The sequence below is a fragment of the Luteococcus sp. H91 genome, from assembly GCF_038433135.1.
Lineage (GTDB): Bacteria > Actinomycetota > Actinomycetes > Propionibacteriales > Propionibacteriaceae > Luteococcus.
In genome coordinates this window covers 166,406-222,564 of record NZ_JBCDMV010000008.1, presented here as the reverse complement: position 1 = coordinate 222,564, position 56,159 = coordinate 166,406, and the positions used below count along the sequence as shown (strand labels likewise).

52 protein-coding genes (2 of these 52 running past the window's edge) are annotated in these 56,159 nt (G+C 68.5%); 28 read left to right on the top strand and 24 right to left on the bottom strand.

The window, feature by feature from the left end:
* The 3 genes from AAEX57_RS06285 to AAEX57_RS06275 all read left to right on the top strand — a co-directional run.
* Positions 1-641: the end of an NAD-dependent malic enzyme gene (locus AAEX57_RS06285; protein WP_342091364.1), read on the top strand. 1,066 nt of this gene lie to the left of the window's left edge; 641 of the gene's 1,707 nt are visible here — the last part of the coding sequence; the start codon falls outside the window, past its left edge; its stop codon occupies positions 639-641.
* A gap of 2 nt (positions 642-643) precedes the next feature.
* On the top strand, positions 644-1,552 hold the full coding sequence (locus AAEX57_RS06280) for a 3-methyladenine DNA glycosylase (protein WP_342091365.1): 909 nt from the start codon (positions 644-646) through the stop codon (positions 1,550-1,552).
* Between the two features lie 99 nt (positions 1,553-1,651).
* Positions 1,652-2,734, top strand: coding sequence for a L,D-transpeptidase family protein (locus AAEX57_RS06275; RefSeq protein WP_342091366.1), 1,083 nt, complete (start codon positions 1,652-1,654; stop codon positions 2,732-2,734).
* 6 nt (positions 2,735-2,740) lie between these two features.
* Here the strand turns inward: AAEX57_RS06275 and AAEX57_RS06270 are convergent, their stop codons facing one another.
* Positions 2,741-3,367, bottom strand: a complete 627-nt coding sequence (locus tag AAEX57_RS06270) for a hypothetical protein (RefSeq protein ID WP_342091367.1) — start codon at positions 3,365-3,367, stop codon at positions 2,741-2,743.
* 124 nt (positions 3,368-3,491) lie between these two features.
* On the opposite strand from AAEX57_RS06270, the gene AAEX57_RS06265 reads away from it, so the two are divergent.
* The 6 genes from AAEX57_RS06265 (at position 3,492) to AAEX57_RS06240 (ending at position 12,020) form a co-directional block, all read left to right on the top strand.
* Complete coding sequence (locus AAEX57_RS06265) at positions 3,492-4,487, top strand: DUF4192 family protein (protein ID WP_342091368.1); 996 nt, start codon at positions 3,492-3,494, stop codon at positions 4,485-4,487.
* 20 nt (positions 4,488-4,507) lie between these two features.
* Positions 4,508-5,125: a hypothetical protein gene (locus AAEX57_RS06260; protein ID WP_342091369.1), complete on the top strand. Its 618-nt coding sequence runs from the start codon at positions 4,508-4,510 to the stop codon at positions 5,123-5,125.
* Positions 5,126-5,178: 53 nt separating this feature from the next.
* Positions 5,179-5,865: a helix-turn-helix transcriptional regulator gene (locus AAEX57_RS06255; protein ID WP_342091370.1), complete on the top strand. Its 687-nt coding sequence runs from the start codon at positions 5,179-5,181 to the stop codon at positions 5,863-5,865.
* A 79-nt stretch (positions 5,866-5,944) separates the two neighbouring features.
* Positions 5,945-8,596, top strand: coding sequence for a multicopper oxidase domain-containing protein (locus tag AAEX57_RS06250; RefSeq protein ID WP_342091371.1), 2,652 nt, complete (start codon positions 5,945-5,947; stop codon positions 8,594-8,596).
* 117 nt (positions 8,597-8,713) lie between these two features.
* Positions 8,714-9,646, top strand: a complete 933-nt coding sequence (locus tag AAEX57_RS06245; protein WP_342091372.1) for a helix-hairpin-helix domain-containing protein — start codon at positions 8,714-8,716, stop codon at positions 9,644-9,646.
* Positions 9,633-12,020, top strand: coding sequence for a ComEC/Rec2 family competence protein (locus tag AAEX57_RS06240; protein ID WP_342091373.1), 2,388 nt, complete (start codon positions 9,633-9,635; stop codon positions 12,018-12,020). Before AAEX57_RS06245 ends, AAEX57_RS06240 begins: the two co-directional genes overlap by 14 nt.
* A 52-nt stretch (positions 12,021-12,072) precedes the next feature.
* Here AAEX57_RS06240 and AAEX57_RS06235 read toward each other — a convergent pair whose 3' ends face one another.
* Genes AAEX57_RS06235 through AAEX57_RS06225 form a run of 3 tightly spaced genes read right to left on the bottom strand, consistent with a single transcriptional unit; the run spans position 12,073 to position 15,139 of the window.
* The gene (locus AAEX57_RS06235; RefSeq protein ID WP_342091374.1) at positions 12,073-13,110 is read right to left on the bottom strand and encodes a glutathione synthetase; all 1,038 of its coding nucleotides are present in this window, start codon (positions 13,108-13,110) and stop codon (positions 12,073-12,075) included.
* A complete protein-coding gene (locus AAEX57_RS06230) occupies positions 13,107-14,306 on the bottom strand; it encodes a tyrosine/phenylalanine carboxypeptidase domain-containing protein (RefSeq protein WP_342091375.1) in 1,200 nt (399 codons plus the stop codon). The genes AAEX57_RS06235 and AAEX57_RS06230 overlap by 4 nt, the downstream gene beginning before the upstream one ends.
* Positions 14,303-15,139, bottom strand: coding sequence for an N-formylglutamate amidohydrolase (locus AAEX57_RS06225; RefSeq protein WP_342091376.1), 837 nt, complete (start codon positions 15,137-15,139; stop codon positions 14,303-14,305). Before AAEX57_RS06225 ends, AAEX57_RS06230 begins: the two co-directional genes overlap by 4 nt.
* Positions 15,140-15,255: 116 nt before the next feature.
* Between AAEX57_RS06225 and holA the strand changes: the two genes are divergently transcribed.
* Positions 15,256-16,263: a DNA polymerase III subunit delta gene (gene holA, locus AAEX57_RS06220; protein WP_342091377.1), complete on the top strand. Its 1,008-nt coding sequence runs from the start codon at positions 15,256-15,258 to the stop codon at positions 16,261-16,263.
* Between the two features lie 178 nt (positions 16,264-16,441).
* On the opposite strand, the gene rpsT is transcribed toward holA, so the two are convergent.
* The 5 genes from rpsT to AAEX57_RS06195 all read right to left on the bottom strand — a co-directional run bounded on the left by rpsT (position 16,442) and on the right by AAEX57_RS06195 (position 20,666).
* Positions 16,442-16,702: a 30S ribosomal protein S20 gene (rpsT, locus tag AAEX57_RS06215; protein ID WP_342091378.1), complete on the bottom strand. Its 261-nt coding sequence runs from the start codon at positions 16,700-16,702 to the stop codon at positions 16,442-16,444.
* Positions 16,703-16,939: 237 nt separating this feature from the next.
* Positions 16,940-17,545 carry a response regulator transcription factor gene (locus tag AAEX57_RS06210; RefSeq protein WP_342091379.1) on the bottom strand — a complete coding sequence of 202 codons (606 nt, stop codon included), beginning with the start codon at positions 17,543-17,545 and terminating at the stop codon, positions 16,940-16,942.
* Complete coding sequence (locus tag AAEX57_RS06205) at positions 17,542-18,771, bottom strand: sensor histidine kinase (protein ID WP_342091380.1); 1,230 nt, start codon at positions 18,769-18,771, stop codon at positions 17,542-17,544. Before AAEX57_RS06205 ends, AAEX57_RS06210 begins: the two co-directional genes overlap by 4 nt.
* A 56-nt stretch (positions 18,772-18,827) precedes the next feature.
* The gene (locus tag AAEX57_RS06200) at positions 18,828-19,691 is read right to left on the bottom strand and encodes an ABC transporter permease (protein ID WP_342091381.1); all 864 of its coding nucleotides are present in this window, start codon (positions 19,689-19,691) and stop codon (positions 18,828-18,830) included.
* Between the two features lie 33 nt (positions 19,692-19,724).
* Positions 19,725-20,666, bottom strand: a complete 942-nt coding sequence (locus AAEX57_RS06195; RefSeq protein WP_342091382.1) for an ABC transporter ATP-binding protein — start codon at positions 20,664-20,666, stop codon at positions 19,725-19,727.
* 144 nt (positions 20,667-20,810) lie between these two features.
* Between AAEX57_RS06195 and lepA the strand changes: the two genes are divergently transcribed.
* Positions 20,811-22,784, top strand: coding sequence for a translation elongation factor 4 (lepA, locus tag AAEX57_RS06190; protein ID WP_342091383.1), 1,974 nt, complete (start codon positions 20,811-20,813; stop codon positions 22,782-22,784).
* A 25-nt stretch (positions 22,785-22,809) separates the two neighbouring features.
* On the opposite strand, the gene AAEX57_RS06185 is transcribed toward lepA, so the two are convergent.
* The 3 genes from AAEX57_RS06185 to AAEX57_RS06175 all read right to left on the bottom strand — a co-directional run bounded on the left by AAEX57_RS06185 (position 22,810) and on the right by AAEX57_RS06175 (position 26,468).
* Positions 22,810-24,249 carry an AAA family ATPase gene (locus AAEX57_RS06185; RefSeq protein ID WP_342091384.1) on the bottom strand — a complete coding sequence of 480 codons (1,440 nt, stop codon included), beginning with the start codon at positions 24,247-24,249 and terminating at the stop codon, positions 22,810-22,812.
* Between the two features lie 99 nt (positions 24,250-24,348).
* Positions 24,349-25,839: an alanine/glycine:cation symporter family protein gene (locus tag AAEX57_RS06180; RefSeq protein WP_342091385.1), complete on the bottom strand. Its 1,491-nt coding sequence runs from the start codon at positions 25,837-25,839 to the stop codon at positions 24,349-24,351.
* Positions 25,840-25,964: 125 nt separating this feature from the next.
* Positions 25,965-26,468: a rhomboid family intramembrane serine protease gene (locus AAEX57_RS06175; RefSeq protein WP_342091564.1), complete on the bottom strand. Its 504-nt coding sequence runs from the start codon at positions 26,466-26,468 to the stop codon at positions 25,965-25,967.
* 346 nt (positions 26,469-26,814) lie between these two features.
* Between AAEX57_RS06175 and AAEX57_RS06170 the strand changes: the two genes are divergently transcribed.
* On the top strand, positions 26,815-28,170 hold the full coding sequence (locus tag AAEX57_RS06170) for a GntP family permease (RefSeq protein ID WP_342091386.1): 1,356 nt from the start codon (positions 26,815-26,817) through the stop codon (positions 28,168-28,170).
* Between the two features lie 15 nt (positions 28,171-28,185).
* On the opposite strand, the gene AAEX57_RS06165 is transcribed toward AAEX57_RS06170, so the two are convergent.
* Genes AAEX57_RS06165 through AAEX57_RS06155 form a run of 3 tightly spaced genes read right to left on the bottom strand, consistent with a single transcriptional unit; the run spans position 28,186 to position 31,264 of the window.
* The gene (locus AAEX57_RS06165) at positions 28,186-29,022 is read right to left on the bottom strand and encodes a carbohydrate ABC transporter permease (RefSeq protein ID WP_342091387.1); all 837 of its coding nucleotides are present in this window, start codon (positions 29,020-29,022) and stop codon (positions 28,186-28,188) included.
* On the bottom strand, positions 29,019-29,972 hold the full coding sequence (locus tag AAEX57_RS06160; protein WP_342091388.1) for a carbohydrate ABC transporter permease: 954 nt from the start codon (positions 29,970-29,972) through the stop codon (positions 29,019-29,021). Before AAEX57_RS06160 ends, AAEX57_RS06165 begins: the two co-directional genes overlap by 4 nt.
* Positions 29,972-31,264 (bottom strand): ABC transporter substrate-binding protein, encoded by a 1,293-nt coding sequence (locus AAEX57_RS06155; RefSeq protein WP_342091389.1) that lies wholly within the window; start codon positions 31,262-31,264, stop codon positions 29,972-29,974. Before AAEX57_RS06155 ends, AAEX57_RS06160 begins: the two co-directional genes overlap by 1 nt.
* A gap of 296 nt (positions 31,265-31,560) precedes the next feature.
* On the opposite strand from AAEX57_RS06155, the gene hemW reads away from it, so the two are divergent.
* Positions 31,561-32,739, top strand: coding sequence for a radical SAM family heme chaperone HemW (gene hemW / locus AAEX57_RS06150; protein ID WP_342091565.1), 1,179 nt, complete (start codon positions 31,561-31,563; stop codon positions 32,737-32,739).
* A gap of 1 nt (position 32,740) precedes the next feature.
* Here the strand turns inward: hemW and AAEX57_RS06145 are convergent, their stop codons facing one another.
* Positions 32,741-33,136 (bottom strand): type II toxin-antitoxin system VapC family toxin, encoded by a 396-nt coding sequence (locus tag AAEX57_RS06145; protein ID WP_342091390.1) that lies wholly within the window; start codon positions 33,134-33,136, stop codon positions 32,741-32,743.
* Positions 33,136-33,402, bottom strand: a complete 267-nt coding sequence (locus tag AAEX57_RS06140; RefSeq protein ID WP_342091391.1) for a type II toxin-antitoxin system Phd/YefM family antitoxin — start codon at positions 33,400-33,402, stop codon at positions 33,136-33,138. Before AAEX57_RS06140 ends, AAEX57_RS06145 begins: the two co-directional genes overlap by 1 nt.
* A gap of 65 nt (positions 33,403-33,467) precedes the next feature.
* Here AAEX57_RS06140 and AAEX57_RS06135 point away from each other — a divergent pair, with 65 nt between their 5' ends.
* Complete coding sequence (locus AAEX57_RS06135; RefSeq protein WP_342091392.1) at positions 33,468-34,316, top strand: DUF3097 family protein; 849 nt, start codon at positions 33,468-33,470, stop codon at positions 34,314-34,316.
* Between the two features lie 63 nt (positions 34,317-34,379).
* Positions 34,380-35,162, top strand: coding sequence for an inositol monophosphatase family protein (locus AAEX57_RS06130; protein ID WP_342091393.1), 783 nt, complete (start codon positions 34,380-34,382; stop codon positions 35,160-35,162).
* A 7-nt stretch (positions 35,163-35,169) separates the two neighbouring features.
* Here the strand turns inward: AAEX57_RS06130 and AAEX57_RS06125 are convergent, their stop codons facing one another.
* Together AAEX57_RS06125 and AAEX57_RS06120 are read right to left on the bottom strand one after the other, a co-directional pair.
* Positions 35,170-36,057, bottom strand: coding sequence for an MBL fold metallo-hydrolase (locus tag AAEX57_RS06125; RefSeq protein WP_342091394.1), 888 nt, complete (start codon positions 36,055-36,057; stop codon positions 35,170-35,172).
* A 10-nt stretch (positions 36,058-36,067) separates the two neighbouring features.
* Positions 36,068-36,235: a hypothetical protein gene (locus AAEX57_RS06120; protein WP_342091395.1), complete on the bottom strand. Its 168-nt coding sequence runs from the start codon at positions 36,233-36,235 to the stop codon at positions 36,068-36,070.
* A gap of 169 nt (positions 36,236-36,404) precedes the next feature.
* Between AAEX57_RS06120 and hrcA the strand changes: the two genes are divergently transcribed.
* From hrcA to AAEX57_RS06095, 5 genes are read left to right on the top strand one after another with little or no spacing between them, the layout of a single operon-like run.
* On the top strand, positions 36,405-37,430 hold the full coding sequence (hrcA, locus tag AAEX57_RS06115; protein ID WP_342091396.1) for a heat-inducible transcriptional repressor HrcA: 1,026 nt from the start codon (positions 36,405-36,407) through the stop codon (positions 37,428-37,430).
* 11 nt (positions 37,431-37,441) lie between these two features.
* Complete coding sequence (dnaJ, locus tag AAEX57_RS06110; protein WP_342091397.1) at positions 37,442-38,629, top strand: molecular chaperone DnaJ; 1,188 nt, start codon at positions 37,442-37,444, stop codon at positions 38,627-38,629.
* Complete coding sequence (locus tag AAEX57_RS06105; protein ID WP_342091398.1) at positions 38,629-39,498, top strand: 16S rRNA (uracil(1498)-N(3))-methyltransferase; 870 nt, start codon at positions 38,629-38,631, stop codon at positions 39,496-39,498. Before dnaJ ends, AAEX57_RS06105 begins: the two co-directional genes overlap by 1 nt.
* Complete coding sequence (tgt, locus tag AAEX57_RS06100; RefSeq protein WP_342091399.1) at positions 39,498-40,754, top strand: tRNA guanosine(34) transglycosylase Tgt; 1,257 nt, start codon at positions 39,498-39,500, stop codon at positions 40,752-40,754. The genes AAEX57_RS06105 and tgt overlap by 1 nt, the downstream gene beginning before the upstream one ends.
* Before the next feature lie 19 nt (positions 40,755-40,773).
* On the top strand, positions 40,774-41,718 hold the full coding sequence (locus tag AAEX57_RS06095; RefSeq protein WP_342091400.1) for a PAC2 family protein: 945 nt from the start codon (positions 40,774-40,776) through the stop codon (positions 41,716-41,718).
* 37 nt (positions 41,719-41,755) lie between these two features.
* Here the strand turns inward: AAEX57_RS06095 and AAEX57_RS06090 are convergent, their stop codons facing one another.
* Positions 41,756-42,070, bottom strand: a complete 315-nt coding sequence (locus AAEX57_RS06090; RefSeq protein WP_342091401.1) for a hypothetical protein — start codon at positions 42,068-42,070, stop codon at positions 41,756-41,758.
* Positions 42,071-42,163: 93 nt separating this feature from the next.
* Positions 42,164-42,868: a GNAT family N-acetyltransferase gene (locus AAEX57_RS06085; RefSeq protein WP_342091402.1), complete on the bottom strand. Its 705-nt coding sequence runs from the start codon at positions 42,866-42,868 to the stop codon at positions 42,164-42,166.
* A gap of 28 nt (positions 42,869-42,896) precedes the next feature.
* Here AAEX57_RS06085 and AAEX57_RS06080 point away from each other — a divergent pair, with 28 nt between their 5' ends.
* Complete coding sequence (locus AAEX57_RS06080) at positions 42,897-43,928, top strand: nucleoside hydrolase (protein ID WP_342091403.1); 1,032 nt, start codon at positions 42,897-42,899, stop codon at positions 43,926-43,928.
* Here AAEX57_RS06080 and AAEX57_RS06075 read toward each other — a convergent pair.
* Together AAEX57_RS06075 and AAEX57_RS06070 are read right to left on the bottom strand one after the other, a co-directional pair.
* Complete coding sequence (locus AAEX57_RS06075; protein ID WP_342091404.1) at positions 43,919-44,617, bottom strand: queuosine precursor transporter; 699 nt, start codon at positions 44,615-44,617, stop codon at positions 43,919-43,921. The two genes, AAEX57_RS06080 and AAEX57_RS06075, sit on opposite strands and share 10 nt — an antisense overlap.
* A gap of 73 nt (positions 44,618-44,690) precedes the next feature.
* A complete protein-coding gene (locus tag AAEX57_RS06070; RefSeq protein WP_342091405.1) occupies positions 44,691-45,572 on the bottom strand; it encodes a polysaccharide deacetylase family protein in 882 nt (293 codons plus the stop codon).
* A gap of 190 nt (positions 45,573-45,762) precedes the next feature.
* Here AAEX57_RS06070 and AAEX57_RS06065 point away from each other — a divergent pair, with 190 nt between their 5' ends.
* The 7 genes from AAEX57_RS06065 (at position 45,763) to AAEX57_RS06035 (ending at position 52,944) form a co-directional block, all read left to right on the top strand.
* Positions 45,763-46,206: a DUF5709 domain-containing protein gene (locus tag AAEX57_RS06065; protein ID WP_342091406.1), complete on the top strand. Its 444-nt coding sequence runs from the start codon at positions 45,763-45,765 to the stop codon at positions 46,204-46,206.
* Between the two features lie 20 nt (positions 46,207-46,226).
* Positions 46,227-47,216, top strand: a complete 990-nt coding sequence (gene pip, locus AAEX57_RS06060; protein WP_342091566.1) for a prolyl aminopeptidase — start codon at positions 46,227-46,229, stop codon at positions 47,214-47,216.
* Positions 47,217-47,339: 123 nt separating this feature from the next.
* Positions 47,340-48,530 (top strand): hypothetical protein, encoded by a 1,191-nt coding sequence (locus AAEX57_RS06055; RefSeq protein WP_342091407.1) that lies wholly within the window; start codon positions 47,340-47,342, stop codon positions 48,528-48,530.
* A 2-nt stretch (positions 48,531-48,532) separates the two neighbouring features.
* Positions 48,533-50,239 (top strand): ABC transporter ATP-binding protein, encoded by a 1,707-nt coding sequence (locus AAEX57_RS06050; RefSeq protein WP_342091408.1) that lies wholly within the window; start codon positions 48,533-48,535, stop codon positions 50,237-50,239.
* Positions 50,236-50,823 (top strand): hypothetical protein, encoded by a 588-nt coding sequence (locus AAEX57_RS06045; protein WP_342091409.1) that lies wholly within the window; start codon positions 50,236-50,238, stop codon positions 50,821-50,823. The genes AAEX57_RS06050 and AAEX57_RS06045 overlap by 4 nt, the downstream gene beginning before the upstream one ends.
* Entirely contained in the window at positions 50,813-52,270 is a 1,458-nt protein-coding gene (locus AAEX57_RS06040; RefSeq protein WP_342091410.1) for a sensor histidine kinase, read from the top strand. The genes AAEX57_RS06045 and AAEX57_RS06040 overlap by 11 nt, the downstream gene beginning before the upstream one ends.
* Complete coding sequence (locus AAEX57_RS06035; protein WP_342091411.1) at positions 52,267-52,944, top strand: response regulator transcription factor; 678 nt, start codon at positions 52,267-52,269, stop codon at positions 52,942-52,944. Before AAEX57_RS06040 ends, AAEX57_RS06035 begins: the two co-directional genes overlap by 4 nt.
* Here the strand turns inward: AAEX57_RS06035 and AAEX57_RS06030 are convergent.
* Positions 52,917-56,159, bottom strand: partial view of a bifunctional proline dehydrogenase/L-glutamate gamma-semialdehyde dehydrogenase gene (locus AAEX57_RS06030; protein WP_342091412.1) — the 3' portion only. The gene runs 150 nt beyond the window's last position; 3,243 of the gene's 3,393 nt are visible here — the last part of the coding sequence; its start codon lies off the right edge, out of view; the stop codon is at positions 52,917-52,919. The two genes, AAEX57_RS06035 and AAEX57_RS06030, sit on opposite strands and share 28 nt — an antisense overlap.

Genomic DNA, 56,159 nt, shown 5'->3' with positions numbered 1-56,159 from the left:
ACTTCCAGGAGCCCTATGCCCGCACCGACGACGAGATCGCCGACTGGCAGCTGGACACGCCCGGCAAGGTGGAACTGGCCGACGTGGTGCGCAATGTGCATCCGACCATCATGATCGGCACCTCTGCCCAGGCCGGGGCCTTCGACGAGGGCATCGTGCGAGACATGGCGGAGCACTGCCAGACCCCGATCATCATGCCGCTGTCCAACCCGACCCGGAAGGCGGAGGCGCTGCCCGAGGACCTGCTGGAGTGGACCGACGGACGGGTGCTGATCGCCACCGGGTCACCCTTCGAGCCCGTCGACCACCATGGAGTGACCCATGAGATTGCGCAGGCCAACAATGCGCTGGTGTTCCCCGGCCTGGGGCTGGGCGTGGCCGCCTGCCGGGCCTCCCGAGTCAGCGACGGGATGATCCTGGCCGCGGCCGAGGCGGTGGCCAAGGTGGTCACCTCCCGGGAACCGGGCGCCTCCCTGTTGCCGCGGATCGACCGGCTGCGGGCCGTCTCTGCGAGGGTGGCGATCGCCGTCGCCAAGGCCGCCGAGAAGGAGGGTCTGGCGGAGCGCCCGCTGGAGAACCCGGTGCAGCAGATCCATGAGCAGATGTGGTCCCCGGACTACCCGGCGATCGAGGTCCTCTGATCTTGGACGCCCAGCTCAGAACCGTCCTGGCGGCCGCGGACTGGCATCGGCTGCGAGACGCACACCGGGAACGGGCCGAGGGGTTGCTGGCCGGCGTCGCCGAGCGTCGTCGGACCGGCCGCAAACACCCCGTCGAGGACTTCCTTTTTGACTACTACAACCTGCGCCCCGGGGAGCTGGCCAGCTGGCATCCCGGCATCGGGCTGGCCCTGGAGGATCCAGACGGTGACTACGCCGGCCGCAGGTTCTACCGGCACCGGGACGGCGTCTCGACGGTGGATGCCGAGGCCTTCTGGGCCAAGCGCTCCGGCACGGTGGAGTGGACCCGGCGGCTGCTGGCGAGCACCGCGACGAATCAGGCACACTTCGGCTGTTTCGGCATGCACGAGTGGGCGATGGTCTACCACCTGCAGCCCGACCAGACCCGGCACGGCTACCTGCCGCTGCGCTTCGCGCCGGAGCGGGTGGCCGAGGTGGTGGAGCAGGTGGGGCTGCGGTGCAGCCACTTCGACGCCTTTCGCTTCTTCACCCCCGACGCCGAGCCGCTGAATGCGCTTCGCCCCACGAGGGAACGGCAGCCGGAACTGGATCAGCCGGGCTGCCTCCATGTGGGGATGGATCTCTACAAGTGGACCGGCAAGCTGCTGCCCTTGACCGACTCGGCACTGCTGCTGGACAGCTTCGAGCTGGCGCGCGACATCCGTGAACTGGACATGCGGGCCAGTGCCTATGACCTGAGCGGCTGGGGATACGATCCGGTGCCCGTCGAGACGCCCGCGGGACGCGCTGACTACGTGCGTCGACAGCGAACCTTCTCCGATCGGGCGGCCGTGGTGCGGGCGCGATTGCTGGACGTGCTCGCGCACGCCCCTGGGGCCGCGGAACCACCGGCAGCGGCGTTGCCAAGCTGAAGGGTGACTGCTGGAGCCCGATCGGGTGCTCGGCTGGCGCCCGTGGTCTTCTAGTCTGGTGGACGCGGTCACCCACCCCGCGCCCTAAGGAGCCCCGACGTGCCCAGCCACACCGCCCGAATCGCCCTCGCGTTGAGCGGAGCCTGCCTGCTGGCCGGCTGCTCACAGACGGAGCAGTCGGCCCACCCGGCACCCGAGGCGAGTGAAGGCTCCACCCAGGATCCCAGCGTCGCGCCGACGTCGGCGGCGCCGGCCAGTGCCAGTCCGAGTGCACCGGCATCGGCGACTCCGAGCGCCGTAGCGGTGCTGAAGGCGGGTGCGACGGGCGACCGGGTGCGGGAACTGCAGCACCGCCTGCAGCAGCTCGAATGGTTCGAGGGCAAGATCACCGGCACCTTCGGGGATGCGACCAGCGCGTCGGTGCGCGGCTTCCAGGAGAAGCGGCAGCTGCCCGTCAACGGGGTGGTGGATGCGACCACCTGGAATGAACTCGTCAAGCGCACCAAGCAACCCACCCGAGACCAGCTGTACAACATCATGAAGCCCGGCCCGGCGCTGCTGAAGCAGGGCATGACCGGCGCGAAGGTGCGGGAGCTGCAGGCCCGGCTGAAGCAGATCGGCTGGTTCTCCGGCAAGGTCAGCGACAACTACGGCCCGGCGACGGGCAAGGCAGTCAAGGACTTCCAGACCAAGCGCGGCATCCCGGTCACCGGCGAGGTGGACCAGCGCACCCTGGATCGGCTGGCCGGCATGACCCGCCAGCCCACCCGGGAGGAGCTGAACAATCTGCCGCCCAAGGTGGTGGCGCCCCGGCTGGACCCGCGCTGCCTGACCGGCCGGGCCCTGTGCATCTCCAAGAGCGCCGACAAGCTGGCCTGGGTGGTGGATGGCAAGGTGCAGAGCGTGATGAGCGTGCGCTTCGGATCGGAGCTGACCCCCACCCGCGAGGGCACCTTCCAGGTCAACTTCAAGTCGCGGGATCATGTCTCGACGCTGTACCACACGCGGATGCCGTTCGCGATGTTCTTCTCCGGCGGCCAGGCGGTGCACTATTCGTCGGACTTTGCGGCTCGGGGCTACAACGGCGCGTCACATGGCTGCGTGAATGTTCGCAACTACGACGGGATCGCCGCCCTCTTCGACCAGGTGCGCACCGGTGACAAGGTGATCGTCTACCGCTGACCCCGCTCAGCCGGAGACCTTGAGTGCCGTCACCTGCTGTCCGCTGCTGCCGGCCAGCATGATGGTGGCATCCGACTGCGGCATCTCGAACAGGACGGTGCCTGTCAGGGTCTGCCCGGCGAGGATCGATTGCCCTTCCAGATAGTCCGGTCCGGTGGGCGACGGGTCGTACTTCTGGGCGGTCTTGCCATTGTCCAGGGCGAAGAAGCCGAGGCGCTGCTGGCCGGTGTCCAGTCTGACCCGCAAGGTGAGGAGCAGGCCCTCAGTGGTCCAGCGATGGTTCAGCACCTCGAAGGTGCCGGAACTGTCGTCCCGGGCATTCTCGAAGCGGGTGGACGTGGGAACCCCCGTGCCCGGTGTGGCGCCGTCGGTGGGGGCCTGGGTGGTCTGCTGATCCTGTTCGCTCACGCTGACGGTCTCGGTCGGAGCGGCCTGCGGTTCCGCGTCGCCGGACGTCCCCATCTTGATGGCGGCCAGGAGCAGCACGGCCACCGCAGCCAGCACCGCGAGCGTGACCCACAGGGGACGACGGCTCGGAGGCGGGGCGAACTGGGAGGTGTGGACGGGCGCGGGCGCCTGCCGGCCAAAGGGCTGACGAGGGTCGCGGGAACCGGGCTGGTAGGGCTGCGTCATGGTGCCCCCCAGCGTAGTCGGATCCGCTGGGGGCACGTTGTCCACAAATGCTCCCTTCTGCTGCAGAAACGACTCACTGTGCATGGCTGCCACTTTTCGCGACGGGATTTCAATACTCCTTGGCATGACTACGCAGACCGATGACCGGACCCGAGTTTCCATCCGCGACAGTGCCGACTTCCTGTCCCTGATTCCCTACGTCCTGGGTTACCAACCAGATGAACGGCTGGTCTTCCTGGTGCTGGAGGGCAAACGCGTCGAGCTGACCGGCGCGATGCCGCTGGCGGCCCTGCAAGAACCGGATGCCGCCCGCCACAGCGTGCTGAGCGCACTGGAGCGTTTCACCAACCCCCACGTGATGCTGGCCTGCTGGTCTGCCAACGAAGACCTGGCCGACGAGGCCTTGGCGATGGCGGAGGTCTGGGTGGGCCCGGAGCGGGTGCTGGATTCGGTGAGCGTCCAGCCCGAACGTTGGCACTCCCGCTCCGGGGAGGGCAACGGCCGGTGGGGGAGCACTGCGGAGCTCGCCGCAACGTCCGCGGCTGCGCAGGCCGTGGTGGCCGGTCTGGTGGCGTTGCCCAGTCGGGAGGCAGCGGTGGCTGTGGTGGCCGGGCCGGGCGAGGACTGCCCGCAACCGGTGGAGCGCTGGTGTCTGGATGCGGAGGATGAGCTGGCAGCGCTGAGCTGGGGCGAGTGGGATGCCGAGGCGCTGGATGTGCACCATCGGCTGCTTGCGGCCTGCAGTCACGATGAGCCGATCAAACCGGAAGATCTGGCGCGGCTGGCAGTGCTGAGCGGTGAGGTGAATGCCTTGGACAAGCTGTTGCTGTGCATCGGCAGGCGAACCGCGGCCGACTGCGCGGAGCTGTGGGCCAGGGTGGTGGGCCAGACCCCGGACGACTGGGCACACGGCCCGCTGATGATGCTCGGCTTCTCGGCGTGGATCAACGGCGACGGGGCAGTGATGGTCGCCTGCATCGAAAGAGCTCGCCGGATCGACCGGTCGTCGGTTTGGGTGAACACCCTGGATGACATGAATCGGCACGCCGTCCCGCCCCAGTTGTGGGAGGACTTGCGAGCGCAGGAGGTCTTCGGGTTGGCCAGTCCTGCCGCGGCCTGATGGCCGGGTAGCGTGGGGGCATGCGATTCGTGGTCTACCAGGGCCCGGGCGAGGATGCCTGCTCGGCAGAGCTGGCGCGCGCCCTGGTGGGGGAGAACCACCAGGCCGAGTTGGCCGTGGGGTCGGCCCCACCGCTGGGTCCGGATGACTGGCTTCACGTGGCGGGTGTCTCGGCGCTGTCGTCGGACGGGGCACGGCAGGTATTGGGGTTGATGGCCGGCGCGCCGGCGGCGGTGTCGGCCCATCTGGCCGTCGACGCGTTGCGGTGCATGGATCCGGACAGCATGGATCCGGACAGCCTCTGGCCACAGCTGGAAGCGCTGCTGCACACCATCGGCGATGTCGGGGGACTGCTCTTCATCCGGGACGTGGACCTGGCCTGGTTGTGCGCCGATCCCCAGCTCGATCCCGCGGAGACCGCCGACGACTGGGCCGAGGCCTACGGCTTGGGACTGTGCGTGGTCACGCGCGGCATGGTGGCGAGTGCGGTCAAGCCGGACGGGCGTCGGGTGGAGGTGCTGGGCGGCCGCGTGATCCGCACGCCGCAGGAGCTCGCCGCCTTCGCCGCGGGCTTCCTGCGCAGCTACGTCCACAATCCGGCGGACCTGGCCGCTGCCCTGACCATGGGTCTTGGCTGAATTCTCTCGCCCCCAATCAATTTCTCCAGAGCCGTGTCTTGTAAACTTCTCGCATGTCCACACCCGGTCCCTCCGGGCCTCCCAAGGTCCCGTCAGCGCTCTCGATGTCGAGCGCTCGTGCCGCCGTGCTGGAAGCGGTGCGCGAGCGGGGGCGGTTGTGTTCAGTCCGTGAGATCGCTCAGGACTTCGACCTGCATCCCAACACCGTCCGCGAACATCTGGACGCGTTGCTGGAGCAGGGTCTGGTGGCTCGCGAGGCCTCCTCGCCCACCGGCCGTGGGCGTCCCGCCCTGATGTATCGCGCCACCAGCGCCAGCCAGGATGTGGCTCGGGACTACGAACTGCTCTCCGACGTTCTGGCCGAGCAGCTCGCGTCGCTGCCCAATGCGGAGCAGGTGGCCCTGGCCGCCGGCCGCTCCTGGGGGAAGCGGACTGTGTACGAGCAGGGTGGCACGGTCGAACTGACGGCGCTGCCCGCGATCATTGGCCGCCTCGGATTCGAGCCAACCGAGCCGGACGCCGACGGGACCATCATCCTGCGCAGTTGTCCGATCCTGGCGGCGGCGCGCAGGAATCCCGGCGTGGTCTGCGCCGTCCATCTGGGATATGTCGAGGCTCTGATCGAGGGCGCCGGGCATGACTCGGGCGGCACCACGCTGGAACCGATGGGTCACCTGTGCGGCTGCGTCCTGCAGGTAGGCGCGCTCGCCCATCAACCGCCCCACGCCACGGCGTCCTGATAGGTCCATCCGACCGGCCGTGCCTCGCGCAGGGGTCGGTGCAGCGGCACGGCCGGCGTCGCGTAGCATTTAGCACGCTATGGACATTGCAAAAAGTGACGCCCGACCACGGGGCACCCGCCGAGACTGGCACACCCGGGCCGCCATGCCGCTGGCCTTCTGGGCCGTCGGGGCGATCGTACTGGTGGGCACGCACCGCTTCGTGCCGCGGGCCATCTGGTTGATGGTGCATTTCGTGACCCTGGGCATCGCCAGCAATGCCATCGTGGTCTGGAGCAACCACTTCGCCGACGCCGTGCTGCGCACCGCGCCCCGGGGACACCGCCGGGAGGTCGTCGAGCTGGGTCTGCTCAACGCGGCCTTGTGCCTGTTGAGCGTTGGCGTGGTGGGGCAGTGGGCCGTCCCGCTCTGGCTCGGCGTGACCCTCCTGGTGGGCATGGCCGGCGTGGCGGTCGTCGGGCTGGGGCGCCAGGCGCGGGGCAGCTTGCCGTCGCGCTTCGGGCACACCGTCGCCTGGTATCGCTGGGCCGCGGGCTGGTTGGTGGTGGGCGTGATCCTGGGGGGCCTGATGGCGGTGCCCTTCGGCCGCTGGGCGGATTCGCTGCTGGCCAGTCACCTGGCCTTCAATGTGCTGGGCTGGATTGGTCTGACGGTCTGGGGAACGTTGACCACCCTGTGGCCCACCATGCTGCGCACCAAGGCGGGTGACGGGGTGGACAAGGCGTCCCGCTGCGCCCTGCCCTTCTTCCTGATCGGCGTGCTGGCCTGTGGCGTGGCACCGTGGCTCGCGCCGCTCTCGCCGGTCTGGTGGCGGCTGCTCGGGGCGCTGGGCACGGTGGTCTACCTGACCGGCGTCGCCACCCAGTTGCAACCCATCGCGGAGCAGTGGCGGGGCAAGCGCGCCATCTCCTTCGGGGTGCTCTCGGTTGGGCTGGGCCAGCTGTGGTTCTGCGGCTGGCTGGTGTGGTTGTTGTGGCACTGGATGGCCAGCAGCACGCCGGCGGGGCTGGTCAGCGCGCTGCGCGGCACCGTTCCCGCGCTGCTGGTGGGTTTCCTGCTGCAGGTGGTGGTCGGAGCGTTGAGTTACCTGGTGCCGGTGGTACTCGGCGGCGGGCCGTCGATGGTCCGGGCCACCACCGCCGTCTTCGAGCGTGGCGCGATTGCCCGGCTGGGCGTGGTCAACCTGTCGCTGGCCCTGTTCTGCCTACCGATCGCCTCCGCCTGGAAGGTGACCACCTCCACCGCGGCCTTCCTCGCGCTGGCCGGTTTCGTCCCGTTGCTGGTGAGGGCCTGGCGCATCCGACGTCGGGCGACCGCCCCGGATGTGGACGAGGCACGCCCGGGCAGGATTCGTCGCGGCATGCTCTGGGCGCTGGTCTGGACCCTGCTCGCCGCCGGGCTCGCCGCCGCGGTGGATCCGGTCTCCTTCAAGGGGCAGTTCGGTGCTCGGGCGGGAAGCTCCTTGGTGGCGGCTACCGGCGAAACCACCCGGGTCACCGTCGTCGCCGAGAACATGACCTTCACCCCGGATGTGGTCACTGTCCCCAAGGGCAATCGGCTGGAGATCACCGTCGAGAACCGCGACGCGGGAATGATCCATGACCTTGTGCTGGCCACCGGGGCCACCAGTGGTCGGCTGTCGCCCGGCCAGAGCGCCACCATCGACGCCGGCGTGATCGGCGCTGCCGCCGATGGGTGGTGCTCGGTGGCCGGACACCGTCAGATGGGGATGGTCTTCCGGGTTGAGGTGCAGGGGCAGGGCAGCGCCCCTGCCGCAGCGGGGCATGCCGGGCACGGCGCCGCCGAGACCCCGGCGAACACGCCGGCACTGGACCTCTCCAAGGACTACGGCACCGACTGGAAGCCCCGGGACGCCGTTCTGGCCCCGGCGCCGAAGGAAAAGGTGCACAAGGTGACCATGCGGGTCACCGACGAGGTGATCGAGGTGGCGCCCGGGGTCAAGCAAACCATGTGGACCTTCAACGGCACCGCACCCGGGCCGGTGCTGCGCGGCAAGATCGGCGACGTCTTCGAGGTCACCCTGGTCAACGACGGTGGCATGGGTCACGGACTGGACTTCCACGCCGGTGCCCTGGCGCCGGACAAGCCGATGCGCACCATCGCCCCGGGTGAGAGCCTGGTCTACCGATTCACCGCGAACCGGGCCGGCATCTGGATGTACCACTGTTCCACCATGCCGATGACCCAGCACATCGCCAATGGCATGTACGGCGCCGTCGTGATCGATCCGCCGGACCTGCCCGAGGTGGAAAAGGAGTACCTCCTGGTGCAGGGCGAGCAGTACTTCGGGGCCGACGCCGACGGTGCCCCGGGAGTGGCGGACATGGGCAAGATCATGGCGGAGAAGCCCGACGCAGTGGTCTTCAACGGCTACCCGGGGCAGTACGACCGCAGCCCGCTGCCCGCGAAGGTGGGGGAACGGGTGCGCTTCTGGGTGCTGGACGCCGGGCCGCAACGGTCCTGGGCCTTCCACATCGTCGGAGCGCAATTCGATTCGGTCTGGTTCGAGGGCGCCTGGCGGCTGCGACAAGGAGCGACGCCCGGAGTGCCCGGTGCAGTCAATGGTGGCAGCCAGACGCTGGCGATGCTCGCCAGCCAGGGTGGCTTCGTGGAGACCGCCTTCCCGGAGGCCGGCAACTACGCCATGGTGAACCACCAGATGGTGGATGCCGAGCGCGGTGCCCACGGCATCGTACGGGTCACGACGTGAGATTCGGGCCGGAGTTGTCCACAGTTTCCGGCTCCCGAGGAATTGTCCACAGGCGCCCGACGGCCTGACACAACAGACGCGGCTCTTGCACACACTCTGGGTGTGAAGAATCGTGTGATGGACTTGGACGAATACGCCCGCGCCCGGCTGGCCTATGTCACGGCCGGCCGACCGCCGCTGGTGCTCGGGCCGCGCCGGGCGGACGGCTGGGGCGGCGACGGTGAGCTCCGGGACGAGGTCTTTGACGACGTGGATGAGGCCCCCACCCAGCCGCTCTTCCTTGCCGAGGCCGATGGGGCGGATCCGATGGCGCCGATGGCCAACCCGACGTCGAGGCAGCGGGCGGTGTCCTTCGTCCGGGAGCACCTGGTGGCGGTCGCGATCGTCCTGCTGGCCGGTCTGGTGCTGACGGCGGGTGTGCTGCTGCGCTCCAGACCGAGTGCGGTGCCGCTCACCGTGGTGCCGCCACCCACCCCAGCCGCCGGTCTTCCCACCGGCTCGGCATCGGGTGCGGTGGGGCCCGCCACCAGCGCTGCCGCGTCCAAGCTCCAGGTACATGTGCTCGGCGCCGTCCGCCGCCCCGGCGTGGTGTCGGTGGCTGCGGGTGGCCGGGTCTCGGACGCGATCCGGGGTGCCGGCGGCCTGCTCGCCCACGCCGCCCCGGGCGAGCTGAACCTGGCGGCCCCGGTGCAGGACGGTGACCAGGTGATCATCGGTCGCCGAGGCAGACCCCGGGGTGAGGTCCGGCGCGCCGGAGAGGTCGCCGCGGCAGAAGGCGGTGCGGGTGGCAGCACCGCGGGTGGTGGCGGAACCTCCGCCGGGGGGACTGGCTCGGGTGGTGGTGGCTCGGCGGCCGCGGGGGTGCTGGATCTGAACAAGGCGACCGCGGAGCAGCTGGACACCCTGCCCGGGGTGGGGCCGGTGACTGCCCAGCGGATCCTGGACTGGCGCACCGCCCACGGCCGGTTCAGCCGGGTGGAGGAACTGCAGGAGGTGGACGGCATCGGCCCGAAGACCTACAGCAACATTGCCAGCCATGTCCGGGTCTGAGCGGGGGACTGCTGCGCAGGATGCGAGCGTCGAAACGGCCGATGCCCTGGATCTGCGCTTGCTGCCGCTGGCTGGGGTGGCCTGGGCCGGGGCGTGGTGGGGGACCGGCCCGGAGCGCGCCTCCGGCATGCTGATCATGGTGCTGGCGCTCGCAATCACGGCATGGCAGCACCGCCGTGGAGACGTGCGACGCGGTGTGGCGATAATGGCCGTGCTGGTGGTCTGTGCCGGCCTGGGTTCTGCGCGCAGCCAGCAGCTGGCCACCAGCCGGCCCGGGGAACTCGCCGACGAGCGGGCCGTGGCCACCCTGGTGGTGCGGCTCACCAGCGACGTGAAGTTGCATCCCCGACGCGGGGTCCTGCCAGAATCGGCGTCGTCCCCCGCGCGGGTGCTGCTGGTGGAGGGGCGCGGGGAGGCCGTGCGGCAATCGGTGGAGGTGAAGCTCCGCGCCACCGGGCAGGCGGCGCGGCCACTGGTGAGCCTGCCCGCCGGATCAACACTGCGGATCGACGGACGACTGTCGCACCCCGATCCGGGGCAACGGTGGGCAGCCGTCGTCACGATTCGCTCGCCGCCGACGCTACTGCGGCCACCAGACCGAGCGGCGACTGCGATCAATGGTCTTCGCAATGGCTTGCGTGCCTCGATGCGGCACAGCCCACCGCTACAGGCGGGCCTGCTGCCGTCGCTGGTGGTGGGGGACACGTCCGGGTTGGATCCGGAGCTGGAGGAGAGCTTCAAGGCCACGGCGCTCACGCACCTGACTGCTGTTTCGGGTACCAACATCTCCTTGACGCTGGTCTTCCTGTTGGGGCTGGCCCGCTGGGTGGGGGTCCGTGGCTGGTGGGTCAGGATCACCGGGGTGCTGGGGGTGGTCGCCTTCGTGGTGGTCTGCCGCGCCGAACCGAGCGTCTTGCGGGCCGGTGCCATGGGCGTGGTGGCGCTGGCCGGTGTGGGGCTGGCGGGAGGTCAGGGACGTGGCCTGCGGCACCTGTGCGTCGCGGTGTGGGTGCTGTTGATGGTGGATCCGTGGCTGTCGCGGTCGGTCGGCTTTGCCCTGTCGACCCTGGCCACCGCCGGGATCCTGTGGTGGGGCCGTCGGTGGACCAGCGCGATGGCCTGGGCCCCGGTCTGGCTGGCGGAGTCGATCGCCATTCCGCTTGCGGCCCAGCTCGCCACCCAACCGGTGGTCACCTCGATCAGCGGGTCGATCTCGGTGGTGGGGTTGGTGGCCAATGCCCTGGCCGGTCCCTTCGTCGGCCCGGCAACCGTGCTGGGCCTGGTCACGGCCTTGGTGGCGACGCTCTGGAGCGGTCTGGCCGGATGGATCGGTTGGGTGGCGGGCTGGTGCGTGCAGCCGATCATCTGGGTGGCCACCGTGGGTGGTGCGTTGCCGGCGGCCACCTGGCGCTGGCCCGGTTCGCCGTCGATGGTGGCGCTGCTGAGTGTGGTCTGTCTGCTGTGCGCGCCGGTGGTGCCGCGCCTGCTGGCCAGCCGGACCGCCTGCGTGGTGCTGGCCGTGTGTCTGGCGGTGGCCAGTCAGCGGGCGCCGCAGCCGCTGGGCTGGCCCGGCCCCTGGCGGGTGGCCTTCTGTGATGTCGGCCAGGGCGACGCGACGGTGCTGCGCGCCGGTGTGGGGCAGGCGGTGCTGGTGGACGTCGGACCCGAGCCGGGCCCCACCCTGGCCTGCCTGCGCGCCCTTGGCGTGCAACACATCCCGCTCCTGGTGCTCACCCATTACCACGACGACCACATCCAGGGTCTCGACGGGCTGTTGCAGCAGATTCCCGTGGGGCGTGTCCAGCTGAACCCCGCCAGAGCACCGGCCGCTGGGTCCGAACAGGTGTGGCGATCCGTGACCGCCCACGGTATCCCGGTGGACTGGGCCGCGGTGGGGCAGCGCCATGTGGTCGGCCAGGTGGAGTGGTCGACGGTGGGGGTGGGCGCCCAGGCGGTGCTGGCCAGCAGCGGGGAGGGGGAGAACTCGGCGGAGAATGACAGCTCGATCATCGGGATCGGCCAGGTGGGAGGTCCGGGGGAGCCACCGGTGCGCATCGTGCTGGGCGGCGACGTGGAGCCGGCCGGGCAACAGCGCGTCGTGGCCCAGGGCTGGCACCCTCAACTGCAGGTGCTGAAGATGCCGCACCACGGATCCAGCCGGCAGGACGAGCGGTTCTGGTGCGATTCCGGCGCCCGGCTGGCCGTGGCCAGCGCCGGCTTCCGCAATGGCTACGGGCACCCGGCGGGCAAGGCACTGCAGCTGGCGGGACGCTGCGGCATGCGGGTGGCCCGTACCGATCTGCAGGGCAACATCACCGTCTGGAACGACGGACGATCATTGCAGATCCGGGCACAACGCGATGGGCCGCCCTGAACGAGCGGCCCATCGGTCGGTAATCGTCCCACCATCGGGCGGGCAAGCCTGGTCACATGGCGGCCAGCGCCTTGTTCGGCAGCCCGTGCGGGTAGTGGGAACGCATCAGCACCTTGCGTTCCAGGGCCTCGATCACCTTCGGGGTGAAGTCGGTCTTGTAGATGTTCTGCGAGCTACCCAGCCCACCGGGGGTGAAGACATTGATCTCCATCAGCTTGTCGCCGACGATGTCCAGACCCACCAGGAACATGCCGTCGCTGACCAGCTTCGGCCGGATGGCATTGACCATCTTCAGCATGTCGTCGGTGATCTCCGCCTCGCGGATCCGGCCCCCGGCCGAGATATTCGAGCGCAGGTCAGCGGTCTCGTTCACGCGGCGGAAGGCGGCGTACTTGCCATCCACCTTCAGCGGCTTGCCGTCCATCACGAAGAGCCGGGTGTCGCCGTCGGCCGCCGCCGGTAGGTATTCCTGCGCCACCACATAGCCGTCGCGGGCGATCGCCTCGATGATCTGGCTGAGATTTGGCGACTCCTCCTTGGTGACCAGGAAGACACCGGATCCGCCGGAACCCTGCAGCGGCTTGAGCACCGCCTGGCCCCCGAGCTCCTTGACGAAGGCGGAGATCTGCTCCTTGTCGCGGCTGATCAGGGTCTTGGGGCGCACGATCTCCGGGAAGTGCTGGAAGTAGGCCTTGCTCATGGCTGTGGCCAGGGTCTCCGGATCGTTCACCACCAGCACGCCGGTGGAGGCGATCAACTGGCCGAAGGCCACGCCCGCGGTGCTCGCCCAGGGGCGCTCCGGGTCACTGGCGGGGTCAGAACGCAGCATGATCACGTCGAAGTCGCCCAGAATGGTCTGCTCGCCGGGGTCGGCCTTCACATCGTCCAGATAGCGCTTGTGGGAGCGATAGTTCTTGGCGGAGCCGGCGTGCACCAAGGCTCCGAGCGAGCCGTCGGGCAGGTAGTTGAAGTCTCCGAGCCCGATGATTCCCACCTCGTGGCCCAACTGGCAGGCGGTCAGCGCCAGCCGGGTGGTGGTGTAACCGGGCTGTTCGGTGGCGATGTCGTTGACGACGAAGCCGATCTTCATGGATTCTCCTTGGGGTCGGGTGTGGCGGTTTGGGCTGAAAGTGGAGAGCGCGGAGCATTGGCCAGGCGTCGCCGAGCCGTCGGGTCGCCCAGATATCGGGGGCTGATCCGTGCCGGGGTGAGCAGTCCGTCGGCCTCCAACCGCTCCATCAGTGGCAGGTCGGCCAGGGCGAACTTGCCCAGGTAGAAGAGCGACAGGTTGCCGCCCTGTTCCAGGTGAACCAGGAGGTCCAGCAGTCCCCGCAGGTAGCAGGCATCCTTCGGGAAGCCACCGGAGCGGTAGACCCGCATCACTGTGGTGAAGGCACTGCCGCGTCGGAAGCCACGGCTGACCAGTTGCTGCCAGGCGTCGCCGAAGCCGGCGCCGGCGAGCAGTGCATCGACGGTCAGCACCCGTCCCGCCAGCTGGCGCAGCCGGGTGCGGGTCAGCTCGCCGACGGCGATCTCCGCGAGCACCGCGAGACCTTCCTGCGTCTCGTCATAGCCGGCCAGCCCGGCGCCAAGACAGCGCAACGGCTGGGCCGCGCCGTTGACCTGGGTCACCAGGTGGGTGCCGACCTCGTGTTGCAGCAGCGCGGTGGCCCGCCGACGCTGGACGGTCGTCTGCCGGCCGATCAGCAGCGAATCACCGCTGACCAGAACGCCGTTGACGTCATCGCGGAGCTCGGCATGCATCACCACGTCCGGGAACTGTTCCCGGTACCAGTCGATCTCCGCCTGGGCCAAGGCATGGAATTCCTCGGCGCCCACCGGATCCGAGGGCTCCGGCTCGGTGCTGACCGCCTCCAGGATCTCCAGGGCGGCGTGGCGCAGCTCCGGGCTCACGCCGCCGAAGAGCTCCACGGCCAGCGGCTGGAAGTCTGGGGTGTTGCGGGCGCGCAGCAACTCCGCCTGCAGACGCAGTTCGCGTTGCTTGGTGCCCAGCAGCGTGGCGATGGTGGGGTTCTGCACCGCCGACAGATCGATCCGGTCGAGGGTGGCCAGGGCCACATCCGGGTCGGTGGACAGTTCGCGGTAACTGAAGACCGGGTCGCTGGTGTCACCGTCCAACCAACGCCGACGGCAGTCGGCCGCATCGACGGGGGTGAGGTCCAGCAGGAAGCGGAAGGTCTCCGCCACCCGGGCCAGTTCCAGATCCACCCGCCGATCCGTGTCGGCCAACACCTCGCCACGGGTCTCGGTGGCGCTCTTCGTCATGGGGCGTCCAGACCATGACCGCGGCGCAGCGCCTCGGTCACCGGGGCAAGGGTTCCCTCCAGCGCCCGGGAGAGCTGGGCCACTCGATCCGGATCGAAGGAGCCCGTCCACTCGTCCATGAAGGTCTTCTTGAACTCCAGGGCCAGGGCGCAACCACGGCCCGGGTACCGGCCGTGCACCCAGGCGGCCAGGTGGGCGCCACGGAAGCGGACATTCTCCCGCACGTCGAGCGGCTGGGGATCGTCGGAAATGCTCAGGCTCCCGCAGAAGGCGTCCACCACGTCGCCCCACAGCTCGCGGTCCAGGGAGCCGGTGCCGACGTTCACGTCCGGATTCTCCTGCTGCGGAGAGCTGGGGGCATCGGCCCCGTCGCGACGGTGGTTGTAGGAGTGCACGTCGTAGAGCACAAAGGGCCCGCGCTCGGCCAGCTCGTCCAAGCGCTCCGCCAGGGCGGCGTAGAAGCTGCGGTGCAGGGCCAGCGATCGTTCGGCGACGTCAGGTGGCAGCTCGCCGCCGCGCCAGACCTCCAGGCCCCAACAGTCCTCCGGACGGCGGTAGACGGCGGCGGCCTCATCCCGGTTGAGGTCCACCTCGAAGCGGGAACGGTTCACCATCACCCTGGCCGGCACCAGCTGGCCGATCAGGTGGGTGAAGGGATCCTCCTCGCGCAGCCGGTCGCCCTCAGCCAGGGCCATCAGGTCGGCCACCTCGGGGCGGAGGTCATGCCCGGTGTGGATGGCCGTGGCCAGCACGGGGCCATCCCAACTGCCGAGGAATTCGAAGCCCTCCACGGCCTCGCCCCGGTCCAGGACTTCCTTGCTCGGTTCAACCATGTTCTCCACGCTGCCATCCATCTGCCATGGAACCACCACCAGAACGCCGAGGGCGAACACGCACAGAGCGAACAGTGGTGCGAAATCTGTCGGTGGGGGCTGGCATGCTTGGGCGCATGGCTGGACAACGCGGCGCACGCCCCAACAACGATTCACTGGCGCCCTTCGGCACCTGCCTGCTGGTGAGCGGCCCGGAGGGGCTGCTGGCGGAGCGGGCCGTGGCCGCCAGGATCGCTGCTGCAACCCAGCAGGTGCCCGACGCCGAGGTGACCAGGGTGGCCGCGGTTGATCTGGAGGGCAATCGGTTGGCGGAACTCACCGGCGGTTCCCTGTTCTCGGCGGCCAGCGTCGTGGTGATCGAGGATCTGGCCAATCTGTCGCAGGACCTCTTTGACGCCGTCCTGGCCAGTGCGGTGAATCCCGGGGAGGATCTCAGCCTGACTCTGGTGCACGGCGGCGGCCAGAAGGGCAAGGGCCTGCTGGACAAGCTGAAGAAGGCCAAGGTTCCGGTCAGCGAGGCAGCGGCGATCAAGACCTGGGAATTGCCACGCTGGGTCAGTGCGGAGGCGCGCCGGATCAAGGTCGGGATGGATGCGGAGGCAGCCCAGGCCCTGGTGGACGCGGTCGGTAGTGACCTGCGGGCCCTGGCGGGTGCGGTCTCCCAGCTGGGCAGCGACTGGGAGGGGCAGAACGTCACGGCGCAGATGATCGCCCGCTACTTTGCGGGCCGAGCCGATGTCACCAGTTTTGCCGTTGCCGACGACATCATGGGCGGCCGTCCGGGCCCGGCGCTGGAGAAGCTGCGCTGGGCGCTGTCGACGGGGGTTGCCCCGGTGCTGGTGACCAGCGCCGTCGCCTCGTCGCTGCGGGGCCTGGGCAAGTATCTGGATGCCCGCTCGGCGCGGCTCTCGGAGGGGGAGATGGCTCGGGAGGTGGGCGTCCCGCCGTGGAAGTTGAAGGACCTGTCGCGGCTGTCGCGCTCCTGGAGCCCGCGCGGGGTATCGCAGGCCCTGCGGGCGGTGGCCACTGCCGATGCCCAGGTGAAGGGGGCCGCCAGCGATCCGCACTTCGCCCTGGAGCAGCTGCTGCTGGCGGTGGATCGGGCGCACGGCATGGAAGGTTGAGCGCGATTCGGGCCACCACGGCCCCGGTTCGGCCTGCCACCGGGGCCGGAGGGGTGGACGGCGGCCGACTGCGGGCAACAAGACCAGCGTCTCGTCCCCCAGTCGGGACGAGACGCTGGCCTGTGAAGATCTGTCACCCCGCCGGGGCGGGGCTCACATCAAGACTGCGGGGCTCGGTTCAGAGCGAGGCGGCCTTGGTGGAGATGGCCGACTTGCGGTTGGCGGCCTGGTTCTTGTGGATGACGCCCTTGGAGACGGCCTTGTCCAGCGCGCGGTTGGCGGCGCTGGCCAGCTCGACGGCCTTGGTGTTGTCACCGGCGGCAACGGCCTCGTTGAAGCGACGCACGGCGGTGCGCAGACCCGACTTGATGGCTTTGTTGCGCTGACGAGCCTTCTCGTTGGTCTTGATGCGCTTCATCTGGGACTTGATGTTTGCCACGTGGATAACCCTTTGACTGGACTGGTTTGGAAGTTTCGGTGCTGCTGGTCTTGCTGGAGTGCGTCATTGGACGCGACTGGTCACACTACCAGCGCGGTACCCCCACGCTCAAATCCGGTCACGGGGCAACTAACGTGGCACCCCCCCCAGACGGCCCCCTGGTGAGCAGGGGAGGATGCAGGTCATGGTCGGGATCGTGGGGAAGGAGTGATCATCGCGTGGGGTGACAGCGACTTGCTAGATCCAGCCCTGCTTCTGGGCCAACCGGATCGCCTCGTGCCGGTTGTTGGTGCCCAGCTTGGCCACCGCCGACGACAGGTAGTTGCGCACCGTCCCGGCGGACAGGTGCGCCCGCAGGGCAATCTCCTCCACCGGGGCGCCGTCGGCGGCGTACTCCAGCACGTCGGATTCCCGCGGGGTCAGCGGGGAGTCACCGGCCGCGATCGCCTCGGCCGCCAGTTGCGGATCCACATGCCGGCCTCCGGCGTGCACCTCACGGATGACCCTGGCCAGGGTGCTGGCCGACGTCGTCTTGGGCAGGAAGCCGCGCACCCCCACACCCAGCGCCTTCTTCAGGTAGCCGGGCCGGCCATGGCTGGTGACGATGATGCAATTGCAGGCCGGGTTCACCGCACGGATCTGGCTGGCCGCCTCGATCCCGTCCAGACCGGGCATCTGCAGGTCCAGCAGGGCCAGGTCCGGCCGCAGCCGGGCGGCGGCCGCGACCGCCTCGGTGCCGCTGGCGGCGACCCCCACCACGTCGATGTCGTCGTCGAGCTCGAGCAGCGACGCCAGGGCGTCTCGAACCAGGGTCTCGTCATCGGCAATCAGGACACGGATCATCCGGGGAACTCCTCCTGGAGTGGTGAGGTGTGCTGGACGGGCAGGGTCACGGTGACGACGAAATGGCCGGCCACCAGACCGTGGCGAATACTGCCACCCAAGGGGGCCAGTCGCTCCGCCAGGCCCAGCAGCCCGGAGCCGCTACGCGAACCACCCCGAGCGCCCACCCCATCATTGGTGACGGTGAGCACCACCGTCTCACCGAGTTCCAGCGCAATGGTGCAGAAGCTGGCTTGCGCGTGTCGCACCACATTGGTGACCGCCTCGCGGACCACCCAGCCCAGGGCCTCCTGGGCCTGGCTCGGCAGAGCCGCCACCAGGTCGTCGCCCAGCACGCTGGGGTGCACCTCTGCGGCCACCAGCATCGCCCGGGCACCGGCCAGCTCCGCGGACAGATCCGCCTTCCGATAGCCCGCCACCACAGCCCGCATCTCCGCCAGTCCCTCGTCGGCGAGGGCATGGACGGCGGTCATCTCCTGCTGGGCCCGCTCGTGCCGCTCGCGCCGGGAAAGCTCGATCGCGAGCTGGCTCTTCAGCGCGATCGCCGAGAGGCTGCGGCCCACCACGTCGTGCAGGTCACGGCTGAACCGCAGCCGCTCCTCGGCAACGGCAAGCCGGGCGCTGAGGTTGCGTGCCTGTTCCAGCTCACTGACCACGCCCAGCATCCAACCGGAGAAGCGGCAGGTGTAGGCCATCAGCACGCTGAACAGGACGGGCCCGGGCGTGGTGAGGGCCACCAGTCGGGCGTCCATGCCCCGGGCGAGGCTGATCAGGGGCGGGAAGAGCGCAAGTGCGAGCATCATCGCGTGGAGCCGGCGAGCGGGCAGCAGACACCCCAACAGCGACGCGGGGGCAGTGGCGGCCAGGATGGCGATCGCATGCGGGGTGCCGTAACCGTAGCCGCCGGTGGGTAGAAGCAGCGCATTCCACAGCAGGTTCAGCAGGATCATCAGATGGAGGCCGGGGATCAGCCGGGGGTGCGGCGCACCTCGCCCCAGATAGACGTCCAGGGCCTGCCAGATGCTCGCCACCGCCGGCACGGTGGCGAACAGTGCCAGCGTGGCGCTGCCGACCAGCGCCCAGCCGGGCGTGACGACGTTGATCTGGGCGAGGCCGCCGAGTGCCATGAAGGGGCCCATCAGCAGGAAGACGGCGGTCGACGCCCGGGTTGCGCGGTCGAAGCGTTGCGGTCCGGTGCGGCCCAGCAACCGGTCGGGCAGACTCATGGCGTCCAGTCTTCCAGCCACGAGTCCACGCCCAACCGGTTGCAAGCCATGGGGTGTCACCGGCGCGGTTCCCACGCCATGGTGCGATTCAGGTACCAGGCACTCAGCACGATCCAGAAGACCATCACCCCGACGGGCTGCGCGGCGACCACCCAGCTGGCGCCGAAGTCGTGGCTCTGCTTGTCCAGAGTCGTGCCGTTCAGGCCGAGCATCACCAGTTCGGCCACCGGGGCCACCGGGAGCAGATGGGCGGCCCGCTCCAGTCGGTCCGGCAGCATCGACAACGGCAGCACCAGGCCGGAGATGGCAATGAAGAGCAGGATGCCGGGCATGGTGGTGAGCTGTGCGGCCTCGACGGTGCGGGTCGAGACGCCGGTCTGGAAGCTGCACAGGGAGAAGAAGATTGCCCCCAACACCAGGCCCAGCACCAGCAGCACGGGGTTGGTGAAGGTCGGCGCCCCGAAGACCACCGAGACCACCGCCAGCACCAGCAGCACTTGCACCAGGAAGATCAACACATTGGGCAGGGCCAGGGCGGTGAGGATCTCCAGCGTGCTGGCCGAGCCGGAGCGCAACCGCTTCAGCACCAGGGCCTCACGGCGGGCGACCACCGCAGTGGTCAGGTTGTAGTAGACCACCAGGCTCAGCCCGATCACGGCCAGGTTGGTGGTGAGCATGGTGGCCAGACCACCGCGCGGCATTGCGTCGGCCAGCTGCTTGATGATCGGCAGCTCGGCCATCATCAAGACCATCAACGGCCCCATGGCGACGGCGTAGAAGACGCTCACCTTGTTGCGCAGCATCATCCTCAGCTCGGCCAGGGCCAAGCCGCCGAGCCGACGGGGGCTGAAGCGGGCGGCCGTACGGGCTGGGGTGGTGGGTGCCGTGGTGGCGGCGGGCGGGACGAGTGTGCTGGTCATGGTCCTTATCCTTCTCGGTTCTGGGTGGGTGGTTCAGGCGGCGACGGGCGTGCTGGCGTCGGCGATGGACAGGAAGGCCTGCTCGAGGGTTGCGCTGCGTGCCTCCAGCCGGTCGAGCTGCACGCGGTGCTGATCTGCCCTGGCCAGCAGCGCGGCCAGCGTGACCTGCAGCTCGGTGGTCTCCAGCTCAACCCGGGCACCCGTGTGGTGGGGGACGGTGGTGAGCGCCGGCAGGTCACCGAGCGCCAGCCGGGAGGCGTCCGCGACCTCGAAGCTGATCCGGGCATTCTGGGTGGCGATGATCTCCGCGACGCTGCCCTGGCTGTGGATCGTGCCGTGATCCATGATCGCCAGCCGGGTGGCCAGCTCCTCGGCCTCCTCCAGGTAGTGCGTGGTGAGCACGACGGTGGTGCCCGCGTCCAGCAGGGAGCGGATGAGTTGCCAGGTAACCTGCCGGCTCTGCGGGTCCAGGCCGGTGGTCGGTTCGTCCAGGAAGAGCAGTTCGGGATTTCCCATCAGCGCCAGCCCCAGATCCAGCCGTCGCTTCTCACCACCCGAGAGGCTCTTTATCCGCACATCGGTCCGCTGGCTGAGGTGGACCTCGGCCAGGGTGCTGGCGACGGGGCGGGGGCGATCCAGCGTCGCATGCCACATGGCGGCCGTCTCCGCGACGGTCAGGTCGTCGCTGAAGCCGGCCTGCTGCAGCATGATTCCCATCCGGCCGATGATCCGGCTGCGCTCCCGGTAGGGATCGTGGCCCAACACGCTGACCCGGCCGCCCGTGGCGGGGGCCAGCCCTTCGAGTACCTCCAGGGTGGAGGTCTTGCCGGCGCCATTGGTGCCCAGCAGTGCAAACAGTTCCCCGGTGCGCACCTCCAGGTCGATGCCGCGGACGGCCTCGAAGCGGTCCTTGCCGCGGCCGTGGTGGCGGCGCAGCCCGGTGGCGGTGATGGCGGTGTCTGGTGTCGTCGTCATGTCTTCAATGCTTGCCCCGGCACGGACCGTCGAGTAGTGCGCGGATCCATCAAGATCAGATGACAGATGTCACGGGTGCGTCGGGCTCGGCGGGCATGAGAAGATGGCACGTCCCACCTGACGCACCACGAAGACGGGGAGTGCATGAGCGCGCCACAGCCTGGATCGACCGACCCGGCGATCATTCGCAATTTCTGCATCATTGCGCACATCGACCACGGCAAATCGACGTTGGCCGACCGGATGTTGCAGCTGACCGGGGTCGTCGACTCCCGGGCGATGCGCGCCCAGTACCTGGACCGGATGGACATCGAGCGCGAGCGCGGCATCACCATCAAATCGCAGGCGGTCCGGATGCCCTGGACCTGCCGGGGCCCCATTGATGGTGCGAAGGACCCCGTGGTGTCCGCGAGCGCAGCGAGCCTGGATGCCACGGAACATGGGGACGCGCGAGCAGAGCGAGTTCAAGGCAGTTCCGGGGGGTCTCTGGGGGGCGGAGCCCCCCAGACCTATGTGTTGAACATGATCGACACCCCCGGGCACGTGGACTTCACCTATGAGGTCTCCCGCTCGCTGGCCGCCTGCGAGGGCGCGATCCTGCTGGTGGACGCCGCACAGGGGATCGAGGCTCAGACCCTGGCCAATCTCTACCTGGCCATGGAGAACGACCTGCACATCATCCCGGTGCTGAACAAGATCGACCTGCCCGGCGCCATGCCGGAGAAGTACGCCGCCGAGCTGGCCGGCCTGATCGGCTGCGACGAGTCCGACGTGCTGCGGGTCTCCGCCAAGACCGGCGAGGGCGTGGACGGCCTGCTGGACGAGATCGTCAAGCAGATCCCCGCCCCGGTCGGCGACGCCGACGCCCCGGCCCGCGCGCTGATCTTCGACTCGGTCTACGACACCTACCGCGGCGTGGTGACCTATGTCCGCGTCGTCGACGGCGAACTGAGCCACCGCGAGAAGATCCTGATGATGAGCACCCGCGGCACCCATGAGGTGCTGGAGGTGGGCGTGATCAGCCCCGAACCGATCAAGTCGTCGGCGATCGGCGTCGGTGAGGTGGGCTACCTGATCACGGGCGTGAAGGATGTCCGCCAGTCCCGCGTCGGCGACACTGTGACGACGGTGAACCGCCCGGCGGCCAGTGATCTGGGCGGCTACCGGCACCCGAACCCGATGGTCTTCGCCGGCCTGTACCCGATTGACGGCAATGACTTCCCGGTGCTGCGCGAGGCGCTCGAGAAGCTGCAGCTGAACGATGCCGCCCTCACCTATGAGCCGGAAACCTCCGGCGCGCTGGGCTTCGGCTTCCGGATCGGCTTCCTGGGCCTGCTGCACATGGAGATCACCCGGGAGCGGCTGGAGCAGGAGTTCAACCTTGACCTGATCTCCACCGCACCCAACGTCGTCTATCGGGTGGTGATGGAGGACGGCAAGGAGTTCACCGTCACCAACCCGTCGGAATACCCCGAGGGCAAGATCGACAAGGTCTACGAGCCGGTGGCCAAGGCCACGATCCTGGCTCCCAGCGAGTACATCGGCACCATCATGGAGCTCTGCCAGACCAAGCGCGGGATCCAGACCGGGATGGACTACCTCAGCGAGGATCGGGTGGAGATCCGCTACATCCTGCCGATGGGCGAGATCGTCTTCGACTTCTTCGACGCGCTGAAGAGCCGCACCAAGGGCTACGCCTCGCTGGACTACGAGGTGGCCGGCGAGGAGGCCGCCGATCTGGTCAAGGTGGACATCCTGCTGCACGGCGACCCGGTGGACGCGTTCAGTGCCATCGTGCACAAGGACAAGGCCTATGCCTACGGCGTCGCGATGGCCAGCAAGCTGAAGGAACTCATCCCGCGCCAGCAGTTCGAGGTGCCGATCCAGGCCGCCATCGGCGCGCGGGTGATCGCCCGCGAGACCATTCGCGCCATGCGCAAGGACGTTCTGGCCAAGTGCTACGGCGGCGACATCTCCCGCAAGCGCAAGCTTCTCGAGAAGCAGAAGGAGGGCAAGAAGCGGATGAAGATGGTCGGCCGCGTCGAGGTGCCCCAGGAGGCCTTCGTCGCCGCCCTGCAGACGGGCGAGGGCGGCAAGGAGAAGGACGCCAAGAAGTAGCCGGCAGCGCGGGCCCTGGGAGGTTTCAGCAGCAGCCGAACTGTAGTGGCGCCACCAGTGCCGATTCGGGCGCCTCGGGGCGCCGGGCGCCCAGCAACACCCGGGAGAGTTCCTCGGAATCATCCAGCAGCCGATCGGTGGCGCGCACCAGGTGCTCGTCGCCCAGGGCCGTGCCCTCCACCGTGGACAGCAGGACGGCTCGGCGGATGAGCTCCTTGGCCAGTGAGGCCGTCGTCCCATCCAGGCGGGCGGCGGTGTGCTCCACCACGTCGTCGCTGAAGGCGTCATCGGGTGCGTAAAGGTGCAAGAGGGCGACGCGTCCCGCCAGCTCGGGCATCGGGATCTCCGCGGCCAGATCGACCCGCCCCGGCCGCTGGGTCAGGGCATGCTCCATGGCCTCCACCCGGTTGGTGGTGAGCAGGAAGGTGACATCGGCGTCGCCGTCGAGGCCGTCCATGGCATCCATCACCTCGAAGAGCAGCGGCTGGGGACCGTAGGACAGGTCCCGGTCCCCAGCGACGAGGTCCACGTCCTCCAGCACCACGATGGCCGGTTGCAGGGCACGGGCAACCTTGGCGGCCAGCCCCACCAGGCCCAATGAGCTGCCGGACAGCAGGACGACCGTGTGGTCGGTGGCCTCGGTGATCAGGTGGCGTAGCGTGTGGGTCTTGCCGGTGCCGGGCGGGCCGTAGAGCAGCACCCCGCGCTTGAGGTGCTGCCCCTGGGCCCGAAGGGCCTCGGCATGCTGGGCGATGCCCAGGGTGTGCTGCTTGATCCGCTCCAGCGTTCCCTCCGGCAGAATGACGTCGCCCTCCCGCACGGTGGGGCGGGGGACGAAGGTGATGCCGCGGGCCGTCTGCTCGTAGCCCGAGTCCTTGAGCGTGATCACCTGGCCGCGCAGCACGCTGTGCTCGGTGGCCAGTTCGCGGATCCTCTCCAGGACGGAGCTGGCGGTGGTGCGGTTGGGGCTCATCACCTCCAGGGTGCCGATGTCCTGACCTCGACGCGGGTTGGCCTCGCGCTCCAGCACGGCGACGGGCTGACCTTCGTGGTGGAAGAGCCGGATGCCGTAACCGAGGCAGGTTCGTTCGGTGGCGGGGGAGTCCGGCAGCACGGTGAAGTCGGGCTGGGCCACCGGCAGCGGCTGGCCGTAGGAGTTCTGCAGCAGGTCCGCCAAGGAGTTGTGGTAGCGCATGTCCCCGCCGCCGACGCCGATCAGCACCTGCTGCGGGTCCTGTTCGGCCAGCATCTGCAGGGCGATGTCGTGATCCACATAGCGGTGGCCGGGGACGTCCTCGGTCAGCACCGCCACATCGGTGGCGGGGCAGCCGAAGTGCGCACCCAGCCGGTCGACAAGGCGCTCGGTGGTGGAGGCCGGTGTGTACTCCTGCACGGCGTCGAGCAGGGTCTTGAGATGGCTGAGGATCTGGTCTGTGCTGGCCGCGGCGGGCGACGTCATCGTCATGGATTCAACGGTAGGGGGCACCACTGACAAAAACGCTGGGCCCGTGGTCGCCACCTGCTGCGACCACGGGCCCACCGTGTCCCCGAAAACTGCTCGGGGTCAGTCCGCGACGGTGATCGCGTCGGCGCCCTGCGGGTGGAACCACTTGCCGGCCTCATGGCCGTCCCGCTTGTGCCACACCTCGCCGGGGATGTCGTCGTCCATGAAGTCGTTCCGGTCCAGGTTGAACTGGGCGGTGACGGCATCCGGCTGGGCTTCGAAGTGCCGCAGGGTCTGGACGGCCTTCTTGCCCAGGAAGGCCAGGGCGACCAGGTTGGTCAGGGCCATGGTGGTCATGGCGACGTCGGCCAGGTCCCAGACGAAGACGAGGTCGGCGACAGCACCCAGCACGACGGAGCCGATGCTCAGCAGGCGGATGAACATGGCACCGGGCTTGCCACCGCGCAGGAAGTCCATGTTGATCTCCGCATAGGACTCGTTGCCGATCAGCGTGGAGTAGACGAAGGTCAACAGGATGATGGAGAAGACCGGGCCAACCCAGCCGCCCAGCGAGAACTCCAGCGTGCGCTGGGTCAGCGTCGCGCCGGCATCGGCCTTGGTGGTGACGCCGGGCGTGTAGAGGGACGGGTCCGAGAGCATGATCACCAGCGCGGTGGCGGTGCAGACCAGGATGGTGTCCACGAAGACGCCCAACGACTGGATCAGCCCCTGGTGCGCCGGGTGGCTGGTGGTGGCCGCAGCGGCCGCGTTCGGCGCCGATCCCTCACCGGCCTCGTTGGAGTACAGGCCCCGCTTGATGCCGTTCAGCATGGTGGCGGCCAGACCCCCAGCGGTGCCGGACAGGGCCTCGTCCAGGCCGAAGGCGCCCTTGAAGATCTGCATGAACATGTGCGGGACCTCGGGCAGGTTGACCGCGATGACCGCCAGGGCGAGCAGCAGGTAGGCGAGGGCCATCAGCGGGGCCATCCACTCGGTGGCCCTCGCGACGGACTTGACGCCGCCCAGTACGACGGCGCCCGTGGCCGCGGCCAGGGCAAGGCCGGTCCAGATGGGGGCGATGCCATAGGTGGCCTTCACCACGCCGGCGATCGTGTTGGCCTGGACCATCTGGTACGCGAAGCCGAAGGTGAAGATCAGGAAGATGGCAAACAGGATGCCCAGTGGGCGGTTCTTCATGCCACGCTGCATGTAGTAGGCCGGGCCACCGCGGAAGGTGCCGTCGGTGTGCGGCACCTTGTAGAGCTGGGCCAGCGTGGCCTCGATGAAGGCGGTGGCCATGCCGAGCGAGGCCATCACCCACATCCAGAAGATGGCGCCCGGGCCACCCAGGGCCAGGGCAATCGCGACGCCGGCGATGTTGCCGGTGCCCACCCGGGAGGCCAGCGAGATGCAGAAGGCCTGGAAGGAGCTGATCCCGTCACCCGCACCGGTGCGGGAGTCCAGCGCAATCCGGAACATGGTTCCTAGCCGGCGGAACTGGATTCCGCGGGTCCAGATGGTGAAGACGAGTCCGGCCGCGATGATCGCGACGATCAAGACCCAGCTGAGCTGGGAGTTGAGCCATCCAACGAGGGAATGGATCTGGTTCATGAGGGCCTGCCTGTTGGCTCGGATCCGTGCACCACAGAGTGGGGGGTTGCACGAATGACGGAGATGTCAGGGGGAAATCTCACCACACCCGGGGCCCCAAATTCGCATCAAACCCCGTGACACGCTCACCGACGGGTGCCGCGATGCAGCCACCACGCGGCCAGGACGCCACCGATCGCGCCGCCAAGATGGCCCTGCCAGGAGATGTTGGGCTCGGTGGGGAGCACTCCCCACAGCACGCTGCCGTAGACGACGAAGACCACCAGGCCGATCAGGATCTGCTTCCAGTCACGGCTCCACCAGCCGCGCACCAGCAGGTAGCTCAGCCAGCCGAAGACCACACCCGAGGCACCCAGGGTGATGGTGCCGGGCGGCGACAGCAGCCAGGCGGTGATGCCGGACGTGACCATCACCACCAGCGTGGTGGCGATCCAGCGTCGCAGGCCGGACATGGCCACCAGGAAGCCCAGCACCAGCAGCGGGACGGAGTTGTTGGCCAGGTGCTGCCAACCCCGGTGCAGCCACGGCGCGGTGAACAGCGCCCACAAACCCGTCGGATCCCAGGAGCGCAGGCCGAACTGGTCCAGGGCGTGCAGCATCAGGGTGTCCAGCGTCTCCAGCACCCACATCACGCCGACCGGCACTCCGGCGAGCAGCGTGGAGGAGCGCACCCGACTCTGCCGCTGGCTCGCTGGCAATGGGGCCGGGCGGGGCGTCTGGTAGGGATTCGGGCGGGCCGGCGGCAGGCTCATGCCTCCAGTGTGGCCCGGCGGGGCAAACCCCACGGGAACTGTCGGTTGCACGTCGGGGGCCGCTCAGCACAGGCTCAGCAGCGGCAGGCGCCTGCTCCGGGGGGCAACCCGGTGGCGAGCTGGGCGGGGAGCCGCTGCTAGTCTTTGGCCTCCGGTCGCCAACGACGGCGATCGGCACTGCCACAAGTGCACTTCCTAAGTGCACTTCCACCAGGGGGTTCGCGTGCTCGTCCTGCACACCGTGATCGCGATCGCCGCGGTCGTCATCCTGATCATCAAGTTCAAGATCGATCCGGTGATCAGCCTGATCGTCGGCTCGATCTATCTCGGCCTGGCGGGTGGCGTGGGTTTCCCCGGCACCGTCGAGGCAATCACCAAGGGCTTTGGCAGCATCATGAGCAGCGTCGGTCTGTTGATCGGCTTCGGCGTCTTGATCGGCTCATTGCTGCACACCACCGGCGCCTTCACCAAAATGGTGCGGGCCCTGCTGAAGGTCTTCGGGCCCACCCGGATCCCCTATGGCCTGGCGCTCGCCCTGGCCACCGTCTTCCCGTCGATCTATGTCGACGTGCAGGTGGTGCTGGCGGCGCCGGTGGCCCGGCAGGCGGCCAAGCACATGGGCCCCAATGGCCTGGCACTGGTCTCCGGCGCGCTCGGGATCGGCATCTTCTCGGGTTATGTCTTCGTCGTGCCGGGGCTCTCGGCCATCTCGATCGCCGGGCTGATGAACATCTCGCTGGGCAAGTACCTGCTCTTCGGCATGGTGATTGGCCCGGTCACGGCCTTGCTGACGGTGATCCTCTTCCGGCAGTTGCTGCGCTTCGGCTGGTGGAATCCGGCCAAGGACGAGGAGGAGAACGAGGCACTGCTGGAGTCGGAAGCCCGGGCCGAGGCCGCAGAGGCGGGCGATTCGCCCGTCAAGACGCCGCCGCTCGCGCTCAGCCTGCTGCCGATCGCCGTTCCCCTGGTGATGATCGCCTTCGGCGCCTTTGCCGAGCTGTTCAAGTTCAGCAACCAGTTCATCGACTTCCTGGGCAATGCCAACATCGCGCTGTTCGTCGGTCTGCTGATGGCCTTCGCGCTGTCCCGGCGCACCGTGGGGGCCTCCGCCGCCAATGAGGCCTTCAGCGACGGACTGCAGACCTCCGGCGAGATCCTGCTGGTCACGGGCATCGGCGGTTCGTTGGGTGCCGTGATCAAGGCCACCGGGCTGGCCTCGGTGCTGGCCGGTATGTTCGACGCCGAGGCGGGTGCCCCGGTGGTGGTGAGCATCCTGCTGGCCTGGTTCATCGCCGCGGTGCTGCACCTGGCGATCGGCTCGGTCTCCGTCGCGGCCATCACCGCGGCCGGGATCATCGCCCCGCTGCTGGGCCAGCTGGACGTCAATCCGGTGGCCGTCGGTCTGGGCATCGCCTCCGGATCGCTGTTCGCCCTGCACGTGAACAGCAACTTCTTCTGGATGTTCAAGGCGCTGCTGGGGCTCAGCACCCAGGGCAGTCTGAAGACGATGACGACGGTGACCACCATCGGCTCGCTGATCTCCCTGCCCATGGTGATCGGCATCGGGCTGGTGGCCTGACCCCCGCCTGCAGCGCTACTTCATCCCGGAGGTCTCCACGCCTTCCACCAGGTAGCGCTGCAGGAAGAGGAAGACACCGACGACGGGGATGATCGCCACCAGGGCGCCGGTGAACAGCACCGGGTAGTTGACGCCCTGGCTGGTCATGAACTGGCTGAGCGCCACCTGCGCGGTGCGGGTCTTCTCCCGGCCCACCAGCAACGGCCAGAGGAAGGCATTCCAGCTCCCGATGAAGGTGATGGTGCCCACCGCGCCGACGATCCCCAGCGAATTGGGGGCAACCACCCGCCAGAAGGTGGTCCACGGGTTGGCGCCGTCGATCATCGCCGCCTCCTCCAGGTCTGCCGGGAAGCCCAGGAAGCTCTGCCGGAACATGTAGGTGGCGAAGGCGCTGAACATGCCGGGCACCACCAGCCCGCGGAAGGAGTCGATCCAGCCCAGCTGGGCGGTCATCACGAACATCGGGATGAAGGTGACCGAGGCCGGGACCATCAGCGTGAACAGGGTGAAGCCCAGCAGGATCCGCGACAGCCGATTGTCGTAACGGGCCAGGGCATAGCCGGCCAGCAGGGCGATCAGCACGGTGAGTGCGGTCTGGCTGACGGCCATCACCGCCGAGTGCCACAGTGCGGCCACCATCCCGACATTGTCGTCGGCCAGCAGCGCGTTGAGATTGGTCAGGTCCAGCTGGTCCGGCAACCACTTCCACCGGGCGGCGGTGATCAGCTTGTTGGAGGCGAAGGCATTGCGCAGTAGGACGTAGAAGGGCAGCAGGAAGAAGACCGCCAGCATGCTCAGCAGCGTGTAGCGGGCCACCTGCAGCCCACGGCCGCGACGGGAGGAGACGATCACTTCTTGCCCTCCTTGCGTTCACTGCGGGTCACGAGCCAGTTCTGCAGCAACCCGAAGAAGACGATCAGCGCGGTGATGATCATGGTGCCGGCACCACCCAGGCCCAGATCCTGCTGGCCGCCGCCCAGGCTGATCAGGTACAGGTGCACCAGCGGGGGACGGGCATAGGGCGGGTAGGAGCCCATGGTGCCCAGCACGTTGAAGAACTCGTCGAAGGCCTGGAAGGCGCCAATCAGCAACAGCATCAGCACCGCCACCGAGGTGGCGCGCAACTGCGGCAGGGTGATGTGCCGCAGCAGCTTCAGCCCCGACGCGCCGTCGATGGCGGCGGCCTCGTAGGTCTCCCGCGGGACCTTGTTGAGCCCGGCGATGAACAGGATCATGTAGAAGCCCGCCTGCAGCCACAGCCGCAGCGTCACCAGCACCAGCCAGTACCAGGAATTGGTGCCGCCCAACCAGTTGACATTCTCCCCACCGAGCTGGCGCAACAGCGAGTTGGCCAGCCCGAAGCGGGTGCCGCTGAAGAAGCTCAAGCGCCAGATCATGGCGGCGATCACATAGCTGACCGCCGTCGGGATGAAGAAGACCGAGCGGAAGAAGGCCTGGCCGGTCTTGATCCCGTCCAGCAGCAGCGCCAGCGACAGGGAACAGACGAAGGTCAACGGCACGATGAAGGCGCTGAAGCCGATGAAGGTCAGGATCGAATCCCGAAAGAGCTGGTCACCCAGCAGGTAGCGGTAGTTGGCGAGCCCGACGAATTTCGTCGGGGTGACCGTGTTGCGGGCGTCGAAGAAGGAGAGGTAGGCACTCCAGAGGATCGGGATGTAGACGAACAGCGCCAGGCCGATGATGAAGGGCGCCACGAAGGCCAGGAACCACCAGTTGCGTCCCTGATGGCCGCCGAGGCGACGCACCAGGGACGCACGTGGAAGCTGCGGGCTGGCGCTCATCAGCCCTTGATGCGCTTGAGTTCGGCGGCCACCTTGGTGCCGACGGCTGCCATCTCCTTGGCCGGATCGGCCTTCTTCTTCACCACATTGCTGACGGCGGCGCTGAAGGCGTCGGCCATGGCGCCGGACCACAGGATGTCGCTGGCGGGCTTGCCGAAGTCGGCCAGGATCTTGGCGGCTTCCGCACCCGCACCCTCGGCGAGCTTGGTGCACCGGGGTGCCAGCTCACCCTGGGCGGGGACGTGGGTGCCGAAGTTGTTGGCGAATTCCACCTGGTAGTCGGTCTGGTCCACCCACAACCACTTCACGTACTGCTTGGCGGCCTCAACATTGGCCCCCTTGGCCGCGACGCAGGCACCGAAGGAGCCGAACATGGTGGCCTGCTTGCCCTTGCTGCCGATGGCCGGGAAAGGCAGCACGCCGAAGTCGTCGCCCAGCGCCTTCTGGATGTCGGTCATCGACCACAGGCCACCCCACTGCATCGCGGTCTCCTCATTGGCGAAGGGGGAGCCGTCGTACCAGTCCTTGCTGGCGCTCTGCAGCAGGGCGCCCGAGGAGAACAGGTCGCGGAAGTCGGTCAGCGCCTGGTAGAAGGACGGATCCAGGAAGCCGGCCTTGGTCTTGTCCTGGTCGAACCAGTCATTGCCCGACGCATAGAGCAACGCGGTGGCGATCGGGCCGATGCCGTCGTTGCCGACGAACAGGCCGCCAACATCCTTGGTCTTGACCTTCTTGGCGGCATCCACCAGTTCGGTGAAGGTCTTCGGCGGCTGCACGCCGGCCTTCTCCAACAGGCTCTTGCGGTAGTACAGCAGGTGCATGTCCACCACCTGCGGCAGGCCGTAGATCTTGCCCTCGTAGCTCATCCGGTTGATCAGCTCGGCATTGAACTTGCCCTTGGCCTCGCCGACGACGTCGGTCAGGTCGGCCACCTGGCCGGCCTTGATCAGGTCGATGCTGGGGCCCATCTCCGCTTCGAAGACGTCCGGGATGTCCTTGGTCAGCAGCGCGGCACTGAGCAACTTGGCGTAGTCACCGGCATTCCACTTCACCGTGACCTTGGCCTTGTCATAGGCGGCCGCGTACTTCTTCACGGCGTCCTGCGTGCCCTGCTCGCCGTACTCGTGGTACCAGTGCGTGAGCGCGGGCCCGGAGGAACCCCCAGCGGAGCCGGAGGCACTGGGGCCGGTGCTGGCTCCGATGCCCCCCTTGTTGCTGCCGCAGGCGGCGAGCGCGCTGGTGGCTGCAGCGGCACCGGCGAGGGAGATCAAATTGCGACGTGAGAGCTTCATGCGCTGATCATAGTTCCCGATCCGCTTGAAACTTTGAGCTTTCCACACTCGTCCGTCGGCTGCTCCAGCTCGGCGAGCCAACCATGATCCGCGCGGGTGCCGAGGGGTCAGCGGCCAACCCTGCAAGGGTTGCGCACTGGTACCACCGCGCTGTGACGGCTGAGCGTGCCTCCCGCTGGAGTGGAGCTGCACTGATGGTTGATGCGCAACCCTCGCAGTGTTGATCTTGGAAGGCTGCCCCCGGCGGCTGGCAGTACGCTGGCCCGGTGCCTTCCGTGCTGCCCGATGGTGAACCCGTGCCCGACGACGGGGCCTTGCCCGCCTCCGCCCTGGCTGAGCTGCCCGGCACGCCGCTGAGCATCTACCTGCACGTGCCCTTCTGTGCCACCCGCTGCGGCTACTGCGACTTCAACACCTACACGTCCAATGAACTGCAGGGCACCGGCACCGCGGACTACCTGCGCGCCGCGCATGCGGAGATCGACCTGGCCCGACGGGTGCTGGGTGATGACCTGCCCGCCGCCAGCACCGTCTTCTTCGGCGGCGGCACCCCCACCATGCTCACCGGCGGCGAACTGAGCGGTCTGTTGGGCCATGTCCGCGACGCCTTCGGCCTGCAGCCCGACGCGGAGGTCACCACCGAGGCCAACCCGGAGACGGTGACCCCCCGCCTGCTGGAGGATTTGCTGGACGGCGGCTTCACCCGGATCAGCCTGGGGATGCAGTCCGCGCGCCCGCACGTGCTGCAGGTGCTGGAACGGCGGCACACCCCCGGCCGGGCGGTGGAGGCGGCCAAGCTGGCCCGCGCTGCTGGTTTTGCTGACGTGAGCCTGGACCTGATCTACGGCACACCGGGGGAGAGCCTGGAGGATTGGTGGGCCAGCCTGGATGCCGCATTGGAGGCCGAGCCGGAGCACGTCAGCGCCTATGCCCTGATCGTCGAGGACGGCACCCGGCTCGCCAACCAGATCCGTCGCGGGCAACTCCCGATGACCGACGACGATGACCTGGCCGACAAGTACCTGCTGACCGAGGACGTGCTGACCGGCAACGGTTTCGAGGCCTATGAGGTGAGCAACTGGTCCCGCGGCGTCGAGCACCGTGCCCGGCACAACATGGCCTACTGGCTCGGCCACACCTGGTGGGGGATCGGCCCCGGCGCGCACAGCCACGCCGGGGGAGTGCGCTGGTGGAATGTGAAGCACCCGCGCAGCTATGCCGCGGCGCTGGACGCCGGCCGCACCCCGGGGGCCGGCCGGGAGATCGTCTCCGCCGAGGACCGACGGGTGGAGCGGGTGCTGCTGGAACTACGCCTCTCCGACGGCCTGCCGTGGGAGGTGCTGACGGATTCTGAACTGGGGCGGGTCCCGTCCTTCGTGGAGCGGGGCCTGGCCCGGATCACCCACGACCGGCTGGTGCTCACCCTGCAGGGTCGTCTGCTGGCCGACGCCGTCATCCGGGACCTGCTGGACTGAGTCAGGCGCCTGGGGAGAGCACCGGGATCCCGATCCGGCAAAGGACATCGATCATCTCCCGGTCATAGGTGATGATCTGGTCAACGCCAAGGAACAGGGCGGTGGCCACGTGGATCGCATCGCCAGCCTCCAACCCCCAGCGCGCGCTCGCGCCGATGACGAGATGCTCTCGTGTGATGTCAACCAGAGAGACATCAGCCAGCAGTTGACCAACGAAGGCTGCCGGAATCTCGGCCCGTCGAGTAGCTGCGCAGTGAAGCTCGGTGTGCAGGAGCCACGAGGAAACAAGCTCATCGTCGGTGTCGGCAAGGTCGTCGACGGTTTGACGCAGGGCATTGCTCTCTGGCTCGGCAATGATCGCCTTCATGGCAGCCGACGTGTCGAGATAGGTGGTCATCACTCACCGCGCACGTCAGCCAGGATCTCTTCAGTCGTCACGTCAAGGGTTGGCGCATCAGCGAAGGCTTCTTGCCAGCGAACGCGTTTCGTTGCTGGGCGTACCTTGCCCTGCAAGCGCAGGCGCTCCAAAGAGTCGGTCACGGGAGGTGAGACGGTTGCGGCCAGTTGACCATTGTTGGTCACATCAAAGATCTCGCCGGCGTTGACGCGGCGCAGGATCTCGGCGCTGTTGTTGCGCAACTCGCGATGCGTAATCGTGGCCATGTAGCAAATGTAGCAAGTAGCTGCTTGCCCGAGAAGGTGTCAGTGCTCGGGTAACCTCGTCCGACGTGGATCGCTACAACAGGGACGTGCTGAGCAAGGGCTGGCAGAAGGCCGGCAAGCCGCAGACCATCGACATGCCGATGGAACTGGGGATGATCGTCGAGGAGCCGTCGACGGGTTTCGCCGGCGAGATCGTCAAGTGGGAGAACGGCGTCGTCGTGCTGGAGAACTACAAGCTGAAGCGGCGCTCCTTCCCCGTCGGGCCGGGCTTCGTCGTGGAGGGCCAGCCGGTGAAGCTGTGTGTGCCGCCGCGCACCGGCAAGGCCGAACGGAAGTACACGGCGTCCGGCTCGCGGGCTAGCGAAAGGACCGTCGCCAAGGTGGCGCTGCCCAGCCGGATCTACGTCGAGGGCCGGCACGACGCGGAACTGGTGGAGAAGGTCTGGGGTGATGACCTGCGCCACGTCGGCGTCGTCGTGGAGTACCTGGGTGGCATCGACGACCTGGTGGGGATCGTCGCCGAATTCAAGCCGGAGAAGGGGCGACGCCTCGCGGTCCTGGTGGACCACCTGGTCACCGGCTCCAAGGAGTCCCGGATCGCCAAGGACGTGGCCAAGGGCGGCTACGGGGATTTCGTGATGATCGGCGGACACCGGTTCATCGACGTCTGGCAGGCGATCAAGCCCGAGCGCGTCGGCTTGAAGAAGTGGCCCGAGATCCCGATGGACGTCGACTGGAAGAAGGGCACGCTGGCGGCACTGAACCTCCCGCACCAGGACCAGAAGGACGTCGCCCAGGCCTGGCAGGCGATCCTCGCCCGGGTGAGCAGTTTTCGAGACCTGGAACCCAGCTTCAACACCGAGGTGGAGAAGCTGATCGACTTCGTCACCCAGGACCACATCGAACAGATTTGATCAGACGGGCGGTGTGGCTCGCCCCGCGATGCACTCTTGGGCCCCACTGCATAGGCTGTTGGCATGGTGACTACGCAGGATGTGCTCGAGCTGATGCAGCGAGTGGCCGCGGAGGTGATCACCCCGCGTTTCCGCGCGCTGGCGGCTGGCGAGGTGGAGCAGAAGAAGCCGGGCGACTACGTCACCATTGCCGATCGCGAATCCGAGGTGCTGCTCACCCGGGAGCTGCGACGGATGTTCCCCGACGCGCTCGTGGTGGGCGAGGAGGCCTGCTTCAACCAGCCCGAGTTGGAATACACCCTGGCCGGGGCGGCGCATGGGTTCACCGTCGATCCGGTGGACGGCACCAAGAACTTCGTCGCCGGCAGCCCGGACCATGCGGTGATGATCGCGGAAGTCGTCAATGGTGAGCAGACCCGCGGCTGGATCTGGCAGCCCGAGCACGAAGTGTCGTTCGTCGCGGAGAAGGGTGCCGGGGTGGAGCGAAATGGCGAGCGGCTGGTACGCAACCCCCTTCCCGAGCTGCCCGTCGGGGCCACCAGCAAGCACCGTCGGCATGGTTTCGATGGTGAAGGTGTGCTGGCTCCGGTGGAGCGCTCCGCCTGGTGCTGCGGGATCGACTACCCCAAGCTGCTCACCGGCGAGCTGGACTACCTGGTCTACAGCCAGGTGCATCCGTGGGACCACCTGCCCGGCACCCTGATGGTGCGTGAGATCGGTGGTGCGGCCCGACGCTGGGGCGGCGTCGACTACACCCCCGACTGGCCCGGCCCGGGGCTGCTCAGCGCCGCGACACCGGAGCTGTGGGATCAGGTGCAGTCCGTCTGGGGAGAACCGGATCTGTGAACCGGGGTCAGTTGACCAGCGGGAGGAACTTGCTCTTGGTCACGCCCTTGGCCTCCAGCGTCCGGTAGAGCCAGGGGAGCGCATTGGCGACGGCCTGCGGTGCGAATGGCCAGTCCACCTGACGCTCACCATTCAGGTCGGCGATCACCTCGTCCATGCTCATCCCGTTCTTGACACAGTCCTCGGCGGCGGACCAGAGCTTGGAGATCGCGGCCCGCTGGTTGGTCACTTCTTCCAGCGTGGCGACCGCCCCGTGGCCGGGGATGAACAGCGCATCCTCGCGGGCATTCTTCACCACCCCGTCGATCGCCTGCGGCCAGCTGTCGACGTGCGAATCCGGCCCCACCATCGGATCCGACGAGGTCTCGATCATGTCGCCGGTGAAGACGATCCGGGCGTCAGGGATCTGTACGAAGAGGTCGGAATCGCTGTGCCCCGGGCCCAGATGGACCAGCTCCACCACGCGGTCGCCCAGATCGATGGCGTGCAGGAAGCTGATCGGCGTGCCGGGGGCCACCAGCTCCGACGGCTCGAAACCCAGATCTCGTCGGATCACGTCGGGATCGACGTCGGGATCATTGCTGCCGTCCAGGTGCGCGGCCAGGTTCTCGTGGCCGATGCTGACCACCTCCGGCGCCTGGGCGTGCACACCGGCCAAGCCGTAGAAGTGGTCGAAATGCGCGTGGGTGACGACGACGTGGGTGACGGGCCGCCCGGCCAGGGCCTCGGCAGAGGCGGCCAGCTCATGGCCCTGGGCGGGGGAGGAGCCACAATCCACCAGCAGCACTCCGGCTTCGCCGATCACCAGGCCGGCGTTGACGGCGGCGGGTTGCAATTGCGCCACGTAGACGTTGTCACGGACAGGCTGCCAGTCACCGATCGAGAATTCACGCATGCGCCCGAGCCTAGCGCCGGGCGTCGAGCGTGTTCACTGTCGGTGCTGCCAGCAGAAGCTTGTCAGTGGTCACCAGGGTTGGTCCCTCCGTGGCTGCCTGGGCACAGATGAGACGGTCGAAGGGATCTGTGTGATCGGGCTGCACCGCGTCGATCTGCCGAGCGAAGGTGGTGGCCACGGGCAGCTCCTGCAGGCCGGAGGACTCCAGTGGTGCGAAGAAGGCCGGGGTGACGGTCAGCCGCCCCAGCGACGCCTTGAAGCGTCTGGGTTGGGGCTGGGGTGTTCCGGGCGCGTATGCTGGCACTCGCTCCGGGTGAGTGCCAAGATTTCGACGTGAGGAGGGGATGATGCTCGACGATCGCAAGATGGACGTGCTCAAGGCCATCGTCACCGACTATGTGTCCAGCAAGGAACCCGTCGGCTCCAAGGCCTTGGTGGAACGCCACCAGCTCAATGTCTCCCCGGCCACCGTCCGCAATGACATGGCCGTGCTGGAGGAGGAGGGCTACATCACCCAGCCGCACACCAGCGCCGGGCGCATCCCCACCGACAAGGGCTATCGGCTCTTCGTTGACCGATTGGCGACGGTCAAGCCGCTCTCGCCGGCGGAGAAGCGGGCCATCCAGACCTTCATGGCCGGCGCGCTGGACCTGGACGACATCGTCACCCGCACCGTCCGGATCCTGGCGCAGATCACCCAGCAGGTGGCGATCGTGCAGTACCCGATCAGCTCGTCGGCGCAGGTGCGCCACATCGAGCTGGTCAGTCTCACCTCGGATCGCGTACTGGTGATCCTGATCAATTCCACCGGGCGGGTGGACCAGCGCTCCGTGGAGCTGCCGATGCACTCCGAGGAGTCGCTCGCGGAGCTGCGGGGCAGGCTCAATGCGGCCGTCGTCGGGCTGACCCCGGCGCAGGGTGCCGATCGGCTGGCCAGCCTGCTGGCGGAACTGCCGCCCACCATCGCCCGCACCTCGGCGAACACCCTGGTGGCGACGGTGCTGGAGATGCTGGCCGATGACCCGTCGACCCGTGTTGCCGTGGCCGGAGTGCCCAACCTGAGCCGCTTCGGTGACCAGTTCGAGACCACCGTCCGCCCCGTGCTGGAGGCCCTGGAGGAGCAGGTGGTGCTGCTGCACCTGCTGGGTGAGGCCAGCACCGGCCTGGCCGGTGACGTCACGGTACGGATCGGTCAGGAGAATCCCTACGAGCGGCTCCAGTCGACATCGTTGGTGGCCAGTGCCTACGGTTCCCCTGACGAGTCGTGGGCCAGTCTGGGAATCGTTGGACCCACCCGAATGGACTACCCCTCAACCATGGCCTCGGTACGCGCCGTGGCCCGCTATGTTGGCCGCTTCCTGGCAGAAGGATGACTTTCACACCCATGAGTTCTGACTACTACGAGATTCTCGGCGTCGATCGTGATGCCACGCCCGAGCAGATCAAGAAGGCCTATCGCCGGATGGCGATGAAGATGCACCCCGACGTCAGCAATGAGCCCGACGCCGACGAGAAGTTCAAGCAGGTGCAGGAGGCCTATGAGGTGCTCTCCGATCCCCAGAAGAAGTCGATCTTCGACCGCGGCGGCGACCCGATGGGCGGTGGCTTCGGCGGCATGGGCGGTGGTGGCTTCGGTGGCTTCCCCGGTGGCGGTGGTTTCGGCGGTGGCTTCGACTTCACCAATCTGGTGGACGCGATGTTCGGCCAGCAGGCCCAGCGTGGCCCGCGTTCCCGGGTACGTCGCGGCCAGGATGCCCTTGTCCGGCAGAGCCTGACCCTGGCGGAGGCTGCCTTCGGTGTCACCAAGCCGTTGAACGTGGAGACCGCCGTGGTCTGCCCCAAGTGCACCGGCTCCGGTGCTGCCGAGGGTGCCGAGCCCGTCACCTGCGGCACCTGCAATGGCCATGGCGAGATCACCCAGATCCAGCGCTCCTTCCTGGGCGACATCCGCACCTCCCAGCCCTGCCCGAACTGCCGTGGCTACGGCAATGTGATCCCGCATCCCTGTGGAGAATGCTCCGGTGAGGGCCGGGTGCGCTCCAGCCGCACCCTGAACGTCAAGATCCCCGCCGGCGTCAGCACCGGCAACCGGATCCACCTGGAGAGCCAGGGCGAGGTCGGCCCCGGCGGCGGGCCCGCTGGCGACCTGTACGTCGAGCTGGTGGTGGCCAACCACGAGGTCTTCAAGCGCGACGGCGAGAACCTGGAGATGGTGCTGCGCGTGCCCATGACCGCCGCCGCTCTGGGCACCAAGCTGACCGTCGACACTCTGGAGGCCGAGCGGGAGGACAGCGAGGAGGCGGAGCGCACCTTGGAGGTGGAGATCCCGGCTGGCACCCAGAGCGGCACCCGGGTGGCCGTGACCGGGCGTGGCATCCCGCGCCTGCGTGGCAATGGCCGAGGCGATCTTGGGATCACCTTCGTCGTGCAGACCCCCACCAAGATCGACTCCCACCAGCGCGACCTGCTCCAGCAGCTGGCCGAGGCGCGCGGCGAGACGCAGGTGACCGCTCAGGTGCACAAGGGCAAGCAGGGCGTTTTCGACCGGCTCAAGGAAGCCTTCGGGGCCTGATGAGCGACGCGCTCTTCCTGACCGAGCTCGACGACGTCGTCGTGGGTGCCCGGGTTGCGGTCACCGGCGACGAGGGCCGCCATGCCGCCGTCGTGAAGCGGATCGAGCTGGGGGAGTCCGTCCTGCTGGCTGACGGGACCGGCCGGGCCGTGCGCGGGCCGGTGGTGGAGCTCTCCAAGCAGGGGATCATCGTCCAGGTGGCCGAACTGCTGGCCGCCACCCCGCAGCCCTACCGCTGGATCGGGGTGCAGGCGCTGGCCAAGGGAGACCGCTCCGACCTGGCCGTGGAAACCATGACCGAACTGGGCATCGACGAGGTGCTGGCCTGGCAGGCCAGCCGTTCGATCGTCCGCTGGAGTGCTGAGAAGAGCGTGAAGGGCCTTGTCAAATGGTCCTCGACGGCGCGTGAGGCCGCGAAGCAGTCCCGCCGCTTTCGCATCCCCGACGTGGGTTTTGTCAGCACCAAGCAGCTCGTCGCCCGGATCGAAGCGGCCGGGCTGGCGCTGGTACTGCACGAGGCGGCCACCCAGCACATCAGCGAGATTCGGCTGCCCAACCCAACCACGATCCCCGAGCAGGACCCAACCCCGAACCCCGAGCCTGTCGAGGGGCCCTCGCCTGCTGAAGGGACGGAGGTGCTGTTCATCATCGGCCCGGAGGGTGGGATCAGCCCCGAAGAGCTGGCCGCCTTCGAGGCCGCCGGCGCCCAGACCGTGCTGGTCAGCGACGGAGTGCTGCGCACGTCCACAGCGGGGGTGGTCGCGCTGGCCCAACTGCAGTTGCTGGCGAGGACGCAGCACCTGACCAAGGTCCCCGAGCAGTACCCAACCACGGTCCCCGAGCCCGTCGAGGGGGCGGAACAGAGCTGATGACTGACTTCTCCTTCACCCCGCGAACCGTGTTGGACAACGGGATTGGCCGCACCGGCACCATCCACACCCCGCACGGCGAGATCCAGACCCCGGCCTTCATCGCCGTCGGCACCAAGGCCACGGTCAAGGCCGTCCTGCCCGAATCCATCAAGGAACTCGGCGCCCAGGCGGTGCTGGCCAATGCCTACCACCTCTACCTGCAGCCCGGCAGCGACCTGATCGACGAGGCCGGTGGGTTGGGCCGTTTCATGAACTGGGGAGGCCCCACCTTCACCGATTCCGGCGGCTTCCAGGTGATGAGCCTGGGCTCCGGCTTCAAGAAGGTGATCGAGATGGACGCCAAACGCGCGGAGGCGGATCATGCCGTCGCTCCCGGCAAGGAGCGGCTGGCCCACGTCGACGACGACGGCGTGACGTTCAAGAGTCACCTGGACGGCTCGAAGCATCGTTTCACCCCGGAGGTGAGCATGCGGGTGCAGCACCAGATCGGTGCCGACATCATGTTCGCCTTCGACGAGCTGACCCACCTGCACAATTCCCGCGGCTACCAGGAGGAGGCGCTGGAGCGCACCCGTCGCTGGGCCGAACGCTGCCTGGCCGAGCATCGGCGGCTCACCGACGAGCGGGCCGGCAAGCCCTACCAGGCGCTCTTCGGTGTGATCCAGGGCGCCCAGTACGAGGATCTGCGGCGCAAGGCCTGCCGAGACCTGGGCTCGATGGAGATCGAGGGGCAGAGCTTCGATGGCTTCGGCTACGGCGGTGCGCTGGAGAAGGAGAACCTGGGCACCATCTGCGGCTGGATGAGCGAGGAGTTGCCCTTTGACAAGCCCCGTCACCTGTTGGGGATCAGCGAGCCGGATGACTTCTTCGCCGCCGTCGCGGCTGGCGCCGACACCTTCGACTGCGTCAATCCGTCGCGGGTGGCCCGCAATTCGGCCATCTACACCGCCGACGGGCGCTACAACCTGACCACCGCCCGCAACCGGCGTGCCTTCGTGCCACTGGAGGACGGCTGCGACTGCTACACCTGCCAGCACTACACCCGCGCCTACCTGCACCACTTGTTCAAGGCGAAGGAGATGCTGGCGTCCACGCTGGCCACCATCCACAATGAGCGCTTCACGGTGCGCCTGGTGGATTCGATCCGCCAGGCGATGGACGATGGTGACTTCGAGGCCTGTCGTGAGCACTTCCTCGGCCGCTTCTACGGGAATTCTGGGGCCCCTCGCGGCGTTGAGAACGCAACTGACTAGCTGCAATGGAGATGGTGTGATGAAGGACCCCCGGGAGCTCTACCAACTGTCGGGTGCGCCCAGCTATGGCGCACCGGCGCTGATTGCGCTGTCCGGTTTCATGGACGCCGGTCAGGCCGCGCAGATGGCCGCCCAGCACCTGGTGGATACCCGTCCCAGCCGGATCATCGCCCGCTTTGACGTCGACCAGCTGGTGGACCACCGCTCGCGCCGGCCGATCATCACCTTCGACAAGGACCACTACACCGACTACCAGCCGATGGAACTGGTGGTGCGGGTGGTCACCGACGACGCGGGCAAGGACTTCCTGCTGTTCACCGGCCCCGAGCCGGACTACCAGTGGGAGCGTTTCTGCGCCGCGGTGTCGATCCTGTTCGGGGAGCTGGGCACCACCCTGGCCGTCGGGCTGCACGGCATCCCCTGGGGCGCGCCGCACACCCGGCCGGTGGGGTTGACGGCGCACTCGGTGGATCCGTCGCTGATCACCGGCTATGCCGCGATGCATGACAAGATCCAGCTGCCCACCTCGGTGGAGGCGCTGCTGGAGGTGCGGCTGCCCGAGGCCCACATCCGCACCGTCGGTTTCTCCGTGCACGTGCCGCACTACCTGGCCGGCGCCGAGTTCCCGGCCGGATCGGTCCGCCTGCTGGATTCCGCTGCCGATGCCGCGGAGCTGGCCCTGGCCGTGCCGGATCTGCGCAGCGCCGCCGACGAGTACCTGCGTGAGATCGACGCGCTGGTGGCGCAGAACCCGGAGAATGCCGAGGCCATCGGCCAGATGGAGGCCGCCTATGACCAGGCGACCCAGGGCCGGGAGCTGAATGGGCCGGCGCCGCAGCCGGAGGTGGACGAATCCCAGCTGCCCAGCGGCGACGACCTGGCCGCCGAGTTCGAGCAGTACCTCAAGGATTCGGACAAGGGCGACGGCAAGGGCAAGGAAGGCGGCTTCGGCACCATCGGCTGATCCGCCGACCAGCGGCGGCTTGTCCGAGCGCGGACGGTCAGTGCTTCAGCGGGAGCACGTAGACCATCAGCACCGCGGCGGTGGCCACGGCCGCCAGCCCGACGAAGATCAGCCCGGCCGCCCAGACCATGCGGGTGTCGTGGTCCATCCGCTTGTCCTTCAGCGCGAAGGCGGCGCCGAAGAAGCCGGCCAGGACGGGCGCGATCATCGGCACCAGCGAATTGTGGTGCTGGATCAGGTGGAAGAAGGCCGTGATCGCCATCACGACGATGGCCAGGATCATCGCGATGATCGGGCCCCAGGGGCGCGCGCGGTGCTGCTTGATGGTGCTGGGCGCGGTGCTCGCGGTCATGCTGGCTCCTGATGCTGGTCGATGGCCGGCTACTGGTCGGTTGGCACGAAGCGTAGCGAGTCCCCCGCCGTCGTTGCGGCCGGGGTGGCGATTTCAACTGGCGGAAGCGGTGTCAATTCCGTGTTCGGCGGCCAGGGCGGCCACCAGTGAGGACGATGCGTGTGCGCCGTCGCTCTCGGCCTTCGCCATCGCCATCCCCACGGCCCGCAGGCGCTCCAACTGCTCCCGGTCGGCGGCCTTCAGCGCGGTGGCCTGCAGACCGTGCAGTCGAGTCCGGACGTCGACGAAGCCGTCGAGCCATTCGGGCATCGTGACCCGGTAGTGCACGACGTCCGCCGCGCCGTCACCCACCAGCCCCATGCCCAGCTTGGTCATCACCCGACGTGAGGCCAGGTTCTCCCGCCGGGTCTCGGCGACGACGCTGGCCGCACCGAGCTGGGCAAAGGCGGCCTCCAGCAGGGCCTCGCTGCCCTCCGTCGCCAGCCCCTTGCCCCAGAAGTCGGGCCGTAGCCGGTAGCCAAGTTCGGGATTGAAGATGTCACCCTCGGGCCCGGGCCGCAAGTGGAACCAGCCGACGAAGGTGCCGTGGCTGACGCTTCGCGCGGTGAGGAAGCCGTAGTCATGGTGCAGTTGGCTGATGGCCAAACAGCGCCGGATCGCGTCGGCCTTCTCCTCGCGGGAGCGGGGCGAGCCGGGCAGGTGGTCCAGCACGCCGGGCTGGCGGTCCAGCTCCGTCCAGTCGTCGACGTCCGCCAGGGTGACCGGCTCCAGCAACAGCCGGGGAGTACGCAGCTTCATGGCGCCATTGTGCTGCAAGACTGTCGGCGTGAAGATCATCGCCGACGTGGACACCGGAATCGACGACGCCTGCGCGCTGCTCTATCTCTGCGGCGCCGCCGACACCGAACTGCTCGCCGTCACCACCACCAGCGGCAACACCACCGCCCACCAGTCGGCGCTGAACTCGCTGGCGGTCCTGGAGATTGCCGGGCGGCCCGAGGTGGAGGTGGCGGTAGGACGGACGGAGCCGCTGGTGCGACCCCTGGTCACCACCCCGGAGACCCACGGCCCGGGCGGCATCGGATATGCGGAGCTGCCGGACCTCACCGACAGGCTCTCCACACGCCCGTGGCTGGAGGTCTGGCGCGAGCACCTTGAGGCCCACCCGGGAGAGGTGACCCTGCTGGTCACCGGCCCGTTGACCAACCTCGCCGTCGCGCTGGAGGCCATCCCGGAACTGCCGGAACTGGTTGGGCGGATCGTGGTGATGGGTGGCTGCTTCTGGCACCTGGGCAACACGACGCCGACGGCGGAATGGAATTTCTGGTGCGATCCGGACGCCGCCAAGCGGGTCTTCCACGCCTTCGAGGGAATGGCGGCCGACCGTTTGCCCATCCTGTGCAGCACCGACATGACCGAGCGGATCGAGTACACCCCGGGTTTGCTGGATGCGCTGCTGGTGCGCTGCGGTGCCCGTCCGGTGCATTACGACCTGGACCGGATCCGGGTCTCGCACGCCGAGGCGAAGACCGGAGAACCGGTGCTGGACCTGCTGGCCGACGCGCTGCGTTTCTACTTCGAATTCCATCACGACTACGAGCAGGGCTATGTCGCCCACCTGCACGACCTGTTCGCGGCCCAGGTGGCGGCGGGTCACGCCAGGCACGCGTCGATCGCGAGCGTGGTGGACGTCGAGGCCGACTCCGAGCTGCTACGCGGCACCTCGGTGCGCGACGACCGGGGCATCTGGGGCCGTCGGCCGACCGCCCGGGTGGTGGTGGACAACGATCCAGACAAGGCCTTCGCCGAATTCGCCCGCGCGATGCAGCGCCTCAGCGAGGCGCCGGATCAGCGATAGGTGGGCTCGGCCCGCTTGAGTCGCTTGATGATCTGCAGCGTGACGGGCACGACGCAGACCTCCACCAGGCACTTGTAGACGTAGCCTGTGACCGTGTAGTTGGTCAGTTCGTTGAGGCTGATGGTGCCCGCGAAGGCGATGGTGCAGAAGATCAGCGTGTCGAAGAACTCACCGGCCAGGGTGGAGGTGATCAACCGCACCGCCACCCGGCGATCCTGGCTGCGCGCCTTCATCCGGACCACGACGATCGAGTTCAGGAACTGCCCGGCAAGGTAGCCGACCAGCCCGGCGATGGTGATCCGCGTGACCGGCGCCAGGACACCGTCCCAGGCCTCGAAACCGGGAACCGGGTTGGTCAGGGAGACCACCCAGTAGGTGACGGCGGCCAGGAAGGTCATCGCGAAGCCGGTCCAGATGGCCCGCTTGGCGCGCCGCCAGCCATAGACCTCGGTCATGATGTCGCCAACCACATAGCTGAGCGGAAAGAGGAAGGCACCGCCGTCGAAGATCAGCGGCCCGCCGCCATGGAACCAGTCACTGACCAGGGGAATTCGTGGCCCCTCGAAGAGCTTGGTCGCAGTGACGCCGGAGATCAGCAGCAGGCCGACGAAGACGGCCACGACGATGTCGTAGTAGCTGCGCGGCACCTCGGCGTACTTGGCGGTGGGGGCTTCGGGGGTGCTGGTCACGGCGCACCATCAAACCACCTCAACCCCTCAGCGGGTGAATCTGCACTGTGAGGGGCCTCGACAGGGCCCGAACTCAGAGCACCTCGGAGAGCGTCGCGAATGTGATCCCCTTGGCGATCATCCGGGGGATGACCTGGGCCATGCCCTCGGCGGTGGAGCGCTTGGGCTGGTTCATGTGGCCGATCACGATGTCACCCGCCTTGGTGGGCGCGGTCTCCTGCAGGATCTGGCCGATCGTGAAGGTGGTACCCGCGTCGCCGTTGATGCTGAAGTTCACCGGCAGCATGCCCAGGTCGCGGACGATCCTGACGGCCACCTCGTCGTAGTGCGCGGTGCCGGAACGAAAGAAGCGCGGGCGTTTGCCGGTGAGCTTGGTGAGGGCCTCCATACTGCCCATCACCTCGTCGTAGACCTCACCGGCATTGTGGGTGCCCTGCTCGGCATAGCCCTTGCGGCCACTGACCGAGAGCGGTAGGTGCGTGGTGCCGTGGTTCTGGATGTCGAAGAGGGGGTCGGCGGCAATCTGCGCTGCGATCTTGGGGTTGGCGTCAATCCAGCGCTTGTTCCAGAACAGCGTGGTCTTGACCTTGTGCTTGCGCAGCAGGTTGATCAAGTCCATGTCCACCTTGTGACCGTAGGGCCCGCCGCAGGCGTCGAAAGTGAGGCAGACGTGCCTGGACTTCTGCCGCAGCACCACGCCGGTGGGTTCGAGCCCCCACTCGCGCGGCGCGACCTTGCCGTACGTCACGACGATCTGCGCCCGGGTGGGCCACTGCGCGGTGGGAGTGGGCGTCGGGCTCGGCGTCGTGGTGATCGACGGCTTCGGGGTGTCCAGCGTGACGACGGGGGTGGCGGTGGGGGAGGTGGCGGCTGTCTGCTGACTGCAGCCGGTGCCCAGCAGCGCCACGCCACCGAGCAACAGACCACGACGACCGACGGTGGGCAGAGTGTTCATGGCAGACATCTCATCACCCCGTCGGGTCCCGCATGGACGCGGGGCCGAAGCGGTCCGTCGGGCAGCATGCCCACAACCGCCGTGGTGTCATCCTACTCGTCCTGGCAAGCTCTGGAAAGAGTCGTGAAATGCGCTCCTACTAGGGGTGTGACTACCTGACAGCGGGCCGATTCAGTGCCATGATCGAGCCATGGCAGACGATGTTGAGATCCCGGACGAGTCGGAACAGCTCGACCAGCTGCAGGCCGACGACACACTCGTTGATCGCGGGGTGGACGACGTCCTCGACGAGGGCTACACCACCCCCGAGAACTGGTCGCCCGCGCAGGGCTTCGGCAACACCGCTGCCGAGATGCGCGAGGGCGAGACCCTGGAGCAGCGGATGAAGCAGGAGATCCCCGACCCGGACCCGGACAAGCCTGTGGAGAAGTGGAATCCTGACGGCGAGAAGCGGGAGGTGGGCTCCAAGCGGGCCGGCCGACTGGTCGACGTCGGTAATGGCGGGGTCTACGCCGACCACGAGAGCGAATCGGTGGCCCAGGAGGTCGGGATCGACGGCGGTGCCGCTCCGGCCGAGGAGGCCGCGGTGCACGTGATCGACCCCACCGAAGACGTCGACGACGAGGACGAGTGACGGTGCCACAGCAGCGCAGCATGCCCGACGTCCGCGTCGGTGCCCAGGTCAGCCCGGAACGCACCCTGTACCCGCCGATCGAGCCCTACGACACCGGGATGCTGGATGTCGGCGACGGCAACCGGATCTACTACGAGCAGTCCGGCAGCCCCGACGGCAAGCCGGCGGTCTTCCTGCACGGCGGGCCGGGCGGCGGTGGCGGGACGGACCGGCGACGCTTCTTCAACCCGGAGCGCTACCGGATCATCTGCCTGGACCAACGCAACTGCGGCCAGTCGACGCCGAACGCCGCCGACGGTGCGGACCTGTCCAGCAACACCACCTGGCACCTGGTGGCCGATCTGGAAAGGCTGCGCGAACACCTGGGCATCGAGCGCTGGCTGGTCTTCGGTGGCTCCTGGGGCAGCACCCTGGCGCTGGCCTATGCCGAGACCCACCCCGACCGGGTGACGGAGATGGTGCTGCGCGGCATCTTCACCCTGCGCCGCGAGGAACTGGACTGGTACTACAACGACGGCGCAAGCCACGTCTTCCCGCACCGCTGGGAGCTGTTCTGCCAGCCGCTGATCGACGCGGGTTTCGACCTGTCCCAGAACAAGATGGTGGGCTACCACCGGCTGCTCTTCGGCGACGACCAGGCGGTGGCGCAACGGGCAGCGGAGGCGTGGACGCACTGGGAGGCGTCGACCAGCTACCTGATGTTCAAGGATTCGGCGCTGGAGGACACCCCGGCCGAGCAGCTCACCTTCGCTCGGATCGAGAACCACTACTTCGTCAACGGTGGCTTCCTGCGGGAGGGCCAGCTGATCGACGAGGTGGACCGCATTCGGCACATTCCGTGCGTGATCGTGCAAGGCCGCTACGACATGTGCTGCCCGGCAGCCACTGCGCATGACCTGGCTGCGGCCTGGCCGGAGGCCGACCTGCACATCGTGCTGGCCGGGCACTCCGCCTTCGAGCCCAACATCGCCGCGGAACTGGTCAAGGCCACCGACCGCTTCGCCGGCTGAGCGAGGCACCCGTTCGATCCCAAGATGAGGAAAAGCTCATCTTGGCATCATCGACCGGTCACGAGCCGCCCCTAGCGTCGTGGACGTCAACGCAGCAGCGTCCACGACGACAGGAGCACCCCCATGACCGCCACCTACCTTGCCGCCAGCTCTACCGCGGGCCTTCGCCTCACCGAGAACACGCCGACCACCCCCACGGTGGAGAACCTCGCCCTGCCCGCGGAGGGGACCACCCGGCAGAGCACCGCCCTGCCGCGCACCCGGCTGCGTCGAGCCAAGATGGCCTACACCACGCGCTTCTTCGCCGAACAGCTGGAGCACGATGCCGACGGGCACGAGTTGGTCCGCGGGCCGGACGTGACGCCCCGGGCGGGTGACCTGGTGCTGGCCAAGGTGCTGGAGATCGGCAAGCACGCGCGGCTGGAGAGCCCGCACAGCCGGCGCCAAGTTCTCTTTCCCGGTGATGAGATCGTCGTCGCCTACGGCCATCGCTACGCCCCGGACCAGTTCGAGGCGGAGGTGCCGGAAGACCTGCAGGTGACCAATCTGGTGGCCGCCGGGGGGCTGGCCGGGCGGGTCACCGCGCAACACGCCAGCATCGACAAGGCGACGGTGATCGAGCCGCTCGGCCTGATTGCCTGCGACGGGGTGGTGCTGAACCTGGCCGGCCTGGCACCACACCACGTCCAGCGCCACCCCAACCGACGCCCCGGCAGACGCCCCCGGCTGGTCACGGTGCTGGGCACCTCGATGAACTCCGGCAAGTCCACCACGTTGGCCTGCTTGATCAACGGCCTGACCGCGGCCGGGCTGAGCGTGGCCGCGGGCAAGGCCACGGGTACCGGTGCGGGCGGTGACCCGAGGATGTTCGCCGATGCCGGGTCCGGCACCGTGCTGGACTTCACCGACTTTGGTCACGGCTGCACCTACCGGCTTGGCTATGCGGATCTCAAGGCCCTGGTGCTGTCGGTGATGGCCGCCCTGTCCAATGCCGACACCGACGTGGTGGTGCTGGAGATCGCCGATGGCATCTACCAGGGAGAGACCTCGCGGTTGATCGCCGACCCCGAGGTGCAGGCCTGGATCGACACGCTGGTCTTCGCGGCCGGAGACGCCCTGGGAGCCACCAAGGGCGTCGACCTGCTGGCCGAGCACGGGTTGCAGGTGGCCGCGGTCAGCGGCGTCGTCACCGCCTCCCCGCTCGCCTCCCGGGAGGCCGACGCGGTGCTGCCGGTAAGTCTGGTGCCCACCTACGATCTGACCGCCCCCGAGGTGGCGTGCGAGGTGCTGGGCCACGACGCGCGCCGGGTGTGACCGTGCTGCCCAGGCTGTGGCGGGGTGGGCGGCGTGGCTTGCTGGTGGGGCTGGCCCTGGCCGGGCTCGGGCAGGCGGCCGCCGCCACCCTCACCGCGCTGCTCACCCCGAGGCTGTTGACGGTCGCGGAACGGTCCCAGCAGGTGCAGGTGGCACTGCTGCTGATGGTCACCGCAGCCGGGGTCGGGGGGCTGCGGGTGCTGGAACGGGTGCTGGGCGAGCGACTCGGCCAGGACTACGTGCACGAGATCAGGATGCACCTGGTGCGGGCCGCGCTGGTCGGGCGCGGCCCCTCGGTGGGGGTGACCATTGCCCGCACCACCAATGACCTGACCTCGGTGCGCAACTGGGTGGTCTTGGGGATCGTCCCGCTGCTGGTCGGCATCCCGATGCTGATCGGCTCCCTGATGGCGCTCCTGGTGCTCTCGCCTGTGTTGGCCGCCGCGGTGGCGGTGCCCGTGGTGGCCCTCGGCGCCGTGCTGGTGGGCCTGGCCCCGGCTGTGCGACGGCGGGTTGCCGCGCTGCGCAAGAAGCGCGGCACCCTGGCCGGGGTGATCACCGACACTGTGCAGGCCGGGCAGTCGATCGTCGTCGCCGGTGGCCTGGAGCGGGAGATCCGCCGGCTGGCCGACGACAGCCGAGAGGTGGGGCGTCGGGCGGTCTCGCGAGCCGTGCTGTCCGGCTGGCTGCGCGGCGCCGCGGCCAGCATGGCCACCATCGCGATGGTGGCAGTGGGGGCGTCCGGCGCCCTGGCGGGGGTGGATGCCGCCACCATTGCCGCGGCCTTCATCATCGTCGGGATGATGGCCACGCCTGTCACGGATCTGGGCCGGGTGAGTGAGTACCGGCAGTCCTTCCGCGTGGCGGAGCAGATCCTCGGGCCGGAGGTGGCGCGCTCCCGGGAGCACCGTCGCCGGAGCCGACACCACCGTCGGCAGGTACAGGGGGCACGTCCCCGGGATGGCGACGGCACGGTGCACCTGGCCGACCTGACCCTGGCGGGGCAGCCCATCCCGGAGCTGGTGGCCATGCCCGGTGAGGTGGTGGTGCCCAGCAGCGCGGATCCGGCCAAGCTGCGGGCACTGGTGGATGCGCTGATCTTCCCGGAGATGACCCCGTCGGCCTGGCTCCAGGTGGCCGGGGCCGACCTCACCCGGCTGACGCCGGTGGAACGGCGCGGGCTGGTCTCCTATGCCACCCCCGGGCTCCCGGTGGAGCGGGGCACCCTGGCCCGCGCGGTGCGCTACCGAGCACCGGAATGCGAGCAGCCGGTGACGCCGGTGCTGCAGGAGGTGGGTCTGGCCGACCAAGTGTCCGCACTGGACAAGGGGGAACGCACCATGCTGCGTCGGGGCGGCGAACCGCTCAGTCTGGAGCAGCGCGCCCGGCTGCAGGTGGCTCGGGCGTGGTATGCCGAGCCGTCGCTGATGGTGCTGGACGGAATCGACGCACTGTTGGATGCCGAGGGACGCGAACTCCTGGCCGCAGGCATTCGTCGTCGTCGGGGCGTGACCCTGCTGCTGAGCGAACGCGCCGAGCAGCTGTGCCCCAAGCATCGGGTGTGGGATCTGGACGGCGACCCGGCCCGGCCCGCGTTGCCACCCGTGAAGAACCAGGTCGTCGAGAAGCAGGGTGTCGAAAACCAGGTCGTCGAGAACCGTGTGGAGAGCGGTCTTGGGCAGAGCAGCGAAGGGGTGCATGCGCGATGAAGAACAGATGGCGCTATCTGGCGGCGATGATCGGCGTGGGCCTGGTGCTGGTGCTGCTGGCCCAGGCCCTGGTGCAGCGTCCCGGCGGTCCGGAGGTGGAGCAGGAGTTGGTCCAGCTGCCGGCCTCCCCGGCCTCGTCGAGCGCAGCTGCCAACCAGGCCAGTCGCGCAGCAGCCCAGGCCAGCAGCGCGGCGGTTGCCTCGGCGTCGGCCAGTCGCTCTGTGGAGGCACGGGTCCGGGCCCAGGCCTCCGCGCAGGCCAAGGCGCGGGCCGCAGCGTCGGCGCAGGCCAAGGCGCGGGCCGCAGCGTCGGCGCAGGCCAAGGCAGAGGCCTCGGCGAAAGCCCGGTCTGAGGCGTCGACAAAGGCGAAGGCCACTCAACCCGCCGCGAAGGCGCAGGCCACCCAGCCCGCAACCCGAAAGACCACCAGGGGCACCATCACCCGGGTACCGGCGCCGGTACGCACCAGAACCCAGACGCAGCCGCCACCGGTCTGGCAGGGTGGGGACGACGATGACCGGGACGAAGCCGACGACGATGACCGCGGCGACGACGAGGACGACCAGGACGACGATGACGATTGAGGGTGGGGGCCAGTCCGGCCGATGGCGGATCGTCGGCTGGATGCTGGCCACCCTGGCGCTTGCCCTGGCGATCGTCGTGATCGTGGTGCGCAGCGTCTTGCTGGGGCAGGTGGCCGAGCTGGCCAACCGGGACGTCTCCCAGGAGCTGCAGGAGTTCACCAGCTTCGTCGAGGAGGGGGTTGATCCGGAGACGGGCAAGCCCTTTGCCAGCACCCAGCGACTCTTCCAGGTGTACCTGAGCCGACAGCAGGCGGGCTCGCATGAACTGATGGTCGGTTGGCTGGGGACCGGTGCCACCAGCCTGGAGGTGCGTGGTCCGCAGGCGCCCTCGCCGGATGAGTATGACCTGGCCCGGGATCCGGAGTTGATCGCCGAGCTTGCCCGCACCAGTTCCGGGGTGCACCAGACGCCGATGGGTGAGTTGCGCTGGGGACGCTCGGTGGTGACCACCGGCTCCGGTGCACCGGATGCCCTGGTGGTGGGGGTGTTCACCAGGGTGCCGGAGGAACAGGCCCACGACGCCATTCGCACCCTGACCCTGGTCTCGCTGGGTTCGCTGGCCCTGGCGGGGCTGTTGAGCTGGGTGGTGGCGGGCCAGATCCTGCGTCCGGTACGGCTGGTGCGGCAGGCCGCCGCCGAGATCACCGAACGGGACCTGACCCGTCGGATCCCGGTCGGTGGCCGCGACGACATCTCCGGTCTGGCGGCCACCTTCAACCAGATGCTGGACCGGCTGGAGGATGCCTTCGCCGCCGAACAGCGCTTCGTGGATGACGCCGGGCACGAGCTGCGCACCCCGATCACCGTGATTCGCGGCCATCTGGAATTGATGGGCGATGACCCGGTGGAGCGGCAGCAGACCATCGCACTGGTCACCCAGGAGCTGGATCGGATGGCCCGGATCGTGACTGACCTGCTGGCCCTGGCCAAGGCGGACCGGCCGGACTTCGTCGAGCTCGATGAGTTGGTGGATCTGACCCAGCTCACCCTTGACCTCGACGCCAAGGTCCAGACGCTGGCCAACCGTCGCTGGCAGTTGCGTCACATTGCCGAGGGCAGTGCCGTCGTCGACGTGCAGCGAATCACCCAGGCCGTATTGCAACTGGCGCACAACGCGGTGCAGCACACCCGCGACGGCGACGTGATCAGCCTGATGAGTCGCTTCGTCGATGACGAGGACGGCCAGCGGGTCCTGCAGATCTCCGTGACCGATTCCGGGCCCGGGGTCGCGCCGCAGGATCGGGAACGGATCTTTGAACGCTTTGCCCACGGCACCCCTGCCGACGGTTCCCGGCATGGCGGTGCCGGGCTGGGGCTGCCAATCGTCAAGGCCATCGCGGAGGCCCACCACGGACTGGTCCAGCTCGACAGCCCGCCCGGGCAGGGCGCCACCTTCACCCTGGTGATTCCCGTCGCCGCCACCAGCACAGCAAAGGAAACCGGATGAGCACCATCCTGATCGCCGAGGACACCGCCAGCATCGCCGCCTTCGTCGAGAAGGGGCTGCGGGCCGCCGGGTACCAGACCGCGACCACGGGCGACGGCCCCACGGCGCTGGTCCTGGCCGGAAGCGGCGGTTTCGACCTGATGATCCTGGATCTGGGGCTCCCGGGGATGGACGGCTTCGAGGTGCTGCGTCAGCTGCGCGCCAAGGGGAGCACCCTGCCGGTGGTCATCCTGACGGCCCGGGATTCGGTCACCGACACGGTGCACGGTCTGGAGGGCGGCGCCAATGACTACGTGACCAAGCCCTTCCAGTTCGCCGAGCTGCTGGCGCGGGTGCGGCTCCGGCTGGCCGAACCGGCCAGTCGACCAAGCCTGATCTCCGAGCTCTCCGCAGGCGGCATCCGGCTGGACCTGCTGACCCGCCGGGCCCAGGTGGACGGCGGCACCCCGGTGGACCTGACCTCGCGCGAGTACCGCCTGCTGGAGGTCTTGCTGAACCATCCCGGGCAGGTGCTCAGCCGGGAGCAGCTGCTCGGGATGGTGTGGGAAATGGACTTTGACCCCAGCTCCAATGTGGTGGACGTTCTGGTCCGGTCATTGCGCGGCAAGGTCGGAGCGGAGCGGATCGAGACCGTCCGCGGAATGGGTTACCGGCTGCGTGACGGCGGCAGGTGACCGAAGCGGTGCAGCGTGTGGCTGATCGCCTGTTCCCGCAGGAAGGCGAGCAGTTCCCGACGGCCGCTGGCCAGCACCGGGCCGGTGAGCAGTGCCACCGATGGCGACGTCACCCGTAGCCCGGCCGGATCACCCAGCACCCGCACCCGGGCGTCGGCCTCCTGCTGAACCCGGGTGCTGAACCCTTCGGCACCCTCGCTGGTGACCGGATGACCGGCCACCACCTGCGGCAGCCCGACCGCCGGATCGGCGCTGATCTGCACCGGAACCCCCGTCAGTGGGGCGGCCAGCAGGAGTCGCGCCAGATCTGCCGGGCGAGCGTCGGCCTGGACCCGGAGCCACAGCAGCGGCAGCGGCCGGTAGCGGAATTCGTTGCGTTCGCAACGCAAACCACTCGGATCGTGCCCGGGCAGGAATTCCGCCGCCCAGCAGGCGGCGTCACTGCCCGCCGCCACCTGCAGCCAGGCCCGGTCGTCAGCGCCCAGCCGAAGCTCGGCGACCAGCGCCTGCAGCTCCCGGGAGATCTCGGGTGCCGGTGCGGTGCGGAAGTGGGGCAGGCCGTCGGCCTCCCAGGCTCCCAACTGCGCGACGTAGTTGGGCCCGCCCGCCTTGGCGCCGGGGCCGACGCCAGAGGCCTTCCAGCCGCCGAAGCTCTGCCGCTGCACGATGGCACCGGTGATGTGTCGGTTGACATAGCCATTGCCTACCTCCGCCCGTTCCAGCCAACGCTCCACCTCGGCCTCGTCCAGGCTGTGGATGCCGCCGGTCAGGCCATAGGCGGTGTCGTTCTGCCAGGTGATCGCCTCGTCCAGGCTGGCGGCGTGCATCAGGCCCAGCACCGGCCCGAAGACCTCGGTGCGGTGGAAGAAGCTGCCGGGCCGCACCCCGTCCTTCAGCCCGGGCGACCACAGCCGGCCCTCATCGTCCAGCTGCCGCGGTTCCACCAACCAGCTCTCGCCCGGCTCCAGCGTGGTCAGCGCGCGTCGCAGCTTGTCCGACGGCGGTTCGATCAGCGGCCCCATCCCGGTGCCCAGATCCGACGGCCAGCCCACCCGCAGCGAACGCACCGCATCCACCAGCTGGTTGCGCAGCCGGGCCGAGTCATTGGCCGATCCCACCAGGATGCCCAGCGAGGCCGCCGAGCACTTCTGTCCGGCATGCCCGAAGGCGGAACGCACCAGATCCGCCACCGCCAGGTCGTAGTCGGCGCTGGGAGTGATGATCAGCGCATTCTTGCCCGACGTCTCGCCGTAGACCCGGGCACCGCGGGGTCGGTCTGCGCGCCAGCCGGTGAACAGTTCCGCGGTGGCGGTGGCGCCCGTCAGCAGCACCGTGTCCACGTTGCGATGCTGGATCAGCGCCCGGCCCACCTCGTCCTCGCCGGTGCGTACCACCTGCAGCAGCTCCCGCGGAATCCCCGCCTGCCACAGGGCGTCGACGGCCACCTCCACGCACCGCGGGGTCTGCGGCGCGGGCTTGATCACCACGGCGCTGCCGGCAGCCAGCGCGGCCAGCACCCCACCGATCGGGATGGCGACGGGGAAGTTCCACGGGGGAGTGACCAGCACCACCCGATCCGGGGTGAAGCGTGCGCCATCGGCCATCAGCCCGTTGGCCAGTGCCTCGGCGGAATCCGCGTAGTAGCGGGCAAAGTCGATCGCCTCACTGATCTCCGGATCAGCCTCGGCAACGGTCTTGCCGGCCTCATGCGCCATCACGGTGAGGAGCTCACCCCGTCGAGCCTGCAGGGCGCGGGCGGCGTCGCGCAGCAGCCCGGCGCGTTCGGTGACCGGCCGGGCGGCCCAGCCTTCCTGCGCCGCGACCGCCCGGGTCACCACCTCGTCCACCGCAGCCGAAGCCGCCAGCCACGGGCTGGTGGGTTCGCCCAGCGGCCGGGCCAGAGCATCCCGGGCCCACGCGCGGCTGGCGGCCAGCGCCGGGTCGGAGTCGGCGGTGTTGCCGAACTCGTCACCGATCACCTCCGGCTCGGGGCTGCGGCGCGGCCCGGTCGGATTGGAGTCAATCGCCGCCACCGAATCCCGGAAGCGCTGCTCCTGGTCCGGCATCGCGGATTCGTCGGTGGTGAAGAAGGCGTGCAGGAAGTTCTGCGGTGCGGCATTCTCCTCCAATCGGCGCACCAGATAGCTGACGGCGACGTCGAAGTCCTTGGGTGCCACCACCGGCGTGTAGAGGATCACGGTGCCGACGGTGTCGCGCACCGCCCGGGCCTGCGACGGGCTCATGCCCTGCAGCATCTCCACGTCCATCCGGTCCGTGGCCTCCAGGCGCTTCGCCAGCAGGTGGGCGAAGGCGACGTCGTACAGGTTGTGGCTGGCGACGCCGATCCGCAGCGCCCCGGCGGCGTCGTCGGCCAGCGCCCGGCTGACCAGCTTCAGGTAGTTGGCGTCCACCTGCGGCTTGTTCGGGTAGGGGGCCAGCTGCCAGCCGTGCAGTTCGGCATCGACGACCTCCATCGCCAGGTTGGCGCCCTTGACCAGCCGCACCTTGATGGGTGCGCCGCCGGCCGCGACGCGCTGCCGGGCGAAGGCCAGCAATTCCTCCAGCGCGGCCAGGGTGTCGGGCAGATAGGCCTGCAGCACGATACCCGCCTCCAGCTGGGCGAACTCCGGTTCGCTCAGCAGCCGGGTGAAGACGGCGATGGTCAGGTCCAGGTCTCGGTACTCCTCCATGTCCAGGTTGACGAAGGCGTGCGGGGTGCGGGCCAGGGCCGCGCGGTAGAGCGGCCGCAGCCGTTCCAGGCAGCGCTCCACGGTGCCATCCAGGTCCCAGGTGCTGATCTGGCTGACCAGCGAGCTGACCTTGATGGAGACGTAGTCGACGTCGGGGCGCTGCAGCAGGGCCAGGGTGCGCTCGGCGCGGGACTGCGCCTCGGCCTCGCCCAGCACCGCCTCGCCCAGCAGGTTGATGTTGAGCCGGAAACCCTCGGCGCGGGAGGCTGCCAGGTGCTTGGCCAGCACCGGGTCCTGGGCGTCCACCACCAGGTGCCCGACCAACTGCCGTAGACGTTTGCGGGCGACGGGTACCACCACCTGCGGGGAGACCCGCGCGGCCAGTGCCCCGGCGCCCAGCAGCGAGCGGTCGGTGCGGCCCAGGAAGCCGGCGGCATCGGCGGCGGAGATCCCGGCCAGTTCCTTGGCGGCGACACGCACGTCCTCGGGCCGGGCCACCCGGTCGACGAAGCGCACGGCGAGCTC

Excerpts from the sequence above, each read along its gene's own strand:
- AAEX57_RS06175 (WP_342091564.1), bottom strand. The coding sequence starts at position 26,468 with ATGTGGGTGCTGGAGACGCTGGACACCCTGATGCTGCACGCCCTGGAC.
- AAEX57_RS06090 (WP_342091401.1), bottom strand. The coding sequence starts at position 42,070 with ATGACCGCGAGCACCGCGCCCAGCACCATCAAGCAGCACCGCGCGCGC.
- AAEX57_RS06065 (WP_342091406.1), top strand. The coding sequence starts at position 45,763 with ATGGCAGACGATGTTGAGATCCCGGACGAGTCGGAACAGCTCGACCAG.
- AAEX57_RS06230 (WP_342091375.1), bottom strand. The coding sequence starts at position 14,306 with ATGACGAAGAGCGCCACCGAGACCCGTGGCGAGGTGTTGGCCGACACG.
- AAEX57_RS06265 (WP_342091368.1), top strand. The coding sequence starts at position 3,492 with ATGACTACGCAGACCGATGACCGGACCCGAGTTTCCATCCGCGACAGT.
- AAEX57_RS06145 (WP_342091390.1), bottom strand. The coding sequence starts at position 33,136 with ATGACCACCTATCTCGACACGTCGGCTGCCATGAAGGCGATCATTGCC.
- AAEX57_RS06210 (WP_342091379.1), bottom strand. The coding sequence starts at position 17,545 with ATGATCCGTGTCCTGATTGCCGATGACGAGACCCTGGTTCGAGACGCC.
- AAEX57_RS06040 (WP_342091410.1), top strand. The coding sequence starts at position 50,813 with ATGACGATTGAGGGTGGGGGCCAGTCCGGCCGATGGCGGATCGTCGGC.
- tgt (WP_342091399.1), top strand. The coding sequence starts at position 39,498 with ATGACTGACTTCTCCTTCACCCCGCGAACCGTGTTGGACAACGGGATT.
- AAEX57_RS06125 (WP_342091394.1), bottom strand. The coding sequence starts at position 36,057 with ATGCGTGAATTCTCGATCGGTGACTGGCAGCCTGTCCGTGACAACGTC.
- AAEX57_RS06200 (WP_342091381.1), bottom strand. The coding sequence starts at position 19,691 with ATGACCAGCACACTCGTCCCGCCCGCCGCCACCACGGCACCCACCACC.
- AAEX57_RS06245 (WP_342091372.1), top strand. The coding sequence starts at position 8,714 with ATGGACTTGGACGAATACGCCCGCGCCCGGCTGGCCTATGTCACGGCC.
- AAEX57_RS06055 (WP_342091407.1), top strand. The coding sequence starts at position 47,340 with ATGACCGCCACCTACCTTGCCGCCAGCTCTACCGCGGGCCTTCGCCTC.
- AAEX57_RS06260 (WP_342091369.1), top strand. The coding sequence starts at position 4,508 with ATGCGATTCGTGGTCTACCAGGGCCCGGGCGAGGATGCCTGCTCGGCA.
- AAEX57_RS06250 (WP_342091371.1), top strand. The coding sequence starts at position 5,945 with ATGGACATTGCAAAAAGTGACGCCCGACCACGGGGCACCCGCCGAGAC.
- AAEX57_RS06155 (WP_342091389.1), bottom strand. The coding sequence starts at position 31,264 with ATGAAGCTCTCACGTCGCAATTTGATCTCCCTCGCCGGTGCCGCTGCA.
- AAEX57_RS06270 (WP_342091367.1), bottom strand. The coding sequence starts at position 3,367 with ATGACGCAGCCCTACCAGCCCGGTTCCCGCGACCCTCGTCAGCCCTTT.
- lepA (WP_342091383.1), top strand. The coding sequence starts at position 20,811 with ATGAGCGCGCCACAGCCTGGATCGACCGACCCGGCGATCATTCGCAAT.
- AAEX57_RS06240 (WP_342091373.1), top strand. The coding sequence starts at position 9,633 with ATGTCCGGGTCTGAGCGGGGGACTGCTGCGCAGGATGCGAGCGTCGAA.
- AAEX57_RS06235 (WP_342091374.1), bottom strand. The coding sequence starts at position 13,110 with ATGAAGATCGGCTTCGTCGTCAACGACATCGCCACCGAACAGCCCGGT.
- AAEX57_RS06255 (WP_342091370.1), top strand. The coding sequence starts at position 5,179 with ATGTCCACACCCGGTCCCTCCGGGCCTCCCAAGGTCCCGTCAGCGCTC.
- AAEX57_RS06130 (WP_342091393.1), top strand. The coding sequence starts at position 34,380 with ATGGTGACTACGCAGGATGTGCTCGAGCTGATGCAGCGAGTGGCCGCG.
- pip (WP_342091566.1), top strand. The coding sequence starts at position 46,227 with ATGCCCGACGTCCGCGTCGGTGCCCAGGTCAGCCCGGAACGCACCCTG.
- hrcA (WP_342091396.1), top strand. The coding sequence starts at position 36,405 with ATGCTCGACGATCGCAAGATGGACGTGCTCAAGGCCATCGTCACCGAC.
- AAEX57_RS06085 (WP_342091402.1), bottom strand. The coding sequence starts at position 42,868 with ATGAAGCTGCGTACTCCCCGGCTGTTGCTGGAGCCGGTCACCCTGGCG.
- dnaJ (WP_342091397.1), top strand. The coding sequence starts at position 37,442 with ATGAGTTCTGACTACTACGAGATTCTCGGCGTCGATCGTGATGCCACG.
- AAEX57_RS06160 (WP_342091388.1), bottom strand. The coding sequence starts at position 29,972 with ATGAGCGCCAGCCCGCAGCTTCCACGTGCGTCCCTGGTGCGTCGCCTC.
- AAEX57_RS06180 (WP_342091385.1), bottom strand. The coding sequence starts at position 25,839 with ATGAACCAGATCCATTCCCTCGTTGGATGGCTCAACTCCCAGCTCAGC.
- AAEX57_RS06140 (WP_342091391.1), bottom strand. The coding sequence starts at position 33,402 with ATGGCCACGATTACGCATCGCGAGTTGCGCAACAACAGCGCCGAGATC.
- AAEX57_RS06035 (WP_342091411.1), top strand. The coding sequence starts at position 52,267 with ATGAGCACCATCCTGATCGCCGAGGACACCGCCAGCATCGCCGCCTTC.
- AAEX57_RS06195 (WP_342091382.1), bottom strand. The coding sequence starts at position 20,666 with ATGACGACGACACCAGACACCGCCATCACCGCCACCGGGCTGCGCCGC.
- AAEX57_RS06225 (WP_342091376.1), bottom strand. The coding sequence starts at position 15,139 with ATGGTTGAACCGAGCAAGGAAGTCCTGGACCGGGGCGAGGCCGTGGAG.
- AAEX57_RS06095 (WP_342091400.1), top strand. The coding sequence starts at position 40,774 with ATGAAGGACCCCCGGGAGCTCTACCAACTGTCGGGTGCGCCCAGCTAT.
- AAEX57_RS06185 (WP_342091384.1), bottom strand. The coding sequence starts at position 24,249 with ATGACGATGACGTCGCCCGCCGCGGCCAGCACAGACCAGATCCTCAGC.
- AAEX57_RS06105 (WP_342091398.1), top strand. The coding sequence starts at position 38,629 with ATGAGCGACGCGCTCTTCCTGACCGAGCTCGACGACGTCGTCGTGGGT.
- AAEX57_RS06070 (WP_342091405.1), bottom strand. The coding sequence starts at position 45,572 with ATGAACACTCTGCCCACCGTCGGTCGTCGTGGTCTGTTGCTCGGTGGC.
- AAEX57_RS06045 (WP_342091409.1), top strand. The coding sequence starts at position 50,236 with ATGAAGAACAGATGGCGCTATCTGGCGGCGATGATCGGCGTGGGCCTG.
- holA (WP_342091377.1), top strand. The coding sequence starts at position 15,256 with ATGGCTGGACAACGCGGCGCACGCCCCAACAACGATTCACTGGCGCCC.
- AAEX57_RS06205 (WP_342091380.1), bottom strand. The coding sequence starts at position 18,771 with ATGAGTCTGCCCGACCGGTTGCTGGGCCGCACCGGACCGCAACGCTTC.